Genomic DNA, 57,671 nt, shown 5'->3' on the forward strand with positions numbered 1-57,671 from the left:
CAATTACATTGAGATGTTTTATAACCCAAGGCGCCGGCACGGCACGAGTGGTGACCTGTCACCGGTCGAGTACGAAAAGCGTCATTACCAGAGTCTGGCGAGTGTCTAGGATACTGGGGGCGATTCAGACCCAGAAAGTGCTGCCATATGGAGAAAGGAAGTAGAACAAACCAGAGAAAAAATTTCTCTTGCCCTCCCAACAGTCCACGATCTCGGCATCCCCGACGCCTATTTTGTCGGATCTGCTTCAGCTCCGGGCGAAGCCTACATTTACCGTAATAATCGCGTTTACGCTTTTTTCATGCGCAAGGCCTACGCACAGGGAAAAGGCAAGGAAGCCATGCTCGATATGATGTCGCGCTTCAGGCCTCGTGAGCTCTACGAAGTACCTGATGAAAGCGGTGTCTGCATTCCTTACGGCTTTATTGCCGATGATGGCGATGCCCACTATTCCGTCAAAAACAGCCTGCGCTTTACCGCGACCCCCAACGTGGTTTTTAGCCTAGTCACCGCCTCTGCCCACGACCCATGGGATACACACCCGAAAACAGGCACCTACGATACCGATTACCGCCCTGGGTTTGACGCCCAAAAATGGACGTTCAGGCGCTTTGTGGAGCCAACCTATATTGGCCCTCATCTGGCAGGCATGGACGGCTGGCGGTTAGACCCTATTCCCGGCTCAGGCGAGCAGGAGCGAGGTTGGTTTGGCCTGGCCAAAACCGGCGGCTTGCTGAGCCCGTTGGTGGCGGTGCAGGTATTTACCTTCCCCAAAGGTACCGATGACCTGACCGAATTCACACCGCCACCAGAAAACGTACTGCCGCGCTGGAAAGCCCTTAGCGAAACCATTGAGATCAGGGAGAATTAGGCCATTACGCTATCGGCTGGCTCAAACGGATAAGGTCAGTCCTCAAGGATGAATCATGCCCTACTCTCAGAGCTCACTCGCAACCCGACTCATAGCCGCCACCTTCATCACCATCGCCCTGCTAATGCTCAACGGCTGCGCCGAGCTGCAGCGTTCATCCGGCGTTGAGCGCTTGGGCGCCCCCATTGAGGGCTATAACCACCTGAGCTCGTCAGCGATAAACTGGTTTCGCATCAACGGCAGTGGAGGCTCAAATGTCAACGTCTCCACCGGCGGCGGTCAAACCTGCTGCGTCGTTCTACCCGTCACCTGGCAACCTGGCTTAACAGTAGTAGTTGAGTGGGAAGAAGATCCGGATCCCTTTGCTTACGGAGATTGGCCAGAGAGACGCTTTTCAGATGCATGGTATGCCCGTTTGGCTGAACACGAAACCCACTACACCCGTCACCGCGTCGAGGTGGAGGTCGCGCTTTATGAAGCTCTCGGGGTAGTCAACGTGCATTTTTTGCCTTGCAATGAAATCAGGGTCTCGGCAGGTACTACAAGATTCGGTTTAGCCAGCCACCCCTATAACTACTCGCTCAACATGGAAGAGCCCGCCCAATGCCCCACAAGGCCTTAGCCTTGTGATGGCTATGGCGTTGTATCCCTGATCGCAGAGGTTTTCACCGCACTAAACGCCCGAAGGCGAATAATGCCATCTTGCCATACCAGGCTTGTATGAAATGGCCGTGACAGACTGATGAAAGGCCTGCGAGGACACTAACCAGATCATTTCAGGCGAACGCTGCTGATGGTGACTGCTTCACAAAAGCGATAAACAAACGCTGGTAAACTCGCCTCCGCCACGATCACCACGCGGCTCAATTTTCATGCATTGCTATCGGACAGTTCTGCAGGCGGAGGTTATCTGGCTATACCCGCTAAGGGGGCGTGCGCAAGCCCTCTGAACGTGGTGACAACGTGCTCGAATGAAAGGCGCTGTTAGCGCGCACTTTTTTGATATTGGCTCAATGATTAAACAACCGCTTGTGCTTCATTGCTGCTCTGTTCTGTCGGCGCTTGCCTCGTCAATACGCGGGGTTCGCAAAGGTTTGGCCGCCACTAAAAAAGAACAGCCCCCCCTGCGGTCGTACGCAGAAAAGGGGCCATCGCGCTGATCAGCAAGCAGCTCCGGCGATCGTTCTGAGCCGTCACCGCCTAGATTGCAGCACTGCACACAACAGGATACAGGCCAGTCAAAAAGGGATTTTTCAAAACCATAAGGCCGCGCCTTCAGGACGAGGACGCCAGTAGCGCTGAGCAGATCGCGAACCTGGCCTTCCCCCTGTTTATCTCTGAATCAACCGGTCAACACCTAAGGAATATGGATATGACGGTAACCACCATTCGCTGCCTGCTGGCCCTGGCACTCACCGCGCTGCTGGCCGGCTGTGCTGGCAACCACAAGTTTGACGATGATGAATATCGCCCGTTGGGCGACCCCAAGACAGCAACCAGCGACGCCTAGTCGCAAGGAGCATCAACGCAATGGAACTGGTCTTCGATGTGGTCAGTGCGCAGCAATTTGAACCGGGATTACCCAACAGCAAAACCTTTAGACAGGCTGGTGGCGTTATCGGTCGCGGTGAAGATTGTGACTGGGTGATACCCGACCGAAAACGCATTGTGTCAGGACGTCATGCCGAGGTGAGTTTCCATAACGGCGTGTTCTATCTCACTGATACCAGCAGCAACGGCATCCTGTTCAAGGACACCGAAATGCCAATGCCTAAAGCCAAGCCGCAGGCCATTGAGCATGGGCAAGTCTACTGTATTGGCGAGTTTGAAATTCGCGCGCGTATAACGCGTGACCCGAGTGTGTTTGCTGAGCCGACCGATCCACTTGAGCAGCCGGAAAGCCTGATACCCGATGATGCTTTTTTGGACCTCGACCCGCTGAATGCAATGGATCAGCCCGAGCAGACTTACCGTGGCAACGATGACTTTGCGCTGCTGAATGAGCCTCAGCAAGGTTATGCCGATCAGCGCGCAGACTACGCACGCGTTGACATGGAAAGCCTGACCATTCCGGAGCTGCGCCAGCCAGAACAACCGGCGCCGGCACCCGCTCCCGCGCCGCAAGCAGCACCCGCACCCATCGCCGCTGGATTTTGGGAAGACTTCGCCAGGGCTCTAGGGGTCAACATCGATGACCTCAATGAGACCGAGCGTGAAGAGCTTGCACTCAAGAGCGCAACCTTACTGAAACAGAGCATGGGCCTGGTGCGCCAGAGCCTGCACACCCAAACGCAACTCAAAGGCGATCTGCAGCTCAATGATGGTTCGCAAGTCGGCCATCCGTTGCTGCTGGCACAAGATAGCCCGGCGGCACTGCACCAGTTGCTGCGTGAAACCAGCAGTGAGGAGTCCGCTCACCAGCTGCTGTCCTCTGCGTTTAGTGAGCTGCAATCGCATCAGGTCGCACTGATGGCTGCCAGCCGTAACGCCAGCAAGAGCCTGTTTGACCAGTTGGCACCCGAGCAACTGACCCTGCGCTTTGACCAGGACGGCGGCAGCTCGCTACTGAATACCTCGGGAGGCCGCTGGCGCGCTTATACGCGACTGCATCGTGAGCTGCAGCTCGACGACAGGTGGCACAAAGAGCTCTACACGCCCGAGTTTACCCATGCCTATCAGGAGCAACTGCGCCTGATCAACTCCCTCAATAGTTCATATCAAGGATGATCGCTATGTTTTCATCATTCGTTAATCGCTGCCTGCTTGGCTTACTTTGCGCGCTCATGCTGAGTGGCTGCTCCATGCTGTCGCCCTACTCGGATATGACCAAAGTTGACCTGACACTGCAGGGTAGCGAGCGTCTGAACCCCGATATCAATGATCGCCCCTCTCCTATCGTGCTGCAGCTGATTGAGTTGAAAAACCCGGTCGCATTCGAGCACGCGGATTTCTTCTCGCTGTATCAGCGCCCACGTGAAGTGCTGGCACCTGATCTGGTGGCCATGGAAGAGCTGGAGCTGCGTCCCGGTGAAGAACGCACCTACAAACTGTCGGCGCAACCAGAGAGCCGCTACCTGGCCGTATTGGCCGCCTACCGCGATTTACCACAGGCCCAATGGCGTATTGTGCTCCCGCTGGATAGTAAGGAGCGCAATGAAGTGGAGTTGTTGCTGGATGAACAGGGTATTCGCAAGCTTGATTCCAACAAGGATGAGGATTGAAGCATGAGCATGCAAAAAGTGGTCTGGCAGGAAGGTATGCTGCTAAGACCCCAGCACTTTCAGCAGAATGACAGGTACTACGAGCAGCAGCTCAAAAGCCGCACACAGAAGCTGATCAGCCACGCCTGGGGCTTTTTTAACCTGGAGATCGACGCCCAGTTTCTGAACATGGGCAAACTGGTTATCAGCCATGCCAGTGGTGTATTGCCGGACGGCAGCCTGTTCGAGATTGGCAATGAGAAAGAGCCACTGGCCGTCGACGTGCCGCCTAATACCAACAGCACGCCGGTCTATCTGGCGCTGCCTCTGGTGACCAGCAATCACGTTGAGACTCGCCGACCTAACCAGAAGGATGTGCTGGCGCGCTTTACCGCGCACGAGACCGAAGTTGCCGATTCCAACGCTGGCGATAGCAGCGCCAGTCAGGTCAGTTGCGCCCAGCCCGATTTCCGACTGTTGCTCGGCCAGCACCCGAACGAGCAAGCCTTTGTGCGCCTGCAAATCTGCGAGATACAGGACAGTACCCCCGATGCGGTTATCAGCCTGAACCCGGAATACGTGCCGACCTACCTGCACAGCCACGCCAGTAGCTACCTGCTGTCGTGCATGAAAGAGGTCGTCAGCATGCTCGCGCACCGTGGCGATATGCTTGCTGAGCGCATTCGTGCGACTGGCAAGATGGGCAGCGCCGAGGTAGGTGATTTCATGATGCTGCAGCTGATCAACCGCTGCGAACCCGTGTTGCGTCACCTGCTGAATATGGAGCAGGTGCATCCTGAACAGATCTACCGCGAGCTGCTAGCCATGCTTGGCGAGCTATCTACCTACGCCAGCGATAGCAAAAGACCCAAGCACGACAGCCGTTACCAGCACAGCGATCAAGGTCAGAGCTTTCGCAAGTTGATGGATGCGATTCGCCAAGTGCTGTCGATGGTGCTCGAACAGCACGCCGTCGAGCTGCCGCTGCAACAGCGTCAGTACGGTATCAAGGTCTCGCCGATCAACGACCCCAAGCTGCTTGGCAGCGCGTCTTTCGTCCTGGCGGCCAGCGCCCAATGCGACTCCGAAGAGCTGCGCAAACGCCTGCCTGCGCACCTCAAGGTCGGCGCGGTCGAGCGTATTCGTCAACTGGTCAACCTGCATCTGCCGGGCATCAAGGTCAAGCCGTTGCCGGTTGCGCCACGGCAGATCCCGTTCCATTCCAGCAAGACCTACTTTGCTCTCGAGTTCACCTCGGAAGAGCTCGCCCAGCTCGAACGCTCGGGCGGCTTTGCCTTCCATGTGTCAGGTGAGATCAGCGGGCTTGAGCTTGCGTTCTGGGCTATCAGGAGCTAAGCGAGATGATCAGGGAAATGGATTACAGTCAGGACGATAAAACCGTCATCCTCAGCCGCGACGGCCAAAAGCCAGCCGACAGCACCTTGACCGACTTTGCTGCGCCACCGCGTTACGAGAAGCTTGAAGAGCGCATGGTGTACGCAGCAAGGGTCAAGCCGGCGGAACAGTCCCACCAGGGGCTCAACCCGCTAGTCGGCATGGCCACCAACCTGCTGTCTGAAATCGTCAGACTGAAGCACAGCCTTCAATCCGAAGATCTCTACCTGCTTAAAGAGCGTCTGGCCAGCGAGATCAAGCTGTTCGAGCACCGCGCTCTGCAAGAGAGCGCCGACAGTGGCCAGGTGATGGGCGCGCGCTATGTATTGTGCACCGCGCTCGACGAAGCCGTGGTCACTACCCCCTGGGGTAATGAAAGCGAATGGTCACAGATGAGCCTGCTGAGCAGCTTTCATAACGAGACCTTTGGCGGCGAAAAGTTCTTCATTTTGCTTGACCGTCTGGCCCGTAACCCGGTCAAACACCTGGACATGCTGGAGTTGATGTATGTCTGTTTGTCGCTCGGGTTTGAGGGCAAATACCGGGTCATGCCGCGCGGTCTGCTGGAGCTGGAGAACATCCGCGACAGCTTGTTTCGTCAGATCCGTCAGATCCGTGGCGACGTGCCGCGCGAAATATCCCCACACTGGCAAGGCCTCAAGGGCGAAGGTCGCAGGCTGGTGCGCTATGCGCCCTGGTGGCTGGTCACCGCACTCACCCTCACCTGCCTGGCCGTGCTCTACGGTGGCTTTGCCTGGGTGCTCGATGAACAGCGCGACAGCGTCATGCCACCCTATGTCAGTGCTAGCGTAGAACCTCCAGCAGCGCCATCGGTCGCAGGGAAGAACTCACAATGAAGGGATTTGCACGTAAAGCCGCAGCCGTGCTGCGCAAGACCTGGGTTTGGACGCTGCTGTGCGTCCTGCTGCTCGCCCTCTTTATCTGGTTTGCCGGGCCGCTGCTGGCAGTAAATGACTACCGCTTCTGGGAATCGGCTGGCAGTCGTTTGCTCAGTATCAGTCTGCTGTTCCTGGCCTGGGGCCTGAGCATGGTGTTCTTCAACTGGCGCAATGATAAGCGCAAGAAAGAAGAAGAAAACGATGAGCAGGCGCAAGAACGCATTCGCCGCGAAGAACAGATTATTGAGCAGCAACTGACGCTGCAAGAACGTTTTCGCGACGCGATGCGCACGCTGCGTACCTCCAGTTTGTACCGTAGCCGCAGTGATCGCTGGAAGCGTGACTTGCCCTGGTATCTATTGCTGGGGCCTGAGGCCAGCGGTAAAACCAGCCTGCTGGAGCATTCCGGGCTGGAGTTCCCGCTTAACAAAGGCAACGAAGAGCGCATCACTCGCAGCCTGACCGGCACCGATCATGCCGATTGGTACTTTGCCGAGCACGCGGTCATTATCGATACCGCCGGACGCTACCAGACCCAACCCGACGGCGATCTGGATGCGCACGGCTGGCGCACCCTGCTGAAGTTGCTGCGTAAGCGACGTGGCCGTCACCTCAACGGGGTTCTGGTCACCCTACCCGCAGATCTTCTGCTGACCGGCAATGAAATGGAGCTCGAAGCGCTCGCCCGGCAGACCCGCCAGCGGTTGCTGGAGGTGAATCAGGACCTGGGCGTTGATGTGCCAGTTTATCTGGTTATCAGCAAAGGCGACCGGATACTTGGCTTTGAAGAATTCTTTGACCACTTGAGCCAGGAAGAACGGCACCAGGTGATGGGTGTCAGCTTTACCAAGGAACAGGACGGCACCGAAAGCGGCGTGGTCCGTACCGAGCTCAACAGCTTGCTCCAGCGTCTCAATAGCCAGGTTATTCCGCGTTTGCACCTGGAGCGCGACAGCCAGCGCCGCGGGCGCATACTCGACTTTCCGCACCAGCTCGGCGGCCTGGGTGAACATCTGAGTCTGTTTATCGAGCTGGCATTTGCCGGCAATCGGTATCAGCGTGCGACGCAGCTGCGCGGCTTCTACCTCACCAGTGCGCCGCAACTGCATGGCGCGCAAGACCCCATGCAGAGTGAGTTCAGCCGCAACCTGGGTATGCCTGCCCCGCCGCTGCCAGCCTATAACCGGCAACAGGGCTACTTTATTGAGCGCCTACTCAGCGACGTGATTTTCCCTGAGTCAGCCCTGGCCGGGCTGGACGATCGTGAAATCAAACGTCTGCACCGCCGTCAGCGGGTTCTCTACGCGGGTGCCTTTGCCGGCTTGGCTGTGCTCGGCATCAGCTGGGCCATGAGCTTCTCGGCCAACCACGACCGCTATGAGCAACTGCGTCAGCTGAGCGAATACTTTGATGATGAACCCGCCAATATCACGGCCCTTAGTAACGCGCCCAATCTGCTCAAGCAGCTGGATACGCATTACGCCGCCACCCTGGTATTTCCGCCCAGCGATGACGTGCGCTGGCACGAGCGGGCCGGACTCTACCCCGGCGAAGAGGTTAATCCTGAGCTGACCAACGCTTACCAGGACACGCTGCGTGAATACCTGCTGCCACTCGTAGCGAAACAGCTGGAAGAGCAGATTCGCAGCGAGATGCATGACCGCGAGCGCCTGCTGGGCAGTCTGCGTGCCTACCTGATGCTGAATATCAAGGAACGCCGCGAGTCCGACTTCCTCAAGGACTGGATGGCGGATGAGTGGTCCACCCGTTATACCAACAATAACGCCGTACAAAGCAGCCTGAGCAGTCACTTTGCCCGCCTGCTGGATACCTCTTTTACGAGCTACAAGCTGGACGACCGTCTGGTTGCCGACGCGCGTCAACAATTGCGTGGCGAGTCACTGGCCAGCGTGATTTACCGCATGTTGCGCGAGCAGGCACGCCGCCTACCCGAGTACCGCATGGATCAGCAGTTGGGACCGCAGGCGCTGCTGTTGACCGCACGCACCAACCGCATTCCAGGCTTCTATACCAAGAAAGGCTATGAGCAGATGTTTCTCGCTCAAGGGCCGGACCTGGTGCGCAACATGCTCAAGGACAACTGGGTACTGGGTAACAGCGAAGAGCTGAGCCCACGCGACCTGGCGCGTCTGAGCGATGAAATCGAGGCGCTGTATTTCCAGGACTATTCAGACCAGTGGATCAACGCCGTTGCGCGCCTGCAACTGGAACCACTTGGCACTACCGGTGCCGGGGCAGAGAGGCTATCCGGCCTGGCTGCGGCCAACTCACCGATTACCCGCTTGTTGCAGGAAGTGCGCGAAAACACCCTGTTTACGCCGCCGGAAATTCCGGAGATTCCTGATGAAGTAGGCAACATGGGTAATTCACGCCGCGCACGCCAACTACAAAAGGTTGCTGAGCTGGGTGCCGACGTCGCAGCGGATCAGTTGACCCAGACCGCCGGTCAAAAAGCCCTGCAGCAGCGCTTTAGCAATCTGCACGAGCTGCTCAACAGCGACGGCAATCCTGGTCCGCAACTGGCTACTGCGTTGCAATCTCTGGGCGCCTTGCAACTGCAATTGGCGCAACTGGCCAATTCCGGCACACCGCAGCAGGATGCCTTCGAGATGGCCAAGGCGCGTATGCAAGGCCAGCGCGATGCTATCAACCAGGTACGCAGCAGTGCTGGCAGCTTGCCGAGCCCGGTCAGCAACTGGATCTCGCTGATCGCCGAAGACGGCTGGATGCTGGTGCTCTCGGATGCTCATCAGTATCTGAACCAGCGTTATCGCAGCGAGCTGTACAGCGCGTATCGCACGTCATTGAGGCAGCGCTACCCGTTCGCCACCGGCACCGACAGCGATGTGGATCTGGCTGACTTCCGCGCCTTCTTCAAGGAACAAGGGACTGCCGACGCCTTCTTTGATCGCTATCTGTCAGCCTTTATCAGTGGCTCCTCCGGACAGTACCGGCTGCGCCGGGTAGATGGCCGTGCGATGCCGATTTCAAGAGCTTTCCTTGCTCAGATGAATCGCGTGCAGACCATCCGCCGAAGCTTCTTTGCCGAAGATCCGAACGATCCAAGCATCCTGTTCAAACTGGAGCCCTACTCCCTGGACTCAAGTCTGGGACGCGCCAGCTTTCGCTACGGTGGCCAGAATATGGAGTACCGCCACGGTCCTATCGTGCAAAGCTCGTTCCGTTGGCCGTCACGCGCTGGCGATGAGCGCGCCAGTCTGATGGTAGAAGACCTGGGCGGTCGCCGCATGGGCATGGAGCAAAGCTCTGGGACCTGGTCGTTATTCCGCCTGCTGGATCAGATGGAAGTTGATCATCACAGCGAACGCGACGTGCTGCTGCTCAAGGCGAGCCTGAGTGGGCTGCGGGCTAACTACCTGCTCCACAGCCAGCGTTCCCCCAACCCGTTTGACGTATCGGTGCTGCGCAGCTTTGAATTGCCGGCGCGACTCTAATGCAGGTGCTGCAAAGCTGCTGGAAGAGCGCAGCGCGCACCGACCGGGGCAAGGTACGCAAGCGTAACGAAGACTCCGTGCTCGACCAGCCAGAGCGCGGCGTCTGGCTGGTCGCAGACGGTATGGGCGGTCACCAGAACGGTGCGCTGGCCAGTCGTCTGATCGTTGAGGAAGTTGCTGAGCTAGTGCCCCACGACGACCTAGATCAGCAAGTTAAACAGGTGCGCCAGGCGCTGCATGTGGTGAATCGTCGGCTCGGCTACGAGGTGACGGTGACCGCGGATCAACCAGATGCCGTCATGGGCAGTACCGTGGTCGCGCTGATTGGCGACCAGGAGCGAGCGGTCTGCTTGTGGGCCGGGGACAGTCGCTGTTACCTGTGGCGCAATCAGCGCTTGTATCAGCTATCGCGTGATCACTCGTTATTGCAGCAGCTGATTCATGAGGATCAGATGGACCCGCAGGAAGCGGCGCGCCACCCTTCCGCCAACGCCCTCACTCGCGCAGTAGGCGCGCATGAGCAACTGGTACTGGAGATTCTGGAGTTCAGTGTGCAGCCTGGCGACACCCTGCTGCTGTGCAGCGACGGCCTGTATCAAGCCGTCTCGGCAGGCAGTATCAGCCACGCACTGGGTCTGATCTCACCCGCGGCGGCGGTTGAGTATCTGTTCTCACATGCGCTTTCCGGACCCGCGCGCGACAACATCAGCGCGGTGGTTATGCGCAGATGAGGCACAAGGAGCAGTCAATGGATTCTGCACTGGAAACACCAGACAGCCCGGCAGGCACACAACTGGCTGGCAAGTCTGCTAAAACGATCAGTACCACTGCGCCGCAAAGCAGTGAGCTGCCCGAGGTACTCAACAACCGTTACCGTATCGAGCGGCTGCTGGGTGTAGGCGGCATGGGGGCGGTATATCGTGCGCGTGATTTACTGCGCGAACAGTACGGTGACCCCGATCCCTACGTTGCGCTCAAAACGCTGAACGAAGAGTTTGCCGAATATCCCGACGCCAATGCCCTGCTCTACAGCGAGTTTGCCCTGACCAGCCGTTTGCGCCATAGCAACGTGATCCGCTTCTATGCATTCAACGTTGATCGCACCAGCCAGCGCGCCTTCATGACCATGGAATTGCTCAAGGGGCCAACGCTGGATCACTTGATCAGCGAGCGGCAAGAGGGTTTACCCTGGCTTGAGTTTCGACAGATTGCCATTCCGCTGCTGGAAGCGCTGCACGCCTCGCATAGCCTGGGCGTGCTGCACGGCGACATCAAGCCCAGCAACGTCATGTTGACGGCCGACGGACTGCGCCTGTTTGATTATGGTTTAGGCGAGCCGCTACAGGGCCTGCTGCCCGGCCTACCCCGCCTTAGCCGTAAAAGGATTGCCGCCTGGACGCCGCGTTATGCTGCACTGGAATTACTCGACGGCGGCGAGTTGACCGAAGCGGCTGACCTGTATGCCGTTGCCGTGATCCTGTACGAGCTGATCAGCGGCCATCATCCATACAGCCGACTAACCGCCAAGCAGGCAAAATGCATGGAACAGGGTGAGACACTGGATAAACCGGAGAACCTGCCAAAGCACTGCTGGCCAACGCTGAAAGCGGCGCTGGCCTTCGACGAACAGGATCGTCAGACCACAGTTGCAGAGCTACTGGCCAGCTTCAACCACCAGCCAATCAGCCTGCTGCAGCGTTTATTGGGTCGCACGGCCTGAAAGCCTAAGCCTGAGGCAAAAAAAAGCCCCGCAAACCTGGTTTGCGGGGCTTCTTATTTACCGGCTACAACCGATCAGAGCGACAGCTCGCGGTTGGATGCCTTGATGAATTCCTGCTTCAGATCATCGAAGGTCTGCACTGCCGGGAACTGCGGAAATTCGTCGATCACGTTCTGCGGCGCGTGAAACAGAATACCAGCATGGGCTTCAGACAACATGGTGGTGTCGTTGTATGAATCACCAGCGGCAATAATGCGGTAGTAGATGCTCTTCAAGGCAACGACCGACTGACGCTTGGGGTCTTTCTGGCGCAGTTGATAATCCACTACGCGGTCGTTTTCATCGGTAATCAAACGATGGCAAAGCAGGGTCGGAAAGCCCAACTGGCGCATCAGTGGCTGCGAAAACTCGTAGAAGGTATCGGACAGAATGACAACTTGAAAGCGCTCACGCAGCCAGCTAACAAACTCGACGGCACCGTCCAATGGCTTTAGCGTAGCGATGACTTCCTGAATGTCTGACAGCTTGAGGCCGTGCTTGTCGAGAATCGACAGGCGCTGCTTCATCAACACATCGTAATCAGGAATATCCCGGGTTGTCGCCTTGAGTTCTTCAATGCCGGTTTTCTCGGCAAAGGCAATCCAGATTTCGGGGACCAATACGCCCTCAAGGTCAAGGCAGGCAATTTCCACGTAACTCTCCTGATAAGGGTAAATTCAATGCCGCACAATCTACCGCCAAGCGCTTCGAGGCGCAACGAGAAAGCCCTGAAAATCACCATTGAAATAACATAAGTGCATAAAAATATAACTAAATAAAAGAGGATGGACTAAAGCCCCTTTGTTAGACTTTCCGCCCATAGAACGGTGAACAATACAGACACCGCGGGATAAAGAGCCTGATGCCCATGACTACCTTTGATACTGCAAAACTCGCCGGCGACTACGCCAATGAGTCGCCACAAAAGATCCTCGAACTGGCCTTGAACCACTTTGACAACCTCTGGCTGTCCTTCAGTGGTGCCGATGACATCGTCGTGCTCGACATGGCCTGGAAAATCAATCCCAACATCAAGGTATTCACCTTGGATACCGGCCGCCTGCACCCGGAAACCTACCGGTTTCTCGAACAGGTACGCAAACACTACGGCATCAAGATTGAGGCGCTGTCACCAGACCATCAGCAACTCGAAGCCTACGTGCACGAAAAAGGCCTGTTCGACTTCTATGAAAGCGGTCATGGCGAATGTTGCGGCATCCGCAAGATCGCCCCACTACGCCGCAAACTGGCCAGCGTCGATGCCTGGATTACTGGCCAGCGCAAAGACCAGAGCCCCACCCGCGCAGACGTACCCGTCATTGAGCAGGACGCGGCGTTTTCTACACCAGAACATACCGTGATCAAGTTCAACCCACTGGCAAGCTACAGTAGCGAAGACGTTTGGAATTACATCCGCATGCTGGAGATTCCCTACAATCCGTTGCACGAACGCGGCTTCGTCAGCATCGGCTGTGAGCCCTGCACTCGGCCGGTACTGCCTAATCAGCATGAGCGCGAAGGTCGCTGGTGGTGGGAAGAAGCCACCCAGAAAGAATGCGGTTTGCACGCCGGCAACCTGATCGCCAAGTCCTGATAGTACTGTCTGACGCTTTACGCAGCAGCTACAAAAAACCGGAGCAATGCTCCGGTTTTTTGTGCTCACTGTGACGCTTAATGCACAGGCAGCTCGACCCCGGCAAACAACTCATCCAGCTCGAGCTTGTTACTGCACTGCAATGCATTATCGATCATCTCGCGGGTGAGGTGCGGCGCGAAGGTTTCGATAAAGTCGTACATGTAACCACGCAGGAAGGTGCCACGGCGGAAGCCAATCTTGGTCACGCTGGCTTCAAACAACTTGCTGGCGTCGATCACCACCAGATCAGGATCAGCCACGGCATCCACTGCCATATGCGCGACGATACCCACACCCAGGCCCAAACGAACGTAAGTCTTGATCACATCCGCATCGGCAGCCGTGAACACCACCTTGGGCGACAAGCCACGATTGCTAAAGGCCTCATCCAGTTTGGAGCGCCCCGTAAAGCCAAAGACATAGGTGACCAGCGGATGCTCGGCCAGCGCCTCCAGCGTCAATTCACCAATGTCCGCCAGAGGATGCCCCTTGGGCACGATCACACAGCGATTCCACTTGTAACAGGGCATCATCACCAGATCGGAAAACAGCTCAAGCGCCTCAGTCGCGATGGCAAAATCGGCGGTACCATCGACGGCCATTTCGCAGATCTGCATCGGCGTGCCTTGGTGCATATGCAAAGAGACGTCGGGGTAGCTGCTGATGAATCTTTTGATAATCGGCGGCAACGCGTAGCGTGCCTGGGTATGGGTGGTCGATAGCGTTAGCGTGCCCTTGCGCTCATTGCTGAACTCCTGGGCGATCTGCTTGATGCTGTCGACCTTGCGCAGTATCTCACCCGCAGTCTCGATAATCCGCTCTCCCGCCGGGGTAATGCGCGTCAAGTGTTTGCCGCTACGCGAAAAAACCTCTACGCCGAGTTCATCCTCCAGCAGGCGAATCTGCTTGCTGATGCCGGGCTGCGAGGTGTACAGGCTCTGCGCCGTGGCGGATACGTTGAGATCGTGGTGGGCCACTTCCCAGATATAGCGCAGTTGCTGCAACTTCATAGGTATTCCTCTGCTTGATCCAGCGGCCTTGATGCAAACCGCTTTTGGCCTCTTGGGCGTTACACCTTTGAGTCTTTTTTGGGCTGTAGTTTGGTTACGGCAAAGGTGTCTGTCAGGGATAGACCGCTTATAACCAGATTAGTTGTTAATCGTCTTAGGTTAGACGATAAAATCAGGTTTAGACAGGAAAGTTTAATAATGCCGACCAACAGCAGAGTAAAAATTAAGCAGACGATAAAATCTATTAACAATCAATTAGTTGCGCAGCGTTCATTAACGCGGCTCGGGGATCTTGAGATTACTGATACCATGGGGCACGTGACCGGTCGGCACCACGCCCATCGCACGCTGGCAGTGGCCTTCCTGATCATCAAAAAACAGATCAGCGCCAAACGCCTGTAAAAATTCGGATTTATCCAACCCACCCAGAAACAGCGACTCGTCGAGACGAATATCCCATTCACGCAAGGTGCGTATCACGCGCTCATGGGCTGGCGCGCTGCGGGCCGTGAACAAGGCGGTGCGAATAGGGCATTGCTCCTGCCCAAACTCGGTCTGGATTCGGTTAAGTGCGGCGAGAAAGGCCTTGAACGGGCCACCACCGAGCGGCTGCCTGGCGGCAGCCTGTTCGCTGGCCTGAAAGGCGGCCAAACCGTCGCGCTGAAATACCTGCTCTGACTCATCGGAAAACAGCACCGCATCGCCATCAAAGGCAATACGCAGTTCGTCGCGGGTTTCCCGACGCAGCCGTGAAGGCAGAATAGTCGCGGCGGCAAAGCCGGCATCCAGCGTCGCACGCACATCTTCTGCGTGAGTAGATAGAAACAGATGACAGCCAAAGGCAGGAATATAGGTAAAGGGACTGCGGCCGCCAGCGAAGGCGGCGCGCGTTATACCCAGCTGATAGTGCTGAATCGAGTTGAATACCCGCAGGCCGGTATCCGCGCTGTTACGCGACAGCAGCACCACCTCTACCCTGCTGTCGCCTGCAAGCAAACTGTTGATGTGCAAAAGCTTTTGCACCAGCGCGAAGGCCTCACCCGGCTCTAGGGGCGAGTCCTCGCGGGCTATCTGATACTGACGGTAGGCTTCCAGCCCCTCACGCTCATAGACCTGATGACTTTCATCCAGATCAAACAATGCCCTCGATGAGATGGCGATGACCAGTTTGTCACCGAGTAGCGCGGGCATAGTCGTCCTTTTAAGCGGTTTAGGCGTTGAGATAGCCGTTCTGAATGAACGTCAGCATGTCCAACAATGCCTCGGTTTTGGGCATGCTGCAACCGGCACGCTTGGCCTGACTCAGCATTTCACCGTACAGGCTATCCAACTCCATCGGGCGCTTGTGTAACCAGTCGTGATACATGCTGGGATGGTAGTCCGGCATAACAGCTGTCCCGGCCAATAGTTTTTGCCCGATGCCATCGGGCATATCTACGCCACAGGCTTTGGCCGCCGCGACCACTTCTTCCATCATGTCGCCGATCAACTTGCGGCTGGCCTCATTGCCCAGAATCTGGGTGGTACCTGCGTTCAGTACCACAGAGGTGCCATTAAAGGGCGCATTCCACACCAGCTTCTGCCAGCGGGCGGCATCGACGCCAGGCAGGATACGAGTAGGAATACCGCCTGACTTGAGCAGCGCGGCGCCCTCTTCGAGCAAAGCTTTGGCATCATTGGCAGCCGGCCCTGAGTGGTAACCCAGGTCGATCATGCCGTTGAACTGATGTTTGATCAGGCCCGGCCCCTCGCGGAACAGGCAGACGTAGCACAGACCACCAATCAGGTGCATGCTATCGGGCAGAAAGGGACGCAGCTTGTCTTCGTTATTCAACCCGTTTTGCAGCAGCACGACCTTGGCATCCGCTTTACCTGCCTTGGCAATCAGGTCACCCAGGTCATCGCTGGTCGCCTTGGCGCCCACCAGTATCCAGTCACAGACAGGCATGTCAGCGGCGTTCTTATAGGCTTGTACCGGATGCAGATGCAGCGGCTCATTAACCAGGCTGTTAACCGTAATGCCTTTCTCAACCACCGCGTCATACTCACTGCGCAACAAGAAGTGAACATCATGCCCAGCCTTCGCCAGCATGGCGCCATAAAAGCCGCCAATGGCACCGGTGCCGATAATGCCGATGCGTGGTTTCTTATTATCCATACAAGCCTCATTTGAACGATGTGGGTTTATGCCGCTAATGGTAATGGTCACAGCCAAGGCAAGACAGTCAACAACACGACAAAGCACGCCATGAATCCGCAACTATTGCGTCGGCGCCGTTAATAATTTTGTTTTTCAAGGTAATAGAAGGCGTGGGGTAGCCTAAGCGGTCAAGCTTGATTAAGCTGTGGAACACTTTTGAAACGGTCGCACCCCATTGCGGCCGGCACGACACCCAGGATAAATGATGGCCGATTTACCAATTGATGATTTAAATGTCACCTCCAACGAAATTCTTATCAGCCCTGAACAGCTGAAAGCGAAGATTCCGCTGAGCGAAGCCGCGCAGAAAACCGTGATTGAAAGCCGTCAGGTGATCCGCGATATTCTCGATGGCAAGGACCACCGCCTGTTCATCGTGATCGGCCCCTGCTCTATTCATGACATCGAAGCTGCCAAGGATTACGCCGCTCGCCTCAAGGTGCTGGCAGACGAAGTCAAGGATACGATCTACCTGGTCATGCGCGTTTATTTTGAAAAGCCGCGCACCACCGTCGGCTGGAAGGGCCTGATCAACGACCCTTACCTGGACGACTCGTTCAAGATTGAAGATGGCCTGCACATCGGCCGGCAGTTACTGCGCGACCTGGCCGAGATGGGCCTGCCCACTGCGACTGAAGCGCTGGATCCGATTTCGCCGCAGTATCTGCAGGATCTGATTTCCTGGTCTGCCATCGGCGCCCGTACTACCGAATCGCAGACTCACCGCGAAATGTCTTCCGGTCTGTCCTCTGCGGTTGGCTTCAAGAACGGTACTGACGGTAGCCTGTCGGTTGCGATCAACGCGCTGCAATCGGTTTCCAGCCCGCACCGCTTCCTGGGCATCAACCAGCAAGGCCAGGTCTCTATCGTGACCACCAAGGGCAACCCCTACGGTCACGTGGTACTGCGCGGTGGCAATGGCAAGCCGAACTACGACTCGGTCAGCGTTGCACTATGCGAAAAAGACCTGGAGAAAGCCTCAATCGCGCCCAACATCATGGTCGATTGCAGCCACGCCAACTCCAACAAAGATCCAGGCCTGCAGCCACTGGTGATGGAAAACGTTGCCAATCAGATTCTGGAAGGCAACAACTCCATTGTCGGCCTGATGGTTGAAAGCCATATCGGTTGGGGCAGTCAGTCCATTCCAAAGGATCTGTCGCAGCTGCAATACGGCGTGTCCGTCACTGATGCCTGTATCGACTGGGACACCACCGTCAACAGTGTGCGCAGCATGAGTGAGAAACTGAAAGCAGTTCTGCCCGAGCGTAGCCGCGTTATCGCTGGCTGAGCACCGCTGGCATTAGCCATAAAAAAACCGCCGAAAGGCGGTTTTTTTATGCACGTTTGTTACTGACGCAAGCGTTAATCAGCATTGGCTGATTGACGATCCATGTACCACTCCACATAGGAGCACGATGGCAGCACTGTATAGCCCTCGTCTTCAGCATAACGTAGCGCATGCTCAGTCAGCTTGGCCGCCAGACCTTTGCCACGCAGCGCATTGGGTACAAAGGTACGGTAGATATCGAGGGTTTTCTTGCCTAGGTCCATATAGGCCAGATAAGCCCGAGCACCATCAACAATAACGTAGAACTGCTTGCCTTCCGGATCATGCTGGACGGTGGCGTTCGTATTCATTGTCAGTCTCCCAGGCTGCTGTATGTGCACTACTCAAGTTATCCACTATAGACGTTGCTCGGGCGGAATGATTCCGCCGCGAGCAAAAAATAATCAAGTATCACGCCGGTGGGTTAACCCCAATACCCAAGGCCATCAGCAAACCGATGGACAGCAGGCAGGCAATAACCGGGACCAGTACGGTTACCACAAACAGATCTTTATAGGCCTGTTTGTGGGTCAGCCCCATGATCATCAGGGTTGCAATGACCGCACCGCAATGTGGCAATGAATCCAGACCACCGGCGGCAATAGCCGAAATACGGTGCAGTATCTCTGGCTCAACGCCCATTTCCAGATACTTTGGCGCCAGAGTCTGCATGAAAATCTGCAGGCCACCAGAGGATGAACCGACAATAGCCGACACCACGCTGACAGAGGCAAATACCGACAGCAACGGTGGCATATCGACATTCAGAATCCACTGCGCAAAGTGTGCAAAACCGGGGGTCTGGGTTACCACGCCGCCAAAACCGATCACCGCTGCGGTGTTAAGCAAAGGCATGATTGAGTCATCAGCACCCTGGCCGAAAACTTGCGCGGCGTTACGACGCAGACGCGGAAACAGCACAACGCAGGTCAACGAGCCCAAAATCAGCGCCATGCTCGGCCACACGATCGGCTGCGAGGCACTGAACAGCAACACCTTGCCAACCACACTGTCGCCAGCAGACCAGTCCGCCAGACTCAGCAGCAGACGCGGCAGCATGATCACGCCCAAGACGACCACCATCGGCACCATCGCCATCATCCAGGGCGGAGCTTCAGTGGTATTGTCAGCCAACTGCTCCATGCGCAAATCCTGAGCATTCTCGACAAAGCCTTCACCGGTCAGTCGGGCTTTTTTCCACTGATGCTCGACATACCACATGCCCAAACCGGCCATAACCAGCGCCGCAAAGATGCCGATCCAACCGCCCGCAAAGAGATCGGTCCCCAGTGAACTGGCGGCAATAACGTTATGAATGGAGGGTGTGCCCGGCAACGCAGTCATAGTGAAGGTACCAGCACCGATGGAGGTCGCCGCCACCCACAAGCGCTTGGGCAGGTTGGCTTCACGCATCAGGGTGATACCCAGCGGGTACATGGTGAATACCACGACAAAGACCACTACCCCACCATAGGTCAGCAACGCACAGACGATCATGCCCACCAGCAGCGTATGTTTCACGCCCAGACTGCGGGTAATCGCCATGGCGATACTTTTGGCGGCCTGACTGGTCGCCATGACCTTGCCGAAGATGGCACCACAGAGGAACAGCAGGAAAAATTTACCTGCAAAGGTGAAAGCACCCAAGGCACCAAAGGGATAAAACTCCAGCAGTGTTTGCGAGACCAGAAGCCCATTGGTCAATGCTACTACCAGCGCACAAATCAGAGACGCGATGAAAATATTGATGCCGCGCAACGCCATGTATATCAACAGCGCGAGGCCAACGAGCAAGCCGAGGTTTCCGAGCATGGTCAATCCTTATAGTTATTTGCCTGCGACACATTACCTCACCAGCGTGTCAAAACAAGCAAATACCCCCCGGATTACACAGGTTGATTGGCACTTATAAGGAGGGATTTACGACCTACTGGCTTTCATCCCTGATGTCAGCTGCTACTATTAACAGCGCTAGCCAAGAACGCACTGCAAAGGCCCTGAGGAACTCATAATTTAAAGTCGGGTCTTTAGCAGTGCGTTCTTATTAGCAAGGACTTTTATATCAAGGGGAAGTATATGAAAACTGCATTGAAAGTATCTGCTGTAGCTCTCGCTGCCTTACTGGCTGCGGGTTGTAGCAACAACATGGAAAAGGAAATGAGCGCGCGGGTAGCCGCAAATGAAAACGCAACTGCAAGCGCTCAAGCTCGTGCTGATGAAGCCTATCGCAAAGCGACCGAAGCTCTGACTGCCGCTCAACGCGCCCAGCAGACTGCAGACGAAGCAAACGAGCGCGCTATGCGTATGCTCGATCGCGCCAGCCGCAAGTAACACGCTGGACTGCTGCCTGTTCGGCCTTATATCGGCCGAGCAGGTTGTCCAATCACCCCGGGTATACCACTTTCCGCGTAGACCAGATCACGAATAGCCTCCCAGTCCAGCTTGAACCCTCTTACCTTGTCGCTTTGCTCTGCCAATAACGCCTGAATAGCGCCCTGCTTATCCAGCGTCGACGGCATACCATGTTCATCAAGCGGCGTGTGTACTTCAAGATAGAGCTGACCATCCACTACGCCCAACTTGTAAGGCTGGTTCACGATGGTGACAGTCGCACCTACCGGCACCTGCGGAAACAGCTCAGTGATGTCCTGATTACGCATACGGAAGCAACCGTGACTTACCCGTGTCCCTATGCCGAAGGTTTTATTGGTGCCATGGATAACGTAGCCACTCATCGCCAGGTTCATTTTGAATGGCCCCATGGGGTTGTCAGGCCCTGGCGGCACCACCGAAGGTAAGGGGTCGCCGTTGGCTGCGTGCTCTTCAAGAATCGACTTGGGGGGATACCAGGATGGATTCTCCTGCTTGCGTAATATGCGCGTCTGCCCCAAGGGCGAAGACCAGCCTTCCCGCCCAATGCCTACTGGATAGCTGGATACCCGCTCGCCACCCTTGTGGAAATAATACATGCGAAACTCAGGCAGATTGATTACCACGCCATCGTGTTCCGCCACGGGCAGAACGTGCTCACCTGGCAGAATTATCTCAGTGCCCTCGCCCGGCAACCAGGGATCGATACCGGGATTGGCGGCAATCATTTCCAGGTAACCGTAACCCAAATTGCTACCCAGGTCGGCAAAGGTATCTTCATAGCTTGCCCGGTGTATTTCCATCTGCCCAATCACATCCTGCTCAGGACTTTCCAACACATAATCATTGGCCTGAACCATCGTCACCTGAGACACCAGGGTGGCAGCTACAGCCAGTACTGTCAGTGCGGGACGAAAGACACTCATGCATTCACTCCTGGTAGACACATAGTCATGACAATCTGCGGATGCTCATCCTGACCCGGGGCAGCCGCGCGCGGGCGAACAGGCTGGCGCCCCTTGCGCAACTCACCTGCCAGGCTCAGGCAGGCAGGGCAAACCGCCGCCATCACCTGCCGACTCACTTCACGATAAATAGGACGGGACGGTAACAGGTCGCCACACAGGGTACGTTCACGGGGCACATCAAGACGCAAATTGATGTCCACCAGGTGAAGGTGCCAAGGGTCCTTAACAAACAGGTCCTGTTGCTCATCTTGCTCAACAATACACCAGCGCCTGGCAATCCAGGACACACTTACAGCCACACAGACTCTCCTACCAATATGGACAGCTCAGGGCTGCTTAACAAGCCAGTCGCTGATCGGCGGCCAGGCGTTTTTCAAAATTCCGGGTTGCCCCTGGGCGTTGGGGTGAACCCCATCCCCCTGCATCAGTTCGGGTATACCTGCCACGCCCTCCAGCACAAAAGGCACCAGGGCAACCTGCGGTTCTGCGCCAAGAGTGCGATACACCTGTTCAAAGGCCTCGGTGTAGCGCACACCGTAATTAGGCGGAATACGCATACCCAGCAAGATGACATCAGCACCGGTCTGTGCTGAGGCCTCGATCATCGCGGAAAGATTCTGTTGCATTTTATCTGGAGCAAGACCGCGCAAGCCATCATTACCGCCCAATTCGATGATCACCAGCTCAGGCTCGTGCTGCTGTAAAAGCCGCGGCAGGCGGGCCAGCCCGCCCGCAGTGGTATCCCCACTTACCGACGCATTGACCACCGGCACATCGACTGATTCCTCGCGTAAACGCGCCTCCAACAGACTCACCCAGCCACGCTCAAGTTCCAGACCGAAAGCCGCACTGATACTATCACCCACTATCAGAATGCCCTGCGCAGAGGCAGGCAGCGTCACCAGCGACAACAGGATTGCCGCCAGGCAGTTTTTCCAGGGTTTCATCAGGTCAGATACCATGTCAGACAATGTGATTATCGCTCGCCACCTTAGCAAAGTCGTCAACAGCTCGGAAGCAGAGCTGACTATTCTAGACAACGTCAGCCTCAGCATAGAACGCGGCAGCAGCGTTGCCATTCTTGGCGCGTCCGGCTCCGGCAAGTCTACCCTGCTCAGCCTGCTGGCGGGACTGGATTTACCCAGTAGTGGCGAAGTCGAGCTGGCTGGCAAAGCACTCAATCAGCTGGATGAGGATGAGCGCGCCGCCCTGCGTGGTGAGCAAGTGGGCTTTGTCTTTCAATCATTCCAGTTGCTGGATAGCCTCACTGCCTTGGAAAACGTCATGCTGCCGCTCGAACTGGCCGGCCGACGAGATGCGCGCAAGCGCGCCAGCGACCTGCTTGAGCGAGTAGGACTAGCGGCGCGTACCAGCCACTACCCGCAGCAGCTATCCGGCGGCGAGCAACAACGCGTCGCCATCGCCCGCGCCTTCGCCAGCGAGCCCGTCATCCTGTTTGCCGACGAGCCCACAGGCAACCTGGATGCCGCCACCGGCGAGCGTATTACTGATCTCTTGTTTGATCTTAACCTTCAGCAGCAAACCACCCTAGTACTGGTGACACATGATGCGCGTCTGGCCGCACGCTGCAGCAATACGCTGCAGATGCAGGCCGGAAAACTCATGGAGTCCGGCACGTGAGCAGCTTTAACAGCCCCGCGCTGGCAATGCGCCTGCTGGGCCGCGAGTGGCGCTCGGGTGAGCTCAGGGTGTTAGTGCTGGCATTGCTCATTGCGGTCACCATCAGCACCGCTATCAGCTTTTTTACCAATCGCCTTGAACGCAGCATGACCAGCCGTGCGGCAGAGTTTCTTGGCGCCGACATGGTCATCTCCTCGCGCAGCCCGTTACCTGACCTGTACGCCCAGCAGGCCAGCGAACAGGGATTACAGACCAGCGCGCAAGTTGGCTTCTCCAGCGTCATGGCGACCGATGCGCAAATGCAGCTGAGCAGCGTCAAGGCAGTTGAAGCAGGCTACCCGCAACGCGGCGAGTTACGGATAACCGACCAGCCGTTCGGCGACGAGCGCAGCACCCAAACCATCCCCGCCCCTGGCGAAATCTGGATTGAACCGAGACTGTTAAACCAGCTCGAGCTGAACGTTGGCGACAGTCTGGACGTAGGCTACGCCACACTGCGTATCAGCGCACTGGTTACCCATGAGCCGGATCGAGCTGGCGATTTTTACAGCCTGTCGCCTAGCGTACTGATGAATCTCGCGGACTTGCCCGCCACCCGCATCGTGCAACCCGGCAGCCGGGTCACCTATCGACTGCTGCTCAGCGGCGGCGAACAAACGCTGAATAACTACCGCGACTGGCTAGAACCGCGTCTTGAAGTAAATCAGAAGCTAACGACGGTTACCGATGACAACCGCCAGATTGGCAGCGCGCTTGATCGTGCCAACCAGTTCCTGGGGCTCTCCAGTATTGCCGCCGTGGTATTGGCGGGCGTAGCAGTCGCCCTTTCGGCCGGGCGCTTTGCCGTGCGCCACTTTGACGCCAGCGCCCTGCTGCGGTGTATGGGGTTATCGCGGCACCAGGTACTTAAGCTGTTTCTCTACCAATTATTGCTGCTCGGTACATTGGCTACAGCCGCTGGGCTGCTGACGGGCTGGCTGGTGCAGTGGGGCCTGATTGCGTTGCTACGGGATCTGTTGCCGCCAGATCTTCCCGCTCCAGGCCTCAAGCCATTATGGATAGGCGCAGCGACCGGCTTTACTGCACTCATCGGTTTTGCCCTGCCGCCATTACTGCGTCTGGGCCGCGTAGCCCCCTTGCGCGTCTTGCGCCGCGACCTGGCGCCGATGCCCAGCAGCAGCTGGCTGATCTACGGTCTTGCGCTGTTCGCGCTCTGCCTGCTGATGTGGCAGTTCACCGGTAACCTCTCGCTAACGCTCTCCATGGTATTTGGCGGCGCGGCTGCAGCGGTTGTGCTAGGAGTGCTGGCCTGGTTGTTACTGCGCAGCTTTGCCGGTCCGCTGGGCCGCGCTGGCCTGGCCTGGCGTTTGGGCAGTGGCGAACTGCTCAAGCAACCCAGCGCTGCAGCCACCCAGATTCTCGCTTTTGGCCTGATCTTCATGAGCATGCTGGTGGTCGTAATTCTGCGCACGGAATTACTCACCACTTGGCAGGATCAACTGCCGCCAGACTCTCCCAACCACTTCGCGCTCAACATACTGCCAGACGAAGCGGAGGCCTTTGCCGCGCAGCTGGAATCCATAGGCGCCTCCAGCGCACCGCTCTATCCGGTCACACCCGGACGCCTGGTCAGCATCAACGAGCAGCCGGTCCGTGAGCAAGTCACCAAAGAGAGTCAGGGGGAACGTGCGATTAACCGCGATCTCAGCCTGACCTGGTCAGCCGATCTGGCGGCGGATAACACGCTGCGTGAAGGTCAATGGTGGGGCGAACAGACCGCTGAAGGCCCACTAGTATCGGTCGAAGCGGATCTCGCTGATAGCCTGGGCATCAAGCTGGGCGATGCGCTTGGCTTTGTCATTGCCGGTCAAACACTGGAAGCCCGCGTCAGCAGCATTCGCAAGGTGGAATGGGATAACTTCACCCCCAACTTCTACATGGTGTTTTCACCCGGCAGCCTGGACAACCTGCCCGCATCGCTACTGACCAGTTTCTATTTGCCAACCAGTGAACGCGACTCTCTGCGGCAATTGACGCGCGCCTTCCCGGCCATGACCTTACTCGAAGTAGAGCCCATCCTTGAGCAGATCCGCAGCATTCTGGCTCAAGTCACCCTGGCGGTAGAGTACGTTCTGGTGTTTGTCCTATTGGCGGGCCTCACGGTGTTGTTTGCTGCCTTGCAAGCAACCCTCGACCAGCGCCTCTACCAGGGCGCCCTGCTGCGCACTCTGGGCGCCAAGAAAGCACTGCTGCGCCGTGCCAACTGGCTGGAGTTCAGCCTGCTGGGCTTACTGTCCGGCCTGATGGCCGTGGTTGCCAGTGAGTTGGCCACCTGGGCCTTGTATCGCTTTGCGCTGGACCTGCAATGGCAGCCGCACCTCTTGTTCTGGCTGCTAACGCCGCTTTGCGCGGCACTACTCATTGGATTTGCCGGTGCCCTCGGCACGCGTGCCGTGGTGAACCAAAGCCCGATGCGGCTGATCAACCGGAGTCACTAAAATGAGTCGCTATCGCCCACCGCGCAGTGCGGGCACGCCACTGATAACCGCGACCGGCGCGCAACGCTTGCGTGACGAGTTGGACGAACTCTGGCGGGTCAAGCGCCCAGCGGTTACTCAAGCAGTCAGCGAAGCGGCTGCCCTGGGTGATCGGTCGGAGAATGCCGAGTACATCTACGGCAAGAAGATGCTGCGAGAAATCGACAGCCGCGTACGTTTTTTACGCAAGCGACTGGAAGCACTGAAAGTAGTAGACCAACCACCCAGCGATCCAACAAAGATCTATTTCAGCGCCTATGTTGAGCTGGAGGACGAAGATGGCAAAGCACTGTGCGTGCGCATTGTTGGCCCCGACGAAATAGACCCCAAACAGCAACACATCAGTATCGATAGTCCCATGGCCCGGGCACTACTGGGCAAAACACTGGACGATGAAATCTGCGTACAGGCACCCGGTGGTGAGCGCCTGTACTGGGTAACAGCCATTCGCTATTGAGCGTCGGGCAGCTGAGGCTTAACCTCCTGCTCGCTACGCTCCTGTTCGCGCTTGGCAACCGCGACCACATCAGCTGCCTTTTCATCCTGCGCTGTCGCCAGATAGATCAGTGTCCAGCCCGCTTCCGGCACCAACTCCAAGCCAGGACTGAGCACCCGCAAGCGGCGCTCCGGCGTAAGCGCCAACAGCGCGATACGATTTTTGCCCGCGTCTTCCTGCCACTTTTCATAGCTGAAACCTTCACTCAGCGTGGTCGCTTTGAAGCGTGCGCCCTGACTGATGAGGCTCGACAGCTTACCGAACGTTAAGCCTTCCTCGCCAAAGGGAAGCCCTTCGTGCTTGGACGAAATCTGCATGCGTTCGTTGGTGCCGGCCCGCTCGTTGCGCACCGTGAAAATACGGTGGGCCGGGAAGTCACGACGAAAATGCTGGTTGAGCAAGGCGTTCCATTCGCGTTCAGGCGTTAGCGTCAAGAGCGTACCCAGCCCGGCCAGATCCAGATTGCTATCGACTGTCGCAGACAGCGGATTACCACGCAAAGTGCGCAGCCCCTTCATGCGCGCCTGGCGAACCGAATCCCAATGCGTATCGACTACCAACAGGGGCACCTCAAGACGCTGCAGTACCTCACCCAGTGCCCTGGACACCTGGTTAGCGCCAATTAGTAGAATGCCGCGGCGCTCTGGCTCGGTTACTTTCAGCAAGCCAGCGATCGAGCGCGCCGTGGCACTCTGGAATACCACGGTGCCGATAATGACAGCAAAGGTTAGCGCGCTGACCAGCGCAGCATCTTCGTAGCCAGACTGCTCCAGCCGTAACGCAAACAATGCGGACACCGCTGCCGCCACAATGCCGCGCGGTCCGACCCAGGCGACCATAGCGCGCTCCTGCCAACTCAGCTCGCTACCGATACTGCTGATCCATACCGCCAACGGGCGCGCTACAAACTGAATCACGGCCAGCAACGCCAACGCAGGCAAACCCAACGCCAACAAGGCATCCAGATCAAGCCGTGCAGCCAGCAGGATAAATAATCCCGAGATGAGCAGTACTGACAGGTGCTCCTTGAACACCAGAATTTCTTCGATATCGATACCCTTGGCGTTCGCCAGCCAGATACCCATGATAGTCACGGTCAACAAACCTGATTCATGGGCGATCTCGTTGGATACCGAGAACATCACCAACACCAACGCCAGTGATGCCAGCACTTCGAGGTACTCGGGCACCCAACGCCTGCGCATCGCCGTTGCCATCAGGAAGCCACCCAGAATACCGGCGATTGCGCCAACACCGATGACCTCAACGAAGATCAACAAACTGGCCATAAAACCGTTGTGTCCGGCCGCCTGCGAAACAATCCATTCGTACACCAACACCGCCAGCAGCGCGCCGATCGGATCGATCAGAATACCTTCCCAGCGCAAGACTTTAGATATCCGCGGCGTAGCGCGCAGCGTGCGCAACATAGGCACGACAACGGTCGGCCCGGTAACCACCACCAAGGCGCCAAACAAGGCAGACAATGCCACATCAAGACCGATCAACCAGTAGCAGGCCAGACTGATGACGCCCCAGGTCACCAGTGCCCCTACTGTCACCAACTTGCGCACGACCGGGCCGGTTTCTTTCAACTGCTCGAATTTGAGCGTCAGGCTGCCTTCAAACAGGATCAATGCAACACAGAGGGAAACAATGGGGAACAGCAGGTCGCCCAGAAACTCATCCGGCTTGATCACCCCGAGCACGGGGCCAACGACAATACCGATGAGCAACAGGAAAAGAATTGCCGGCAAGCGCAAGCGCCAGGCCATCAGTTGACAGATTAAGCTGACCAGGGCGATACCCGCCAACGTCAGGGCTGGCGGGATCTGGCTTGCTAGGTCACTCACGGCACCTCCAGTTTACAATTATAGGACACGGGCATATCGATTTTTGTATTCAGCGCAAATCGCACATCACCCCGCCAATACGGCGCGCGGCGCGACATCTTAGCAGCCCGCGCGGCGCATGCCAGCGCTAGTTTTTGGCTGGCAGGTGTTCTCTACCGTGCGGCTGACGCAGGTCCTGCCCTTCTCCCAACGGGACGATACGCGTCGGGTTAATAGTGTCGTGACTGTAATAATAGTGCTGTTTGATGTGCTCGAAACTGACCGTTTCGGCAATACCAGACCACTGATAAAGCTCGCGCAGGTAACCTGACAGATTGGGATAATCCTGAATGCGACGGATGTTGCACTTGAAGTGTCCGTGATAAACCGGATCAAAGCGCACCAGCGTGGTGAAGAGGCGCCAGTCGGCTTCGGTAATGCGCTCGCCGGTCAGATAGCGCCGCGTAGCCAGTAGTTCCTCAACCCAGTCCAGCGCAGCAAACAGGGCCAGGCACGCTTTCTCATAGGCCTGCTGCTTGGTGGCGAAGCCAGCCTTGTAAACGCCGTTATTGATGTCGTGATATACCCGCTCGTTGATGCGATCGATCTCTTCGCGGAGCAGCTCTGGGTAATAATCGTCGGTATTGCCCGTCAGGGTATTAAAGGCGCTATTGAATATCCGCAATATTTCCGCCGATTCATTATTAACGATAGTTTCCGTCTGCTTATCCCAGAGTACCGGTACCGTGACGCGGCCAGTATAGTTGGGCTTATCTCGCGTATAGAGCTGATGATGATGCGCAAAACCATACAATGGCTCTGGCGGGTCATAACGCCAGCCACCTTCGAGCATATGTGGATGACTGACCGTCACATCAATGTGTTGCTCAAGTCCCTTGAGCTTGCGCATGATCAGCGTGCGGTGCGCCCAGGGGCAGGCAAGAGATACATAAAGATGATAGCGACCTGACTCGGGTGGGTGACGCATGCCTTCCTCGACCTGTTCACGAAACCCCGCATCCTCGCGCTTGAATGCACCGCCGGTCGACTCTGTGTCATACCACTCATCGTGCCAATGCCCCTCTACCAAGCGCCCCATAAGCCCATCCTCTATACTGAAATCAGCTATTAGCCTGCCACTTCATCAGAACAATGAACAGAGGAACAAAAAAGGCTTCGGCAATTTATCGATAAACCGCGTATACTGGCCTATTACATATCCCCCAAGGTTTACTTCACGTATGTCCGATACCGCTCCGGCGGCCAAGCAGTTTGCCGAACTTGGCTTACCTGCTCCGCTTCTCGAGGCCCTAAACAGCCTCGGATATGAAACACCCTCCCCCATCCAGGCCGAGGCCATCCCCACACTTCTAAGCGGCGATGACCTGCTAGGTCTGGCGCAAACCGGCACAGGCAAGACTGCCGCCTTTGCCTTGCCTGTACTGGCTGGAATTGATGTCAGCCTGCGTGCAACCCAAGCGCTGATCCTGACACCAACGCGCGAACTGGCGTTGCAAGTTGCAGAAGCGTTCCAGCGCTACGCGCAGAACATGCGCGGCTTTTCCGTTCTAGCTCTTTACGGCGGATCACCTTTTGCCCCGCAGTTCAAGGCACTGGAGCGCGGCGCGCATGTTGTCGTTGCCACCCCAGGACGCCTGACTGACCACCTGCGTCGTCGCAGCCTGAAATTGCAGGACCTGCGCTTTTTGGTTCTCGATGAAGCCGACGAAATGCTCAAGATGGGCTTTGCCGACGATCTGGAAGCCGTGTTTGAAGAGGTTCCTGAGAAGACGCAGAAGGCGCTGTTCTCAGCCACGATGCCACCAGCCGTGCGCACCGTTGCCCGCAAGCACATGAAAGATCCCAAGGAAATCCGCCTGCACAGCGGTTCCAGCAGCAGCCTGGACACCATTACCCAGAAAGTATGGGAAGTGTCCAATCATCACAAGCTCGACGCCATGACGCGCCTGCTCGAAGTTGAGCCGGTCGAAGCCATGATCGTTTTCGTGCGCACCAAGACCGCCAGCCTTGAGCTTGCCGAGCGCTTGGAAGCACGAGGCTTTGCTGCCGCCGCGTTGAATGGTGATCTTAGCCAGCAGCTGCGTGAGCAAGTGGTTGACCGCATCAAGCGTGGCTTGATCGACATCATTGTCGCCACTGACGTAGCGGCACGCGGCCTGGACGTAGAGCGCATCACTCACGTGCTCAATTACGACCTGCCGCACGACAGCGAAAGCTACGTGCACCGTATTGGTCGTACCGGCCGTGCTGGCCGTCAGGGTACTGCCATTCTATTTGCTACGCCGCGCGAGCGTCGTCTGCTGCATGTTCTGGAAAAAGCGACCGGTCAGAAGATTGAGCCACAAGCACTGCCAACGGCTGACGCAGTGCGCAGCGGTCGCTTGAGCAAGCTGGCCACACGTCTGAACACGGCTCGTGAAAACGCCAACGTGTTGCATCAGCAACTGGTTACTGACCTGCAGGAACTGACTAGCCTTGACTCGACCGAACTGGCAGCTGCCTTGCTGTCAATTCTGCCAAGCGCCAAGGCCCTGCTCGAGCCTGTTTCCGAGCTGCCGAGCGCACCTGCACGCCAAGAGAACCAGTTTGACCGCGACAGCGGCCTGACTCGTTACAAGGTTCAGGGTGGCCGCAAGAGCGGGCTGATGCCCAAGCCTCTGGTTGATGTGCTGGTCAAGGTTGGCAAAATGCAGCGTCAGCAAATTGGTCATATCAAGATGTTCCCCGAGCATACCGGCGTATACCTGCCCCAGCTCGATCAGGACATCCTGAACCGATTGGCTAGCGCCGAGATCAATGGCGTGCCGCTGCAAATTCGTGCCTGGCCACTGCCGCCCGGCGAGGTTGAATCTCGTCCGGCGCGCAAGCCCAAGCGTGACTTTCCCAGCAAGCCTCGTGCGGCCAAGCCACGCAAGGACTAAGCCGTAGCGCCATGGATTGGATTGATATTGGCGTCAACCTGACTGACAAGGCCTTCATCAAGGACCGCTCTGCTGTATTGGAGCGGGCCTGGAAGGCTGGCATCAGCCAGATGCTGCTGACCACTACCTCGCTCGATCATGCCGACCAGGTCATCGAGTACTGCTCTGAATTTCCCCAACGCCTGTTTGCTACTGCTGGCGTGCATCCGCATGGGGCAAAACAATGGCAGGCTGATAGCAATCAACAGTTGAAACGTCTCAGCGCCGACCCTGCGGTCAAAGCGATCGGTGAATGCGGATTGGATTTCAACCGCGACTTCTCTCCCCGTAATGCACAAATCAAAGCCCTGGAAGACCAACTGAGTATCGCCGCCGAAAGCCGCTTGCCGGTTTTTTTGCACGAGCGCGACGCCAGTGAGACCTTTGTTGCCGTGCTGCGCGACTTTCGTGACCAGCTCAGTGGCGCCGTGGTGCACTGCTTTACGGCTGACCAGAAAGCGCTCTACGCCTATCTCGACCTTGATTTGCACATTGGTATAACCGGATGGATTTGCGACGAACGGCGTGGCACTCATTTGCACCCGCTAATGCGTGATATTCCGGCGGGTCGCTTGATGCTTGAAACCGACGCCCCCTGGTTACTGCCGCGTAGTATGGCGGATAAACCCAAGAACCGTCGTAACGAGCCCGCTTTTTTGCTGGAAGTCGCTCAGTGCGTGGCACAATGCCGTGGCGAGTCATTACAGCAACTGGCAAGCCATACCAGCGAAACAGCGCGTACCCTGTTTGACCTGCCAACGCCTGAGTAATGGTCTATATTGGCCTACACGGTCAAGCAGAAACACAGGGCACCGATGCCGCAAAATCCCGCACCCAGATCTGCCAAAAGGCCATTTCGCCTGTCAGCGCTGATCACCCTTACTACGCTCCTCTTGACCGGCACGTTGCTGACGCTATTTCAATACCATCAACTCTCCCGCGTGATGCTATCGACCAGCGCTGAGCTGTTCGAGCGACTGAATGTTCAAGTAGAAACCCAGCTCAAGATTCTCTACCAACCGCCTAGCCAGAGCCTTAATCTCCTCAGCCTGGGCGACCTGGCGAAAACCCGGGAGCTGTCAGAGCGCCTTCCTCATTTGCCATCTTTTGCTCAGGTGCTGCAGGACAACCCCCAACTAAACTCGGTATACGTTGGCTGGCCTGACGGCGACTATCTGATGCTGCGTCCACTGCTGGCGGCGGATAATCAAAACCGCTTCGATGCGCCCGAGCAAGCGAGCTTGATGGCTTGGCATGTGCAGAACGAGAACGGAGAGCGCAGCGTCACCTTTCTGTTTATGAGTCAGCAACTCTCTATCATTGAAGCGCGCCTAATGGCAGATGACGGCTTCGACCCACGCAAACGCCCCTGGTACATTCAGGCGCAAAAAGCTGACGAACAGATAGCAACGCTGCCCTATAGCTTCTTCTCAACCCGCCAGTTTGGCACTACCTTGGCCAAACGCGCGCCCAACGGAGCGGTTTTTGGGGCTGACCTCACCCTGGGCATGCTATCAAAAACACTGCATGAACAGAGAATCACCCCTTCATCAAAACTGCTGATTTATAGCGGCGATGGCACCGTCATTGCGTATCAGGATATACAGCGGCTGCAACATACCGCGCAGGCAAATGATCTAAGCCTGAAACGCTTCAATCAACTGGGTAGCACGCTATTAGCTGCCCTGGCGATGGATGGCTACCGACAGGAACGGCGGATTACCCGTGAGCTCGAGGGGCGGAACTGGATCATTCAGCAACAGCGCATTGGCCTGCGCGGCATACAAGATACTTACCTGGCTGTCCTGGTGCCGGAAGATGAGCTACTTGCCGACGCCTATCGAATCCGCAGCCAAAGTATCTGGCTCTCAGTAGCGATCTTTCTGGTTTTGCTGCCCATTTTATGGTTCGCTGGACGCCTGCGTCGCCAACCAGACTTTAAATAGAGTCAACATAACAATTTACTTTAAGTACTTGGCGTAAGCGGCTATTTGAGTAATTATGTTTCCATAATGGAATGAAAGGGAACATAACCGCTTTCAGCCACCTCGATCCTCACGGAGCTGGTATTCATGCCTACCCGACTTAAACGCGCCTTGCTCTGCCTTCCCTTGCTTGGCCTGCTTGCCCATACTATCGCCTACGCGGAAGACAGCGGCACATTACCTGCCAAGGTCAGCACGGCGCTGACCGACGCACAAATCCCGGATGACGCGCTATCGCTCGCGGTCATTCCGCTGGAAGGACAAGGCATGGCGCAGTTCGTCAATGCTGACATACCGGTAAACCCAGCCTCTACCATGAAGCTGATCACCACCTTCGCAGCGCTTGAAATCCTGGGGCCCAACTACCAATGGCGTAGCGATCTTTTTGCCGACGGACCGGTCGTCAACGGCACCTTGCAGGGTGATCTGATCTTTCGTAGCGGCGGCGATCCCAAGCTGACCATCGAGCGCATGTGGTTGATGCTGCGTGATCTCAAGGCAGCAGGTATCCGCGACATTACCGGCGAGCTGGTTCTGCAACCGGCGGATATGCGTTTCCCCAGCGACATCCCCCCCTTCATCGACGACAGCGGCAATCAAAACAGGCCTTTTCTGGTTGAACCAGATCCCCTACTCAGCAATCTGAAGCTTTTTGTGCTCAGCAGTTACGGCGAAGAAAACGGGGTACGAATCAATCTGGAGCCCAACCTGCCAGAGGTCGCAGTAGACAACCAATTATTGCTACTCCCCGAGACGACATCCTGCCCCAAACCTGACGTCGAATACGCTATTGTCGACCGCGGACACCAAGCCACTATAACGCTGACCGGCAGCGTACATGAGGGCTGTATTGCTCAACGTTATTTGTCTGCACTGACCGCCACAACCTATACCGGCAGCCTGCTGCGCACCCTGTGGCAAGACATGGGCGGGAGTATCCGTGGCGGCACTCGAATTGGTCGCGCGCCGTCCAGCTCACGCCTGGTATCAAGAAGCGTCTCGCCGGATCTGGTATCGGTAGTACGTGATATCAACAAGTACAGCAACAACACCATGGCACGTCAGCTATTTCTGACCATTGGCCGTGATCAGCGTACACCCGCCGATCGTGACGATCACAAGGCAGCCGTGCGCGTGATCAACCGCTGGCTGACAGAGAAAGGCATCTATCCGAATGGCCTGGTAATGGAGAATGGCGCTGGCCTATCTCGCATGGAGCGACTCACTGCCCGCGACATGGCCACGCTGTTGCAGGCGGCCTGGCAGAGCCCCTACCGCGCCGAATTCGTCGCCTCAATGCCACTGGCCGCGATGGATGGCACTATGCGACGGCGCTTGCGCAATACGCCGCTCGCTGGCGAAGCACACGTAAAAACCGGCTCGTTGCGCAACGTTAAGGCGATAGCAGGTATTACCCGGGATAATAACGGCCAGAGTTGGGCGGTCAGTGCGATCGTCAATCATAGCTCCGCTGGCATTAGTGGCAAGGCGCTCGATCTGGTACTGCAGGACGTCTATCGCCGTGGCCCAACCGATATCGCCAGCCACGCTCCTTGAGCGTGCGGTGAATACAACAAGGGCGCCTATAGGCGCCCTTTTTTTTACTACCCGATAACCTCACAGCACGGGTCTCATGCTTTGCGGCTGATCCGCCAGGTCTTGTGAATCCGCGTGTTACGCTGAAAATCCTTATCCAGCGTCTGTGCTGAAATATCCTCAACCTGATAAGCCGTCTCAACGCTTTCGGCCATGCGGAAGCGACGGAAATTATTGGAAAAGTAGATCACCCCGCCCGGTGCCAGGCGCGCCATCGCCAACTCGAGCAACCGCGGATGGTCACGCTGCACATCGAATATGTCATCGAGGCGCTTGGAGTTGGAAAAAGTTGGCGGGTCAATAAAGATCAAATCGTAGCTCTGCTGATCCTGTGCAAGCCACTCCATCACATCAGCCCGCTCCAGCTTGTGCAGGTCAGACAGGCCATTCAGGGATAGGTTGCGCCGCGCCCAATCAAGGTAGGTCTTGGACAAGTCAACGCTGGTAGTCGAACGCGCGCCGCCAGCCGCCGCATGCACACTGGCGGTGGCGGTATAACAGAACAGATTCAGAAAGCGCTTGCCGCGCGACTCCTGCGCAATGCGCAGGCGGATGGGGCGGTGATCGAGGAACAGTCCCGTATCGAGATAGTCGGTCAGGTTAACCAGCATACGTACCTGGCCTTCATGCACCGTAAGAAACTCGCCACGCTGAGCCATGCGCTGATACTGCTGCTTGCCGGCCTGGCGCTGACGCTGCTTGAGCACCACCTGACTATCCGGGATGCCCAACACCTGCGGGATGGCAGCCATCACGTCCTGCAGCCGCGCCTGCGCTTTATCCTCACTGATGGTCGCGGGCGCTGCGTATTCCTGCACATGCACCCAGTCGGCGTAGATATCGACCGCTACGGCGAACTCCGGCATATCGGCGTCGTACAGACGATAGCACTCGATATCCTGTTGGCGAGCCCATTTGCCAAGTAGCTTCAGGTTCTTTTTCAGGCGATTGGCAAACATCTGCGCCGATTCACTGAGCCGTGCAGTAGCAACTGGCACGTTTTCACCGCCGGCATGGCCGCTCTTGTCCGCCTGCTGCACCGGTGCCTTGGTGATAAATCGCTCCGGCGCCAGATCCATCAGCAGCAGCTTGCACGGTAGCGCACCGTTAAACAGGTTGTACTGTTTATGGCTGCGAATACCCATACGCTTGCCCAGGTCCTGGTTACCGGTGAAGATCGCCGCCTGCCAGCCAATACACTTTTCACGCAGCACTTCACCCAGCTTCTGATACAGGTAAACCAGACTCGCCGTGTCACCCAGGCGCTCACCATAGGGCGGGTTGCAGACGATAAGACCCAGTTGCCCGCGATCCGGACTGGGGGCAAAGGTGGCCAGCTCCCCTTGGTATACCTTGACCCACTCGGTCACGCCAGCGCGCTGGATGTTATTACGCACCGGCTGCAACAGACGCGGATCAGCCTCATAGCCACGAATCCATACTGGCGGCTTGGCCAGACCCTTTTCAGCGCGATATTTTGCCTCGTTCATCAGCCGCTCCCACATGGCCGGCACGTGCTTCAGCCAGCGACTGAAGCCCCAGCGCTCGCGCTGCAGGTTAGGGGCGACGTCAGCCGCCATTAGCGCGGCCTCAACCAGGAAAGTACCCGAACCACACATAGGATCCGCCAAGGCGGCACCCTCTTCTGCCAGCTTTGGCCAACCGCTACGAATCAGAATAGCTGCCGCGAGGTTCTCTTTGAGTGGTGCAGCGCCTTGCTGCAAGCGATAACCGCGCTGGTGCAGACTGACGCCAGACAAGTCGAGCGCGACCTGCACCTCACTACGGCGGCAGTGCACATTGATACGCAGATCGGGTTGCACCTTCTCGACACTCGGGCGAGTACCGTCAGCCTGACGCAATTGATCAACAATCGCATCCTTGACCTTGAGCGCGCCAAAGTGGGTGTTGTCGATGCCGGGCAGGCTGCCGGTGAAATCGATCGCCAGACTGCCGTCAGCACGCAGATGCTCAGCCCAGTTGATCTTGCTGATGCCGTCATACATATCCTGCGCGCTTTCAGCAGGGAAACGATCCATTACCATGAGCACGCGGTTAGCCAACCGCGACCACAAACAAATGCGGTAGGCCAGTTCCATATCGCCCTGGACCTCGATACCGGTAACGGTTTCACGGGCAGAATCAGCGCCCAAAGCGAGCACTTCGTCACGCAGCAGCCCCTCCACGCCTTTCGGACAGGTAACAAAAAATTCAAGGGTCTCGCGCATGTCTTTGATTTCCGGAAATGGATGACGTTTATATTTCAACGGCAGCTAAATAGCGGCCGTGGTATGCCAATTCGTTCTTTGGAGGAGGCACCTCCATTAGGGTACAACAAGGTATGACTTAATCAGCAGTACGGATTCGGTAGTCAGCCCTTTTCTACATATTAGCTGGCTTCCTTTCGGTGCAACCAGTCACTGGTTCGCACAACTTCCTGAACGGCAATAGCCGTCTGGTATGTCATAACCAACGAGGACTCAAACCTATGAGAAGACTCAAGCGTGATCCGATGGAACGAGCATTTTTGCGCGGTTACCAGAATGGAGTACATGGCAAATCTCAAGACAGTTGCCCTTTCAATAGTGCCAGTGCCAGACAAAATTGGATCAATGGTTGGCGTGAAGGTCGTGCGGACCATTGGGCCGGTTACACCGGCATCTCCGGTGTACACCGATTAAACGAGATGCACGCCGTAGGCTAATCCCTCGGTTATTTCATTTTTCCCCAAGGCGCTCACCCAGAGCGTCGGGCCTCGCGAAGGCCCACCCGGCCCCCGCTTGCGGGGGCCAACTATTCTCCCCCTCTTGCACATACTGAATCAGCCCCTGCCCGGCATTGTGGCTATCGCTTCTGCGCACTCACGCACTAGCACCGGGCCTCGGTAAATGAACCCGCTATACAACTGAACCAGACTAGCGCCAGCAGCCATCTTGTCTGCGGCGTCAGCGCCACTGAAGATGCCACCCACACCGATAATGGGCATACGCCCCTTAAGTTCCCCTGCCAACAGACGCACGACCTCAGTCGATACGTCAGTCAGCGGCGCGCCCGACAAACCACCAGACTCATCAGCGAAAGGCGAGTCGGCTACGGCCGTACGATCCAGCGTGGTATTGGTTGCGATAACCGCATCCATGCCTTGCTCAAGCAAGGTCCCAGCAACCAGCTGGACTTCTTCGGGGGTCATATCCGGTGCAATCTTGATCGCGATGGGCACGTACCGTCCCTGCTGATCACTAAGCTCCAATTGGCAGGTCTTTATCTGCGCCAGCAGCTGCTTCAAGGCGTCGCCGTACTGCAGCGTGCGCAAGCCAGGGGTATTAGGAGACGACAGGTTAACCGTGATGTAACTGGCGCAGCTGTATACCTTGCGCATGCAGTAGAGATAATCGTCCACCGCATTCTCAACCGGCGTTACTGCGTTCTTGCCAATATTCACACCCAACACACCTCGGTACCTGGTCGCCGCCAAGCGATCCAACATGGCATCCACACCGAGATTATTAAAACCAAAGCGATTGATGATGGCCTCGTGCTCGGCGAGACGGAACAGGCGCGGCTTTGGGTTACCCGGCTGGGGCCTTGGCGTCACGGTACCCACCTCGACAAAACCAAACCCCATAGCCGCCAGACCATCGACAGCTATCGCGTTTTTATCCAGCCCGGCCGCCAGGCCGACCGGATTATCAAACGTCAGCCCCATCACCTCGACCGGCTGGGCCGGTACCGGACGTACCAGCTTGTCAGCCAGACGCAGGCGACCGGCAGCACCAATCATGTCGAGAGCAAGATCGTGCGAGGTCTCGGCGGGCAGTTTGAACATCAACGAACGGAGCAGGTCGTACATAAGCGGCGGGCCTGGGCTGTGAAATCAGGCTGCAGAGTATAAAGGGTTATGCCTGGGGATTCAGCAGCCACAGGCAGCTATCTGGCTGTCAGACAGACAAGCGCTCCAGATTGAGTAGTTTCCCTTCATCAGTGAAGCTCAGCAAAAAACTGCCATGCACGCCACCATGGGTCAGAAAGGGGCGCAGGTGGTGCGCCGGGAGACTAACCCGGCGCCCATCTCTGCTGTACATAACAACCCGCTCGGCGCGCCCCTGATACCAGGCCAGATAGCGCTCCGCGGGTAACGCCAGATCGATAATCAGCTGCTGCATGGCTCTCCCCGCACGTTTAACCGCGCAGCCTGAGCCAAATCGAGCAACTCGCGCATGGCAACGGCAACCATCGGATAATCACCAGCACCTGCGCTCTTCAACTCGCCCAGCATGACCTGCCAGCGCGAGACCATTTGCTGATTCTGCTCCATCCAGGCGTCGACCAGCTCCTCTACCGGCACCGACTCATCCGCACTTTGCAAGGCCGCGACCGTCATGGTTCTTGCCTGCCAGTCGAGATCATCACGATAGCTCTCGCGTGCCAGCGCCTGCCAGTGGTTATCCACGACCAGATTGGACACCTGTTGATTGAACCAGGGCAACTGCAACTGGCTGCCAATGGCAAAGAACACCTGCGCCACGCGCTCCGGGCTCTGGCCGGTGGTATCAGCCGCTTCTACAATGCCCAGCAGCGTATAGGCGTGGCCGGTGCCAGCCACAACCCGCGCAATACCTTCGGGCACGGCGTTATCAGCATAGTGCTGATATCGCTCGTCCCACAGCCTTCTGATATCCCCCCCCAGCAACTGGTCGAAGCGCTCAGACAGGGCCTGAACGCAAGGAGCGAAATGTGATACTTCACGCTCAGGCAACAGCTCGGTACGACGATTGCGAATAAACCAGCGCGTCGCCCGACGCCCCAAGCGCATCAGCTCGTCCATCAGTTCCAGCTGCACATCGGCCGGAATCTGATAATCCAGCTGTTCTATACCGGCAAAGTGCTCCTGTAGATGAAAAACATCGCGGGCAACGATATAGGCGCGGGCGATATTGCTCGGCGAGGCACCGGTAGACTGCTCCAGACGACGCAGGAAGGTGATCCCCATATGATTGACCAGGTTATTTGCCAGCTGCGTCGAAATAATCTCGCGGCGCAGCCGGTGGCCGAGAAGCGCCTGCTGATACTTCTTCAACAGCACAGTGGGGAATGCCGTCTCCAGCTCAGTCGCCAGATATTCGTCCTCTGGTACGTCGGACGCCACCAGCGCCTCTTTCAAATCAGCTTTCGAGTAGGAAATCAGCACCGATAGCTCGGCACGTGTCAGCCCTTTGCCGCTCGCCTTGCGCTCGGCCATCTGCTCATCATCAGGAATAAACTCCAATGCCCGATTAAGCTTGCCGCTGCTTTCCATTGCGCTAATAAAGCGCTGATATTCACCCATGGTCTGGCTGGCCTGGCGCTGAGCCAGACTGATCGCCTGGGTCTGCTTGTAGTTGTTCCCCAGTACCAACTCGGAAACCGAGTCGGTCATGCTGGCGAGCAACTTGTTGCGTTGCTTGGCCGTCATGTCCTGGCTGGCCACAACCTCGTTAAGCAGAATCTTGATGTTGACTTCATGGTCAGAGCAGTCAACCCCACCCGCATTATCGATAAAGTCGGTATTGACGGCGCCACCATTGAGACAGAATTCGATACGGCCCAGCTGCGTCATACCCAGATTACCGCCCTCACCTACTACGCGGCAGCGCAGATCACGGCCATTAACGCGCAGGGTATCGTTGGCCTTGTCGCCTACATCGGCGTGCGTCTCACTGCTACCTTTGACGTAGGTGCCGATGCCGCCATTCCAGATCAGGTCGACCGGCGCTTTGAGCAACTGATGAATCAGCTCGGTCGGCGTCAGCTTCTCGGCCTTGATGTCGAACAGCTCCCGCATCTGCGGCGTCAGCGTGATCTGCTTGAGACTGCGGGCAAAGAGACCGCCACCCTGAGAAATCAGGCTGGCGTCATAGTCGGCCCAGCTTGAGCGCGGCAGATCAAACAACCGCTGACGTTCCACAAAGCTGCTCTCAGTGTCCGGATTGGGGTCGATAAAAATGTGTTGATGGTTAAAGGCGGCGACCAGCTTCAGCTGACGCGACAACAGCATACCGTTACCGAAGACATCGCCCGCCATATCGCCCACACCGATAACCGTAATCGGATCGGTCTGCACATTGACGCCCAGCTCGCGGAAGTGACGCTGTACCGAGACCCAGGCACCTTTAGCGGTAATGCCCATCTTCTTGTGGTCGTAGCCAGCAGAGCCACCGGAGGCAAAAGCGTCCCCCAGCCAGAAACCGTAGCCCGCAGCAATGCCATTGGCGATATCGGAGAAGGTCGCAGTGCCCTTGTCCGCGGCAACCACCAGGTAGGGGTCGTCTGCGTCATGACGCACCACGTTAACGGGCGGCACGACCTCACCATCGACCAAGTTATCGGTCAGATCGAGCAGGCCCTGGATGAACATCTTGTAACAGGCAATTGCCTCCTGTTGCACTTCATCCCGTGAGCCGCCCACCGGTAGCCGCCGTGGTACGAAACCGCCCTTGGCGCCGACCGGCACAATAACCGCGTTCTTCACTTGCTGCGCTTTGACCAGGCCCAGCACCTCGGTACGATAGTCTTCTTCCCGGTCGGACCAGCGTAGACCACCACGGGCAACTTTACCGCCACGCAGATGCACCCCTTCTACCCTGGGTGAGTACACGAACACCTCAAACATCGGCCGTGGCAATGGCAACTCGGGGATCGCCGAGGGATCAAACTTCAGGCTCAAATAGTCCTTGGTCTCACCCTCCGCATCCGGCTGATAATAGTTGGTGCGCAGCGTTGCCTTGATCAGGTCGAGGTAGCGCCGCAGGATGCGATCTTCATTAAGCACTGCCACGTTGTCCAGGGCATTGAGAATCGCCTGCTCCAATTTATGCTGCATCTCCTCCAGATCGGCAGGAGACAGCTTGCGAGCCAGATAAAAACGGGTGCGGAACAGTCGCACCAGTTCGCGCGAAATATCGGCATGCGCAATCAGAGTGCTGGCAATGTAAGGTAATTCAAAACCCAGACGGATCTGCTTGAGATAGCGCGCATAGGCGCGCAGCAGTGATACATCACGCCAGGGCAGACTCGCCAGCAGGACCAGACGGTTGAATGCATCGTTCTCTGCATGCCCCGCCCAGATTGCCGCAAAGGCTTCACGGAACAAGTCATTGGCTTCGTGGATATCCAGGCTGGCATTGGCCGCAAAGGTAAACTCAAAATCATGGATCCAGAAGCTTGGCCCACTGTCCTGTGCGATATGAAAGGGAAACTCACCCAATACCCGTAACCCCAGATTTTCCAGAATGGGGATTACGTCCGACAAGGGCAGCGGATCGCTTAGGTGATAGAGCTTGCAATGCAATACACCTGGCTTCTGCTCCAGCGGTTGATAAAAACTCATGGCCAGTGGCTGCTCAGCCGTGAGCCCCAACATGGTCTGTAAATCAACCACCCCGGTAGCCGGCGGAAAGCGATCACTGTAGCCAGCCGGGAAGCCCTCACCCAAGTGCGCCAGCACGTCAGTGGCGCGCGCCTCGCCCATGCTTTCCAGCAGACGATCACGGAACTCATCATTCCAGTTGCGGCATGCGCGCACGACTTCCTGTTCTATTTTCACGGGGTCTATGTCCAGCGTCTTGGTGGGGTCAACCCGCATTATGAATTGGGTGCGGGCCAGAATGGACTCGGAGAAATAAGTCCAGAACTCACTCTCGGTCGCTTGCAGGCGCTCCATCAATACCGACTGAATAGTCAACCGAATATCGGTGGAATAGACATCGCGCGGAACGAAAGCCAGGCAGTAATAAAAACGACCATAGTTGCCAGAGCGCAGGAACACGCGGATCTGATTACGCTCCTGCATCTGCACTATGCTGATCGCAGTATCAGCCAGTTGCTCTACTGATGACTGGAACAGGTCATCGCGCGGCAACACCTGCAGCACCTGCTCCAGCTCTTTGGCCAGGTGGCTCTGTGGAATAAAGCCGGAAACTTCGCGCACATGCGCTACTTTACGACGCACATGCGGAATATTATCGACCAGATCAGAATATACTCGCGAGGTATATAACCCCATGAATCGGTGTTCAAGCAGCACCTTGCCGTCGGCATCGACTTCACGCAGGGAGACGTAGTCGGGATAGGCCGGACGGTGTACTCGACTCAATCGCGACGCCTTGGCGAAAGACAGCAATAACGGCGCCTGAAGATATTCAATTACCTCAACGGGCAAACCATCGAGCCCTTCATCACGCGGCTCCATGGCCAGCGCCCCCAGGCTTTTGCCTTCAATCAAGCCGAGGCGTTGCTGCGGCAAACCCTCATTGATCGCAAAGCACTCATAGCCCAGAAAGGTAAAATGGTTTTGTAGCAGCCACTGCAAAAAGGCGATGGTTTCCGTACGCTCTTCGCTGGAGAAATACTGGCCGCTGCGCTTTTTGAGGCCGCCAATAAGCGTTTCAACCTGCTTCTGCATCGCCGGAAAGTCGCGAACCGTCACGCGCACATGACTCAAGGCCTCTTTCAACCCGTTCTGCAGGGCGCGCAAATCTGCCGAGGTAGTGCAGCGATCGATTTCAATGTACATCAATGACTCGGTGCGTACGTCCGCCCCCTGGCTACCCGTTTCCAGCAGCGCCTGCAGATTACCCTGGTCATCGCGCTGCGTCGTCATGATGCTGTTCTGCAGCGTGTGGATGGCATAGCCCTGACGGGTCAATTCCATGCGTACCGAATCAACCAGGAATGGCAGGTCTCGATGCAGCACCTCGACGACCGTATGCGTGCTCTGCCAGCCATCCTGCTGCGTGTCGGGATTGAACACCTTTACTTTCATCTCGCCACCCTCGAAGTGCTGCAGGGCGCGCCAACTGGAGAGGGTGCAACCTAGCAAATCGTTATCCTGGCGCGCGCTGAGCTCTTCCAGCGAGGCGATACCATAAAAGTACCGACAGAATAAGCGAATGGCCTCCCGATCCTTTGTCTGCACAAGGGCTACCAACCGCTCCTGCAGTGTTTCGATAAAGCCCTGCTTGGTGCTGGCCATGATCAATGCCATGCTGCCTACCTCCTGATGTTGCGCCGTGGGTGTGGACTGCGAACCTGCATTCGGTCGCCTCGCTCGCCCTTGTGGGGCTTGAACCGGCGGGCCTGAATTATTCTTGTCTCAGGCATAGTCTAGACCAAATGCATTTCGGTAAAGTGACGTACACTGACGCTGGTCAAGAAGAACAGGACACTAAAAATCCCAATGACTCACCGCGACTCACTGCTGCAGCTAAAAGCCTTTCTTGGGCAACACATCTTCGGACAGGAACATTTGATCGATCGCATGCTGATCAGCCTGCTAGCAGGCGGACATGTGTTAGTCGAGGGCGCGCCCGGTCTGGCCAAGACCAAAGCCATCAAAGCGCTTTCAGAAGGTATAGAAGCGGAGTTTCATCGCATCCAGTTCACCCCTGATCTGTTGCCCGCCGACATTACCGGCACCGAGGTGTACCGCCCCGAGACCGCCACCTTCAGCTTCCAGCAAGGTCCTATCTTCCATCATCTGGTACTGGCAGACGAGATCAACCGCGCACCCGCCAAGGTGCAGTCGGCGCTGCTCGAAGCCATGGCTGAGCGTCAGGTGAGCGTTGGCCGCGAGACCTATCCGCTCCCCGAGCTGTTTATGGTCATGGCCACACAGAATCCCATCGAACAGGAAGGCACCTACCCACTGCCGGAGGCACAGCTGGACCGTTTCCTGATGCATGTGCGCATCGGTTTTCCGGATGCCGCACTGGAACGACAAATCCTCCAGCTGGCGCGGGGCGAAGCGCGGGGTGATGAGCCAGTCATCTCCAGCAAAATCAGCCAGGCAAGCATTCTGGCGGCAAGACAGGAAGTGCTTGATATGTTCATGGCGGACGCCGTGGAGGAATATCTGATCCAGCTGATCATGGCAACTCGCCGGCCCGACCAGTACAACCCGCAACTGGCTGAATGGCTGGCCATGGGCGCCAGTCCGCGCGGAACCATTGCAATGGATCGTTGCGCACGGGCCCATGCCTGGCTAGCGGGGCGCGACTTTGTCAGTCCAGAAGACGTGCAAGCCATAGTGCATGACGTGCTGCGCCACCGCATCATGCTTAGTTTCGAGGCTGAAGCCGCTGGTATCGACACCGACCAAGCCATCAACCTGTTGATCGACTCAGTACCGGTGGTTTGATCCATGCCTGCTAGCCTGGACCCTGCCATCTATACCAGCCTGGAGGCGCTGCTGGCGACTCGTCGGCACTGCAATAAGCTGCCCTTGTTCAACCGTCCGGTGCGCAACGGGCGGCAAAGTGGACAGCAAAGCTCGCGCTTGCGTGGACGTGGTGTCGATTTTGATCAGGTACGTGCCTATCAGCCCGGCGATGACATCCGCAATATCGACTGGCGCGTGACAGCGCGAACGCAAAAGGTCCACACTAAAGTATTCAATGAAGAGCGGGAGCGTCCGGTTTTTGTCATAAGCGAGCAAAGCCCCCGTCTGTTCTTCGGCAGCCAACGCTGCTTCAAGTCAGTGCTGGCTGCCGAAACCAGCGCACTGATTGCGTGGACGGCGCTATCGCACCACGACCGTGTGGGTGGCATGGTCTATAGCCCGGGCTCTTGTCATGAGGTGCGCCCCCGGCGCGACCGCAAGGCACTACTGCAATTACTGCACTTGTTAATCCAAGCCAACCACCAGTTACAACCAGGCCTGCAAGCGGATCCAGACGACGAATCGGAACCGCTGAACCTTGCCCTGCGCCATAGCCGTGAAATTATTCGTCCAGGCAGCATTCTTTATATTATCTGCGATCACAGCGCGATAGATGGTCTGAACCAGAGCCTATTGGTTCCTCTGGCCGGGCACAACGATATGGTCTTGCTGCCGGTTCTCGATCCTCTCGACAGTAGCCTGCCGCTGTTTGGACCTCTCGACTTTGTCCAGGGCGAGGAGCGTATCACCATCAACACCCTCGAACCGGGCGTACGCGAGGCTTACGCTGAGCAATTTCAGCAACAGCAGCAGAGCTGGCTAAGACTGGCCCGCCGCCTTCGCTGCAGCCTGATACCTTTGGATACGCGGTTCGCCGCTCACGAACAGATGCGCGACACGCTCTCCGGACATCCACGCGGGGAAACCAAGTGAGCAGTCCGCTACAGGACGCCTTGATCCAGCCAGCGGCACCGCCTCCCATACCCTGGTGGCCACCGGCACCCGGCTGGATAGCACTCATGGTGCTACTGGTATTACTGCTGATTGCTCTGCCATTGCTCTGGCTTGGCCTGCGACGACGCTACAGGCAACGCATGCGCGCTCAGCGAATCATCTGGGAGGTACCGGATAACCTCTCCGATCAGGCGTGGTTGGCGGCACTCAACACCCAGTTGAAGCGACAGCTTAAAAGTCGTGGCGAGCAGGATGCTACCAGACTGTTTGGCCCTGAGTGGGTGGACTACCTGTGCCAGGGCTACCCAAAACCGCGACCAGACCTGTTGCGTCCACTCGGTACGGGCTTGTATCAGCCCGGCAATGACATGAGTTCCGGCGAGCGCCTGGCGCTGCAGCGTGAGCTATTGCGCTGGGTAAGGCATAACCATGTTTGAACTGTACTGGCCCGCCGCTTTTTTATTGCTGCCGCTGCCCTGGCTGATGCGTTGGTTGTTGCCCGCTAGCAGACGTCCGGCAAGCGCGCTACACGTTAGTTTTCTACGTCGATTGAGCCAACTGCAAAGTACCAATGCGGATCGCAGATCGAACTCTATGCAATGGCCGCTGTTGCTTATATGGGTTTTGATGCTGTGCGCAGCAGCCAGGCCACAGTTGCTTGGAGCTCCTCTGGCACCGAGCATTAGCGGACGTGACATGATGGTTGCGGTTGACCTGTCTGCCAGTATGGAGATACACGACATGCAACTGGATGAGCGCAAGGTCGACCGACTCACACTGGTGAAGCATTGGCTTGGCACCTTTATAGAAGGCCGTCGCGGCGACCGTATTGGATTGATTTTGTTCGGCAGCAACGCCTATGTACAAGCCCCGTTAACCTATGACCTCGACAGTGTCGCGCAGTGGCTGGAGGAGGCCTTTGTTGGCCTCACCGGGCGCGATACAGCCATCGGCGATGCCATTGGCCTGGGCATCAAGCGTCTGATCCAGCAGCCCGCCTCAAGCCGGGTAATGCTGCTGATAACCGATGGTGCGAATACCGCCGGCGAAATAGCGCCAATCCAGGCTGCACGGCTGGCTGCCGAGCAAGGTATCCGTATTTTCACTATCGGCGTAGGCGCTGACAGCATGCAGCAGGATGGTTTGCAAAGCGTCCTCAATGGTGATGTTGACCCCTCTATCGATCTCGATGAAACCACCCTGCGCAAGATAGCCGAGATCACCGGAGGCCTTTATTTCCGTGCCCGTGATAGCGCCAGTCTGGAGTCTATCTACGCACGGCTTGACGAATTGGAGCCCAGTCTCCGCGCCGGTCGGCCTAGCCATGAAAGTATTCCGCTTTACCCCTGGCCACTTGCTGCTGCCTGGTTAATCAGCCTTGTGATGGCTTTGCAACAGGTACGGAGGCAGCGCCGTGTTACTTGATCTGCTGCCCTTCAGCTTTAGCCGCCCCTGGTGGCTACTCGCGCTACTGCCCAACCTGTTCCTGTGCTGGTATCTGTTCCGGCATATGCAGAAACACTCAGGCTGGGAAGCACTGCTGCCAGCCAACTTGCGCAAAGCCTTGCTGCAACAGCAGCAAGGCCGGCGCTACGTAGGACGCTACCTGCTACTGGGCCTGTGCTGGACGCTAGCGCTATTGGCGCTATCCGGTCCGGCATGGGAGTCGGATGACGGCATAGAGCGCAGCGATCAGGGCGCACTGGTGGTCGTACTTCAGGTATCGCGCAGCATGCTTTCAACTGACCTTGCTCCAAACCGGCTTGATCAAGCTCGCCGCAAGGTGCAGGACGTCATGCGCAACTTTCCGGAAAAACGTGTCGCCCTGATCGCTTACGCCGGCAGCGCACATCTGGTCGCCCCGCTCACCCATGATCACAGCACGCTGCTGAACCTCCTGGGCGCTCTGCACCCGGATATCATGCCAGTGCGCGGGCAGCAGGCTGATCAGGCGCTAGCGCTGGCTCAGCAGCTAGTGCGTGACCTCCCCCCCAGCAGCGCACAGGTCCTTCTATTAACCAATGGCCTGAACGACAGCGAACAAAGTCTCGCTGATGTCGTCACCCAGGACTTGGGCCCGCGCCTGCGCGTCCTGGGGATAGGTACAGCCGATGGCGCACCGGTACCAATTGCCGAAGGTGGCTTCATGCGCGACGAGCAGGGTCGCATTCTGTTGCCACAACTCGACGAAAGGGCCCTTAGCCACTTCGCCCATCGCCACGGCGGCGAATACGCCAGCCTCACATGGGATGATCAAGACCTCAACGCTCTGCTGGCAGATACGCCCGCAAGCGATCAGGTAGCAGAGCAGTCACAGCGTCAATGGCTCGATCAAGGCCACTGGCTGCTGTTATTGCTGTTGCCACTGGCCGCCATCGGTGCCAGACGCGGCTGGTTAGCACTCCTGCTGATCGCACTCTGGCTGCCGCCGCCAGCCTCGGCAATGGGCTGGCAAGATCTATGGCAACGCCCTGACCAGCAAGCGGCGAAACTAATGGCCGAAGGTAATCCGGCCGCTGCCGCACAGCGCTTTGAAGATCCGCAGTGGCAAGCCTGGGCACACTTGCAGGCCGGTGATTATGCGGCGGCCAGCAGCGCTTACGGCGCCTTGGCCGCCGCCGAGCCTGACAACCCTGAATATCATTTTGCGCAAGGCACTGCGCTGGCACTAGACGCACAATATCAAGCGGCGTTAAACGCATTCGAGCAAGCCCTGATCAGGGCTCCAGAGCACACTGCCGCGCGACATAACCGCAAACGCGTTGAGGCCTATCTGGCCGAGCTGGAAAAGGCTGAACAGCAAGAGCAAGGAAAGGAGCAAGAACAACCTGGCGCGAGCGACGAGAGCCAGCAGCAATCTGACGACGCGGCCAATACCACCACTTCAGAGCAAGCTGTGACGACTGAAAACGATACGCCAAAAGCCGGCAGCGAACAGTCAGCCAGCGCCGGTAATAGCGCCACAGCAGATCAGAATACGAGCGCCAATGCTGAAACAACACCGGGCACCACGCCAGATGGCCTGATGGCGCAAAATCCGGCAGCTAGCGAAGATGATGAAAGCCAGGATGATGAAAGCCTGCTCGATAGCGCTCCCGCAGAGGGCGGCACTAGCGCATCTTCAATCAGCACAGGCTACAATGCCGAACAGCAGCAAGCGCTGCAGCAATGGCTGCGCGATATACCCGACAACCCATCTGAATTGCTGCGCCGTAAGTTCCTTTATCAACACCTGCAACAACCCGATGGACGTCCTCGATGATGCGACTGCTACTGACACTCTGTCTATTAGCCTTGACCGGCCTGTGCCAGGCGGCAATGCAGGCCAGTGTCGACCGTACCCAACTGGTCGAAAATGAAAGCCTGGAACTGACGCTGGAAAGTAACGCCATCAGTACATCGAGCACACCCGACCTCACGCCACTTTACGAGCACTTCAAGGTGACACAGAGTCACCAATTGAGCTTGATGAGTGAGCTGGAGGGCCGCAAGCAATGGGTCAATCGCTGGGTGATCGGGCTGCAACCCAAGCGTACCGGCTTCGTCGTCATACCGCCGTTGTTTCTAGGCCCGGATAGCAGCGACCCTATCACTTTGCGGGTGCTCACCCAGGCACAGGCTGCCGACGATAACGCAGACAAGCTGGCGCCAGTCTTTATAGACAGCGAGGTAGATACCCAAACGCCCTATGTACAGGCGCAAGTTTTGCTGACCCTGCGCATTTACCACTCTGTCTCCCTGTATGACGATTCCGATCTGAGTGGCCTGGCCGTCGCGAACGCCAAGGTCGAGCGGCTCGGCGCACCACGTAACTACGAGCGCACCATCAATGGCGTATTGCACGGTGTCATTGAAGTGCGTTACGCCCTGTTTCCGCAGCAAAGCGGACCGCTGGAGATACCCTCGCAGCTGTTCAGCGCCACAGTGCAATCGCCGCGCACCCCGTCAGATCCCAATAGCCTGCGCAGTGCCCGTATCGCACAATTACGTTCGCCAAGCCTGCAACTGCAGGTCAAACCCATTCCTGATAACTACCCTTCCGGCGCACTTTGGCTCCCCGCCAAACAAGTGCGACTGAGCCAGAACTGGCAGCCCGATCCGGGCCAGGACCTGCTGCGCGGCGAACCACTGACGCGTACTCTCTCGATTCAAGCCGATGGCCTGACAGCCAGCCAATTACCGGAACTGGGCCGGCTACCCGACGAACAGTCCGAAGAGCTGCGCCAGTACAATGACCAACCCCAGCTGGAGAACCAGCTCTCCGCCAATGGCATTCTTGGCCTGAGGCAGGAAAGTGCCGCCCTGGTTGCGCGCAATACCGGCCAGGTTAGCGTGCCGGAAGTGCGTGTGCCCTGGTGGAATACCAATACCGACAGCCTCGAAGAGGCCAGCCTCTCGGCCGTCAGTCTGAACATAATCAACAATCAGAATATCAGCAGCACCCTAAACGAGCGCAGTGTAAGCGCCCTACCCGCGCCGCTACTGTGGCCGTGGCAGCTTGCCTGTGCCCTGCTGCTCGCCGCACTCGTCGTCTGTATCTACCGTTTACGTCAGTTACATAGTGAACTGAGCAGCTTAGACGAACTACCCGAAGACCCTCATCACCTGGACGCCGACGCTGCCGGCAACCCGCTGGCCGACCTGCAGGTAGCCTGCCGTCAAAACGAGCCTGCAGAAGCACGCAAGGCGCTGGATCACTGGGCCAGACAGCAGAAAAGTGATCTTATTGCCCTCAGTCTCGCGTATCCGGTTCTGGCCGATGCGCTGGATGAGCTGAACACCTGCCTGTTCGGGCAGAGCGATGATGCCTGGCGCGGTAAGCCACTATGGCGCGCCGTACGTAAAGTGACCCAAGCCCGTCAACGCGAGGCCGAAGAGCTCAAAGAAGGCGGTATTGACTCGCTCTACCCCGACGTCTGAGCGCGCTAGCAGCAACCACCTAATGCCTTGTTGATCGCATTTCCGTTTTCGCCTGCTGACCAGTGCTTATCCGCCACCGCTGACAACCACTGCTCGGCCCTGCAGCTTAGCAGCGTCGTTCAACCTGTCGGGGCACTCATACACTCGCTTCGCTCAGGCAGCACAATCGCGCCCCCTTCCGCAAAGCTCTGCGCTACACGCCCGTTCAGACAGGATTCAAGAGTCCGCGTAGCAGGCTAGTGTTCAGTCGAAAACAACACAGCAAAAAGGCGCCCGAAGGCGCCTTTTTGCTGTTCAGTTGCAGTCCTAGTTACGCAACTTATCCGGACGGATAAGGAAGCGTGCCAGTGCTGGCAACAACCAGAGCGCACCAAACATGTTCCAAAGGAACATAAAGGTCAGCAGGATCCCCATGTCGGCCTGGAACTTGATGGCCGAGAAGATCCAGGTGGCGACACCGATCGCCAGGGTGAAGCCGGTAAAGGTAACCGCCTTACCCGTGGTTTTCAGGGTTTCATAATAAGCTTCCTGCAAAGGCAACCCCTGACGCAGGTAGGTTTCCAGGCGACTGTAGATATAAATACCGTAGTCCACCCCAATACCCACACCCAGAGCAATAACCGGCAAGGTGGCCACCTTGACGCCAATACCCAGGAACGCCATCAGCGCATTCGCCAGAACCGAGGTCAGAGCCAGAGGAATAATGATACAGAGCACCGCGCGGATCGAACGGAAGGTCACCAGACACATAAAGATCACCACCGCATAAACGGTGAGCAGCATCTTGGTCTGTGAGGCCTCGATCACAACGTTGGTGGCCGCTTCAATACCAGCATTACCCGCAGCCAGTTTGAATTCCAGGTTGTCGGTGTTGTACTCCTCGGCAAAGGCTTCCACCGCCGCAGTGGCACGACTCAAAGTCTGAGCCTTGTGATCATCCAAAAAGATCATGACCGGAGCCAGCGAGCATTCAGCGTTGAACATGCCCGAAGGTGCACGGCTGATAGCGTTATTCAGGTTGTCCTGGTTACGCGACAGCCCCTGCCATTTCAGGTTGCCCTCGTTGTTACCCATGATCACCTGCTTGGCTACCGTTACCAGCGACACCGCCGATTGCACGCCATCCAGGTTATTCATCTTCCATTCAAGCTGATCAATGGCTTCCATCGTGGTATGCGCCGAGCACATCTCAGGTGGCGTTTTAACCATGACAACCAGAATGTCCGAGCTGGTCGAGTAGTTGTCGATGATGAACTTGTTGTCGAGGTTATAGCGCGAATCTGCACGCAGCTCAGGCGCACCCGGATCAAGATCACCGATGGCGACGTTCTTGCCGTGATAAATACCAAAGGCAAAGGCCGCAATCGCCAGCAGGATGGAAATCGGTGCCACCGTCGGATGAGCAAATCGCGCTACTGCCAGCCAGAGCTTCTGCGGCTGTGACGCACGAACACGATTACGCTCGACTGCGCCTTTGCTGATACCGATGTAAGACATCAGAATCGGCAGCAGCATCAGGTTGGTCAGGATGATCACACCCACACCAATAGACGCGGCAATCCCCAGCTCACGAATCACTTCGATTTCGATCAGCAGCAGGGTTACAAAACCCACCGCATCCGATATCAGTGCCACGATGCCCGGAATATACAAAGAACGGAACGCGCGGCGCGCAGCATCGTAACTGCCCTGCGAGGTCGGGTACTCAATAGCCATGCCATTGATGATCTGTACCCCGTGGGAAATACCGATGGCAAACACCAAAAATGGCACCAGGATCGAGTACGGATCAAGGCCAAAACCCAGGGTGCGCAGCAAACCAAGCTGCCAGACAACCGCGATGACGGAGCACACCAGAGTGGTCAGCGAGCTCTTGATGCAGCGAGTGAACATCAGCAGTAATACAAAGGTGATCAGCAGCGCCGCGCCAAAGAACATGACGACCTTGAGAATACCTTCAATCAGATCACCCACTTTCTTGGCGAAACCGACGATATGCACCTTGATATTGGGATTCTCAGCCTCGAAGTGCTGACGGATTTTATCCTCCAGCTGACGCGAAAAATCACCGTAATCGAGCTGAATCAGTTCACTCTGATTATCAGGATTGGGATAGGCCTCCTGCAGCGGCACATCGATGATGGTCGACTTGAAGTTATTGGCGACCAGTCGGCCAATCTCACCCGACTTGAGCACGTTAGCCCGAAGCTCATCGAGATCGGCTTCACTGGTGTACGACGGCCGATTGGCCACCGGACCGCCATCAAAGCCGTACTCGGTCACCTCGGTCCAGCGTACGTTTGGCGTCCATAGCGAGCGCAGATTGGAACGATCTACCCCGGGTAGAAAGAACACCTCATCGTTAATACGCTTGAGTGCTTCCATATACTCGGTGGAAAAAATGTCGCCATCCTCGATCTCCACCGCAATACGGATGGAGTTACCCAGGTTTGGCAGATCATTTTCATGCTCGATCATATTGACGATGTAGGGGTGCTTGAGCGGAATCATCTTCTCGAAGCTGGTATCGGGCTTGACCTGGGCCGCCTGATAGCCAAAAAACACCGTAAGCAGTGCAAAGATCAGCAGTACTGCAATCCGATTATTGAAAATCAGCCGCTCCACAAAAGGGGCGGTCTCCTGATGGTGCTTAGACATCCATATTCTCCAGGCAGAACTTATTGTTGTGCGTCTTTAAGACCGTTGGCTGATGCTCTGACTACGCCGTGCTGCCCAACCAGGAGCAGATGACCGTCGGCCAGCCGCTTGGCGGTTGCCAGCGCGACCCGATCAGCACGCGTATTGGCAGCAAAGGTGTGGCCATGATCATCACTGGTAAGCACTACCCCGCCGGCACCGACGATCGCCAGACGACCATCAGCCGACAGATTGCCGCCCAGCAAGGTAGCCTGAGGTGCACGACCGTCAAACTTCACTGGCTCCCAGGTATAACCAAAGTTCGCGGAGCGATAGAGGTTACCGCGTAAGCCCCAGACCAGGAGTTGACCGGTCTGACCGGTGCCGGAAACACCAAACCAGGTGCCATCGTAGGGCGAACTATCCAGGGTTTCCCAGGTATCGCCGTAATCGGATGAGCGATACATGCTGCCCATCTCGCCAACCATAAACAGGCCAGCGTTATGTACCGGCGCAATGGCGTTGTAATGCATGCCATATTCGTTGTCTACGTTATCGCTGCGGTCCACCCAGGTAGCTCCGCCGTCATCGGTACGCAGGAAGATGCCATAGGCACCAACAGCAAAACCGGTCTGGGTATCACGGAACCAGACGTCCATCAAAGGTCGTTCAAGCAGGCCAGGGCCCTCAGGGTCTCTAGGCTTATCCAATGCAGGGTCACGATATTGCAGCGCCCAGGTTTGGCCAGCGTCTGTGCTGTGCAATACGAGCGAGTCATGCCCTACGGCCCAGCCGTTCTGCTCATCGACAAAGTAGACAGACGTCAGCACCTGGCGCACTGGCACCTCAGCCTGTGTCCAGCTTTCACCTTGATCATCGGAATAGACAATATGTCCACGGCTGCCCACAGCCACCAAACGGTCGCCAGCAGTGACCACATCCAGCAACAGCGTCTTGCTGGCCAGATCAGACATGATGGCGGCTTGTGGCGCCTCGGCAATCGGCTGCGGGTCCTGGGCCAGTACCGCGCCTGTCGGGAGCAAGAGCGCGGCTGTAAAGCCCAACGCTCGCAGCGCCCGCTGGCCGATAAGGTGTTTGCGGAGTGTCATACCTGAATTCGGGCAAACTGCCTGGACTGTAGATTGAGTGCGCCCTTCGATGCGCTCACGCATACGCCATTCCCCTTTATTGTTGTCAGAAGCCGCCAACTAGACGGAATCAACAATACTAACGAGGACAGGGCCACCTCGCCAACGGGTCGTGGTTATCTTTTGTTAATCAGCATATTGATAACAGTTCGGCGACTTTAACCGCAATATCAAGTAACAATTCCTATAACAAGCTAAAATTCCACCCATAAAAAAACCCGCCTGTCAGGGCGGGTTTTTTCTACAACAAGCAGACTATCAGTGACTCATCTTGCTGCCCTTGGAGTTGCGAACCTTCTCGGGATTGATCAGGAAGCGCGCCAGAGCAGGCAACAACAGCATGGCTCCAATCATGTTAACCAGGAACATGAAGGTCAGCATCAGACCCATATCCGCCTGGAACTTGATGGCAGAGAAGATCCAGGTTGCTACCCCGATGGCCAGGCACAGACCGGTAAAGAGAACCGCCTTACCAGTAGAGCGCAGCGTCTCATAGTAGGCTTCCTGCAGTGGCATGCCAGCGCGCAGGAAACTCTCCAGGCGGCTGTAGATGTAGATACCGTAGTCAACACCGACACCCACACCCAGAGCAATCACCGGCAGCGTTGCCACCTTCATACCAATGCCCAGGAAGGCCATCAACGCGTTACCCATTACCGAGGTCAGTACCAGCGGCAATACGATACAGATGGTCGCCGGGAAAGAACGGAAGGTGATCATGCACATAACGCCTACCCAGATATACACCAGCACCAGGATCAGCAGCTCGGAGCTGGAAATGATCTCGTTGGTAGCGGCTTCAATACCAGCGTTACCTGCAGCCAGTTTGAAGACCATGTCATCGGTGTTGTACTCGGCAGCAAAGGCTTTGATCTCATCCGTAGCGCGGGTCAGCGTATCGGCCTTATGATCATCCAGGAAGACCATGACCGGCGCCAACGAACAGCTCGCGTTGAACATACCTGTTGGCGCGCGGCTGATCGCGTTATTCAGGATATCCTGGTTACGCGACAGGCCCTGCCACTTCAGGTTGCCCTCGTTGGACCCCATGATTACCTGCTTGGCAACAGTCACCAGCGATACCGCTGACTGCACACCTTCCAGGTTAGCCATGCGCCATTGCAACTGGTCGATCGCCTCCAGAGTCTCATAGGCAGAGCACTGCTCAGGCGGCGTACTGACCATGACTACAAGAATGTCAGAGCTGGTGGTGTAGTTCTGGATGATGAAATCATTATCCAGGTTGTAGCGTGAATCAGGCCGCAACTCAGGCGCACCGGCATCCAGGTCGCCGACCTTGATGTTGTGCTCCTGATAGATGAAGCAGGATACGCCGCCCACCAGAGCAACAATCACAATCCAGGGCGCAAAGCTTGGGTGCGCCACATAAGAGATCGCGCGCCAGAACGGATGTTCACGTACCGCATCACGCTTACTGCGCTCAACCGCTTTCTTACTGATACCCAGATAAGAAATGGTCACTGGCAACATGATCAGGTTAGTAAACACAATTACTGCCACACCGATAGACGCACCGATAGCCAGCTCGTGGATCACACCGATATCAATAACCAGCAGCGTGATAAAGCCTACCGCGTCGGCCAGAATCGCAATCATGCCTGGCAGGAACAACTGGCGGAACGTACGCCGCGCGGCTGTTAGCGCGTTATCGGCCTCACCCGATTGCAAGGCGATACCGTTGATCTTCTGCACCCCGTGGGAAATACCGATGGCAAAGATCAGGAAAGGTACCAGCATCGAGTAGGGGTCAAGACCGAAGCCGACCAGATTGATCAGGCCTAGCTGCCAGATCACCGCGATAACGGTGGTCATCAATACCGATACGGTACTGCGGATACACCAGGTAAACATGTACAGCAGAACAAAGGTAATGATGAAAGCGATACCGAAGAAGGCTACCACGCCCATCAAACCATCGATCAAATCACCGACCTTCTTGGCGAAGCCGACGATATGGATCTTGATGTTGGGGTTCTCTGACTGGAAGCGATCGCGAATCTTCTCTTCCAGCTGATGGGAGAACTCCTTGTAGTCCAAACGCAGCAGCTCGCTCTGGTTCTCCGGATTCGGGTAGAACTCCTGCAGCGGCACCTCAATGATGCTGGACTTGAAGTTGTTCGCTACCAGGCGCCCAATTTCACCGGACTTGAGCACGTTACCGCGCAGCTCGTCCAGATCCTCTTCATTGGTGTAGGACGGATGGTTGGTTACCGGGCCACCATCAAAACCGTACTCGGTGACCTCCGTCCAGCGCACGTTGGGCGTCCACAGAGAGCGCAGGTTGGAGCGATCAACACCCGGCAGGAAGAACACCTCATCGTTGATCTGCTTGAGAGTTTCCATGTATTCGGTGCTGAAGATGTCGCCATCCTCAATCGCCACCGCGATACGAATCGAGTTGCCGAGGTTGGCCAGATCGTTCTGGTGCTCGAGCATGTTGACGATATAGGGGTGTTCCAGCGGAATCATCTTGCCGAAACTAGTATCAGGGCGAACCTGCAGCGCCTGATAGCCAAGAAACACGGTAATAATAGAGAACAGCGCTACAACCATCAGGCGGTTATTAAAGACCAACCGTTCCATGAAAGTTGCGTTTTCCTCGTCGCGGGACATCCAGATTCTCCTGGCTTGTAGTTATTATTAGTTGACTTTGAGACCGTTAGCCGCGGCAGTAGAAACGCCGTGCTGGCCTACAAGCAAGATCTGACCGTTTTCCAGCACCTTGGCAGACGCCAGGGCGATTCGATCAGGACGGGTGGAGACACTGAAGGTTTTACCGTCATCATGGCTGATAACCACCACACCACCAGCCCCTACCACGGCCAACTCACCGCTCTCGGAAACACTCCCACCCAGCAGAGTTGCGCCCAGCGTATTGTTGTTTTGAGTCTTGAGTACCACTTGATCCCAGCTGTCACCAAAGTCGGCTGAGCGGAACATGTTGCCACGCAGACCCCATACCAAAACGACATTGTTCTGATTGGTACCGGAAACACCAAACCATGAGCCGTCATAGGGGCTATCGGTCAAGGTTTCCCAGGTATCACCATAATCGGCAGAGCGGTACATGGTGCCCATCTCGCCAGCGAGAAACAGGCCGGCACCTTTAACTTCAGCGATCGAGTTGTAATGGAAGCCATCGGGGTTATCCACCACATCGCTTACGTCTTCCCAGTTCTCGCCACCGTCATCGGTGCGCAGGAAGATGCCATAGGCACCCACGGCGAAACCGGTTTGGGCATCACGAAACCAGACGTCCATCAGCGGCCGCTCAAGCAGACTGGGGCCGTCAGGATCAACTGGCACGTCCAGCTCGGGATCACGATACTGCATTGCCCAAGTCGCACCACCATCAGCGGTATGCAGGATCAACGAGTCATGTCCTACTGCCCAGCCGCTCTTGTCGTCGACAAAGAAGACCGCAGTCAACAGCTGACGCACCGGCACAGCGGCCTGTTTCCAGCTGCCACCCTGATCATCGGAATAAACGATGTGTCCACGGCTACCCACCGCTACCAGACGCTCACCGGCCTTGGCCGCATCGAGCAGCAGGTCGGAAGCAGACAGTTCAGACTCAACCGCGGGCTTAATATCTTCAGCAGCTTCGGCCAGGC

The 57,671-nt window shown here is 56.8% G+C and carries 47 protein-coding genes (1 of these 47 running past the window's edge); 28 read left to right on the forward strand and 19 right to left on the reverse strand.

What is annotated here, in order from left to right; all coding sequences use genetic code 11:
• The 11 genes from EF096_RS06970 to EF096_RS07020 form a co-directional block, all read left to right on the forward strand.
• On the forward strand, positions 1-109 hold a 109-nt coding region (locus EF096_RS06970; protein WP_148079639.1), incomplete at its 5' end, for an IS3 family transposase.
• A gap of 192 nt (positions 110-301) precedes the next feature.
• Entirely contained in the window at positions 302-871 is a 570-nt protein-coding gene (locus EF096_RS06975) for a T6SS immunity protein Tli4 family protein (RefSeq protein ID WP_235869653.1), read from the forward strand.
• 55 nt (positions 872-926) lie between these two features.
• A complete protein-coding gene (locus tag EF096_RS06980; protein WP_220469426.1) occupies positions 927-1,493 on the forward strand; it encodes a DUF3304 domain-containing protein in 567 nt (188 codons plus the stop codon).
• Positions 1,494-2,243: 750 nt separating this feature from the next.
• The gene (locus EF096_RS06985; protein ID WP_123888916.1) at positions 2,244-2,381 is read left to right on the forward strand and encodes a type VI secretion protein; all 138 of its coding nucleotides are present in this window, start codon (positions 2,244-2,246) and stop codon (positions 2,379-2,381) included.
• 20 nt (positions 2,382-2,401) lie between these two features.
• The gene (gene tagH, locus EF096_RS06990) at positions 2,402-3,598 is read left to right on the forward strand and encodes a type VI secretion system-associated FHA domain protein TagH (protein WP_123888917.1); all 1,197 of its coding nucleotides are present in this window, start codon (positions 2,402-2,404) and stop codon (positions 3,596-3,598) included.
• Between the two features lie 5 nt (positions 3,599-3,603).
• Positions 3,604-4,092 (forward strand): type VI secretion system lipoprotein TssJ, encoded by a 489-nt coding sequence (tssJ, locus tag EF096_RS06995; RefSeq protein ID WP_123888918.1) that lies wholly within the window; start codon positions 3,604-3,606, stop codon positions 4,090-4,092.
• Between the two features lie 3 nt (positions 4,093-4,095).
• Positions 4,096-5,427, forward strand: coding sequence for a type VI secretion system baseplate subunit TssK (tssK, locus tag EF096_RS07000; RefSeq protein ID WP_123888919.1), 1,332 nt, complete (start codon positions 4,096-4,098; stop codon positions 5,425-5,427).
• A gap of 5 nt (positions 5,428-5,432) precedes the next feature.
• On the forward strand, positions 5,433-6,323 hold the full coding sequence (gene icmH / locus EF096_RS07005) for a type IVB secretion system protein IcmH/DotU (protein WP_123888920.1): 891 nt from the start codon (positions 5,433-5,435) through the stop codon (positions 6,321-6,323).
• A complete protein-coding gene (gene tssM, locus EF096_RS07010; protein ID WP_123888921.1) occupies positions 6,320-9,841 on the forward strand; it encodes a type VI secretion system membrane subunit TssM in 3,522 nt (1,173 codons plus the stop codon). Before icmH ends, tssM begins: the two co-directional genes overlap by 4 nt.
• Complete coding sequence (locus tag EF096_RS07015) at positions 9,841-10,572, forward strand: PP2C family protein-serine/threonine phosphatase (RefSeq protein WP_123888922.1); 732 nt, start codon at positions 9,841-9,843, stop codon at positions 10,570-10,572. The genes tssM and EF096_RS07015 overlap by 1 nt, the downstream gene beginning before the upstream one ends.
• Before the next feature lie 17 nt (positions 10,573-10,589).
• Positions 10,590-11,561 carry a serine/threonine-protein kinase gene (locus EF096_RS07020; protein WP_123888923.1) on the forward strand — a complete coding sequence of 324 codons (972 nt, stop codon included), beginning with the start codon at positions 10,590-10,592 and terminating at the stop codon, positions 11,559-11,561.
• A 74-nt stretch (positions 11,562-11,635) separates the two neighbouring features.
• Here the strand turns inward: EF096_RS07020 and thrH are convergent, their stop codons facing one another.
• Positions 11,636-12,253, reverse strand: coding sequence for a bifunctional phosphoserine phosphatase/homoserine phosphotransferase ThrH (gene thrH / locus EF096_RS07025; protein ID WP_123888924.1), 618 nt, complete (start codon positions 12,251-12,253; stop codon positions 11,636-11,638).
• 215 nt (positions 12,254-12,468) lie between these two features.
• On the opposite strand from thrH, the gene EF096_RS07030 reads away from it, so the two are divergent.
• Positions 12,469-13,194, forward strand: coding sequence for a phosphoadenylyl-sulfate reductase (locus EF096_RS07030; protein ID WP_123888925.1), 726 nt, complete (start codon positions 12,469-12,471; stop codon positions 13,192-13,194).
• Between the two features lie 77 nt (positions 13,195-13,271).
• Here the strand turns inward: EF096_RS07030 and cysB are convergent, their stop codons facing one another.
• The 3 genes from cysB to EF096_RS07045 form a co-directional block, all read right to left on the reverse strand.
• Positions 13,272-14,246, reverse strand: a complete 975-nt coding sequence (gene cysB / locus EF096_RS07035; protein ID WP_123888926.1) for an HTH-type transcriptional regulator CysB — start codon at positions 14,244-14,246, stop codon at positions 13,272-13,274.
• A 273-nt stretch (positions 14,247-14,519) separates the two neighbouring features.
• The gene (locus EF096_RS07040; RefSeq protein ID WP_123888927.1) at positions 14,520-15,437 is read right to left on the reverse strand and encodes a 5'-nucleotidase; all 918 of its coding nucleotides are present in this window, start codon (positions 15,435-15,437) and stop codon (positions 14,520-14,522) included.
• A gap of 19 nt (positions 15,438-15,456) precedes the next feature.
• Complete coding sequence (locus EF096_RS07045) at positions 15,457-16,404, reverse strand: putative 2-dehydropantoate 2-reductase (RefSeq protein WP_123888928.1); 948 nt, start codon at positions 16,402-16,404, stop codon at positions 15,457-15,459.
• A gap of 247 nt (positions 16,405-16,651) precedes the next feature.
• Here EF096_RS07045 and EF096_RS07050 point away from each other — a divergent pair, with 247 nt between their 5' ends.
• Positions 16,652-17,737 carry a 3-deoxy-7-phosphoheptulonate synthase gene (locus EF096_RS07050; protein ID WP_123888929.1) on the forward strand — a complete coding sequence of 362 codons (1,086 nt, stop codon included), beginning with the start codon at positions 16,652-16,654 and terminating at the stop codon, positions 17,735-17,737.
• Between the two features lie 74 nt (positions 17,738-17,811).
• Here the strand turns inward: EF096_RS07050 and EF096_RS07055 are convergent, their stop codons facing one another.
• Both EF096_RS07055 and EF096_RS07060 read right to left on the reverse strand, forming a co-directional pair.
• Positions 17,812-18,087, reverse strand: coding sequence for a GNAT family N-acetyltransferase (locus tag EF096_RS07055; protein ID WP_123888930.1), 276 nt, complete (start codon positions 18,085-18,087; stop codon positions 17,812-17,814).
• 100 nt (positions 18,088-18,187) lie between these two features.
• Positions 18,188-19,588 carry a GntP family permease gene (locus EF096_RS07060; RefSeq protein WP_123888931.1) on the reverse strand — a complete coding sequence of 467 codons (1,401 nt, stop codon included), beginning with the start codon at positions 19,586-19,588 and terminating at the stop codon, positions 18,188-18,190.
• Positions 19,589-19,852: 264 nt separating this feature from the next.
• Here EF096_RS07060 and EF096_RS07065 point away from each other — a divergent pair, with 264 nt between their 5' ends.
• On the forward strand, positions 19,853-20,107 hold the full coding sequence (locus EF096_RS07065; protein WP_123888932.1) for an Lpp/OprI family alanine-zipper lipoprotein: 255 nt from the start codon (positions 19,853-19,855) through the stop codon (positions 20,105-20,107).
• Between the two features lie 26 nt (positions 20,108-20,133).
• Here EF096_RS07065 and EF096_RS07070 read toward each other — a convergent pair whose 3' ends face one another.
• From EF096_RS07070 to EF096_RS07080, 3 genes are read right to left on the reverse strand one after another with little or no spacing between them, the layout of a single operon-like run.
• Positions 20,134-21,072 (reverse strand): L,D-transpeptidase family protein, encoded by a 939-nt coding sequence (locus EF096_RS07070; RefSeq protein WP_123888933.1) that lies wholly within the window; start codon positions 21,070-21,072, stop codon positions 20,134-20,136.
• Complete coding sequence (locus EF096_RS07075; RefSeq protein WP_123888934.1) at positions 21,069-21,413, reverse strand: hypothetical protein; 345 nt, start codon at positions 21,411-21,413, stop codon at positions 21,069-21,071. The genes EF096_RS07070 and EF096_RS07075 overlap by 4 nt, the downstream gene beginning before the upstream one ends.
• A 27-nt stretch (positions 21,414-21,440) precedes the next feature.
• The gene (locus tag EF096_RS07080; protein ID WP_123888935.1) at positions 21,441-22,061 is read right to left on the reverse strand and encodes an arylesterase; all 621 of its coding nucleotides are present in this window, start codon (positions 22,059-22,061) and stop codon (positions 21,441-21,443) included.
• Positions 22,062-22,074: 13 nt separating this feature from the next.
• Here EF096_RS07080 and EF096_RS07085 point away from each other — a divergent pair, with 13 nt between their 5' ends.
• The 3 genes from EF096_RS07085 to greB are packed head-to-tail and all read left to right on the forward strand — an operon-like array spanning position 22,075 to position 25,749.
• Entirely contained in the window at positions 22,075-22,755 is a 681-nt protein-coding gene (locus EF096_RS07085; RefSeq protein ID WP_123888936.1) for an ABC transporter ATP-binding protein, read from the forward strand.
• A gap of 26 nt (positions 22,756-22,781) precedes the next feature.
• Entirely contained in the window at positions 22,782-25,253 is a 2,472-nt protein-coding gene (locus tag EF096_RS07090) for an ABC transporter permease (protein WP_123889042.1), read from the forward strand.
• Between the two features lies 1 nt (position 25,254).
• Positions 25,255-25,749, forward strand: coding sequence for a transcription elongation factor GreB (greB, locus tag EF096_RS07095; protein ID WP_123888937.1), 495 nt, complete (start codon positions 25,255-25,257; stop codon positions 25,747-25,749).
• On the opposite strand, the gene EF096_RS07100 is transcribed toward greB, so the two are convergent.
• Both EF096_RS07100 and EF096_RS07105 read right to left on the reverse strand, forming a co-directional pair.
• The gene (locus tag EF096_RS07100; protein ID WP_235869654.1) at positions 25,743-27,641 is read right to left on the reverse strand and encodes a cation:proton antiporter; all 1,899 of its coding nucleotides are present in this window, start codon (positions 27,639-27,641) and stop codon (positions 25,743-25,745) included. The genes greB and EF096_RS07100 overlap by 7 nt on opposite strands.
• A 127-nt stretch (positions 27,642-27,768) precedes the next feature.
• Complete coding sequence (locus tag EF096_RS07105) at positions 27,769-28,719, reverse strand: glutathione S-transferase family protein (protein ID WP_123888938.1); 951 nt, start codon at positions 28,717-28,719, stop codon at positions 27,769-27,771.
• 142 nt (positions 28,720-28,861) lie between these two features.
• Here EF096_RS07105 and EF096_RS07110 point away from each other — a divergent pair, with 142 nt between their 5' ends.
• The 4 genes from EF096_RS07110 (at position 28,862) to dacB (ending at position 34,143) form a co-directional block, all read left to right on the forward strand.
• Positions 28,862-30,562 carry a DEAD/DEAH box helicase gene (locus EF096_RS07110; RefSeq protein ID WP_123888939.1) on the forward strand — a complete coding sequence of 567 codons (1,701 nt, stop codon included), beginning with the start codon at positions 28,862-28,864 and terminating at the stop codon, positions 30,560-30,562.
• Between the two features lie 11 nt (positions 30,563-30,573).
• Positions 30,574-31,371: a TatD family hydrolase gene (locus tag EF096_RS07115; protein WP_123888940.1), complete on the forward strand. Its 798-nt coding sequence runs from the start codon at positions 30,574-30,576 to the stop codon at positions 31,369-31,371.
• Positions 31,372-31,416: 45 nt separating this feature from the next.
• Positions 31,417-32,547, forward strand: a complete 1,131-nt coding sequence (locus EF096_RS07120) for a PDC sensor domain-containing protein (RefSeq protein ID WP_123888941.1) — start codon at positions 31,417-31,419, stop codon at positions 32,545-32,547.
• Between the two features lie 126 nt (positions 32,548-32,673).
• Positions 32,674-34,143 (forward strand): D-alanyl-D-alanine carboxypeptidase/D-alanyl-D-alanine endopeptidase, encoded by a 1,470-nt coding sequence (gene dacB / locus EF096_RS07125; RefSeq protein WP_123888942.1) that lies wholly within the window; start codon positions 32,674-32,676, stop codon positions 34,141-34,143.
• Between the two features lie 74 nt (positions 34,144-34,217).
• Here the strand turns inward: dacB and rlmKL are convergent, their stop codons facing one another.
• Complete coding sequence (gene rlmKL / locus EF096_RS07130) at positions 34,218-36,410, reverse strand: bifunctional 23S rRNA (guanine(2069)-N(7))-methyltransferase RlmK/23S rRNA (guanine(2445)-N(2))-methyltransferase RlmL (RefSeq protein ID WP_123888943.1); 2,193 nt, start codon at positions 36,408-36,410, stop codon at positions 34,218-34,220.
• 260 nt (positions 36,411-36,670) lie between these two features.
• Here rlmKL and rmf point away from each other — a divergent pair, with 260 nt between their 5' ends.
• Positions 36,671-36,886: a ribosome modulation factor gene (gene rmf / locus EF096_RS07135; RefSeq protein WP_092284106.1), complete on the forward strand. Its 216-nt coding sequence runs from the start codon at positions 36,671-36,673 to the stop codon at positions 36,884-36,886.
• A gap of 117 nt (positions 36,887-37,003) precedes the next feature.
• Here rmf and EF096_RS07140 read toward each other — a convergent pair whose 3' ends face one another.
• The 3 genes from EF096_RS07140 to EF096_RS07150 all read right to left on the reverse strand — a co-directional run bounded on the left by EF096_RS07140 (position 37,004) and on the right by EF096_RS07150 (position 43,204).
• Positions 37,004-38,032, reverse strand: coding sequence for a quinone-dependent dihydroorotate dehydrogenase (locus EF096_RS07140; protein WP_123888944.1), 1,029 nt, complete (start codon positions 38,030-38,032; stop codon positions 37,004-37,006).
• 88 nt (positions 38,033-38,120) lie between these two features.
• On the reverse strand, positions 38,121-38,345 hold the full coding sequence (locus EF096_RS07145; protein WP_123888945.1) for a DUF2835 domain-containing protein: 225 nt from the start codon (positions 38,343-38,345) through the stop codon (positions 38,121-38,123).
• The gene (locus EF096_RS07150; RefSeq protein ID WP_123888946.1) at positions 38,333-43,204 is read right to left on the reverse strand and encodes an NAD-glutamate dehydrogenase; all 4,872 of its coding nucleotides are present in this window, start codon (positions 43,202-43,204) and stop codon (positions 38,333-38,335) included. The genes EF096_RS07145 and EF096_RS07150 overlap by 13 nt, the downstream gene beginning before the upstream one ends.
• Before the next feature lie 192 nt (positions 43,205-43,396).
• Between EF096_RS07150 and EF096_RS07155 the strand changes: the two genes are divergently transcribed.
• The 6 genes from EF096_RS07155 to EF096_RS07180 all read left to right on the forward strand — a co-directional run bounded on the left by EF096_RS07155 (position 43,397) and on the right by EF096_RS07180 (position 50,251).
• Complete coding sequence (locus EF096_RS07155; protein ID WP_123888947.1) at positions 43,397-44,356, forward strand: AAA family ATPase; 960 nt, start codon at positions 43,397-43,399, stop codon at positions 44,354-44,356.
• A gap of 3 nt (positions 44,357-44,359) precedes the next feature.
• Positions 44,360-45,310 carry a DUF58 domain-containing protein gene (locus EF096_RS07160; protein ID WP_123888948.1) on the forward strand — a complete coding sequence of 317 codons (951 nt, stop codon included), beginning with the start codon at positions 44,360-44,362 and terminating at the stop codon, positions 45,308-45,310.
• On the forward strand, positions 45,307-45,768 hold the full coding sequence (locus EF096_RS07165) for a DUF4381 family protein (protein ID WP_158611244.1): 462 nt from the start codon (positions 45,307-45,309) through the stop codon (positions 45,766-45,768). Before EF096_RS07160 ends, EF096_RS07165 begins: the two co-directional genes overlap by 4 nt.
• Before the next feature lie 259 nt (positions 45,769-46,027).
• On the forward strand, positions 46,028-46,756 hold the full coding sequence (locus EF096_RS07170) for a VWA domain-containing protein (protein ID WP_235869655.1): 729 nt from the start codon (positions 46,028-46,030) through the stop codon (positions 46,754-46,756).
• Positions 46,746-48,593, forward strand: coding sequence for a vWA domain-containing protein (locus EF096_RS07175; protein ID WP_123888951.1), 1,848 nt, complete (start codon positions 46,746-46,748; stop codon positions 48,591-48,593). The genes EF096_RS07170 and EF096_RS07175 overlap by 11 nt, the downstream gene beginning before the upstream one ends.
• Complete coding sequence (locus EF096_RS07180; RefSeq protein WP_123888952.1) at positions 48,590-50,251, forward strand: BatD family protein; 1,662 nt, start codon at positions 48,590-48,592, stop codon at positions 50,249-50,251. The genes EF096_RS07175 and EF096_RS07180 overlap by 4 nt, the downstream gene beginning before the upstream one ends.
• Positions 50,252-50,557: 306 nt before the next feature.
• Here EF096_RS07180 and EF096_RS07185 read toward each other — a convergent pair whose 3' ends face one another.
• From EF096_RS07185 to EF096_RS07200, 4 genes are all read right to left on the reverse strand, one after another.
• The gene (locus EF096_RS07185) at positions 50,558-52,909 is read right to left on the reverse strand and encodes an efflux RND transporter permease subunit (protein WP_123888953.1); all 2,352 of its coding nucleotides are present in this window, start codon (positions 52,907-52,909) and stop codon (positions 50,558-50,560) included.
• A gap of 20 nt (positions 52,910-52,929) precedes the next feature.
• The gene (locus tag EF096_RS07190) at positions 52,930-53,997 is read right to left on the reverse strand and encodes a WD40/YVTN/BNR-like repeat-containing protein (protein ID WP_235869656.1); all 1,068 of its coding nucleotides are present in this window, start codon (positions 53,995-53,997) and stop codon (positions 52,930-52,932) included.
• 297 nt (positions 53,998-54,294) lie between these two features.
• Positions 54,295-56,670 (reverse strand): efflux RND transporter permease subunit, encoded by a 2,376-nt coding sequence (locus EF096_RS07195; protein WP_123888955.1) that lies wholly within the window; start codon positions 56,668-56,670, stop codon positions 54,295-54,297.
• Between the two features lie 27 nt (positions 56,671-56,697).
• Positions 56,698-57,671: the 3' portion of a WD40/YVTN/BNR-like repeat-containing protein gene (locus EF096_RS07200; protein WP_123888956.1), read on the reverse strand. 148 nt of this gene lie beyond the right edge of the window; 974 of the gene's 1,122 nt are visible here — the last part of the coding sequence; the start codon falls outside the window, past its right edge; its stop codon occupies positions 56,698-56,700.

This window comes from Pseudomonas neustonica (assembly GCF_003797945.1).
Lineage (GTDB): Bacteria > Pseudomonadota > Gammaproteobacteria > Pseudomonadales > Pseudomonadaceae > Halopseudomonas > Halopseudomonas neustonica.

Excerpts from the sequence above, each read along its gene's own strand:
- EF096_RS07020 (WP_123888923.1), top strand. The coding sequence starts at position 10,590 with ATGGATTCTGCACTGGAAACACCAGACAGCCCGGCAGGCACACAACTG.
- icmH (WP_123888920.1), top strand. The coding sequence starts at position 5,433 with ATGATCAGGGAAATGGATTACAGTCAGGACGATAAAACCGTCATCCTC.
- tssK (WP_123888919.1), top strand. The coding sequence starts at position 4,096 with ATGAGCATGCAAAAAGTGGTCTGGCAGGAAGGTATGCTGCTAAGACCC.
- EF096_RS07170 (WP_235869655.1), top strand. The coding sequence starts at position 46,028 with ATGATGGTTGCGGTTGACCTGTCTGCCAGTATGGAGATACACGACATG.
- dacB (WP_123888942.1), top strand. The coding sequence starts at position 32,674 with ATGCCTACCCGACTTAAACGCGCCTTGCTCTGCCTTCCCTTGCTTGGC.
- EF096_RS07140 (WP_123888944.1), bottom strand. The coding sequence starts at position 38,032 with ATGTACGACCTGCTCCGTTCGTTGATGTTCAAACTGCCCGCCGAGACC.
- EF096_RS06980 (WP_220469426.1), top strand. The coding sequence starts at position 927 with ATGCCCTACTCTCAGAGCTCACTCGCAACCCGACTCATAGCCGCCACC.
- EF096_RS07110 (WP_123888939.1), top strand. The coding sequence starts at position 28,862 with ATGTCCGATACCGCTCCGGCGGCCAAGCAGTTTGCCGAACTTGGCTTA.
- EF096_RS06975 (WP_235869653.1), top strand. The coding sequence starts at position 302 with ATGCGCAAGGCCTACGCACAGGGAAAAGGCAAGGAAGCCATGCTCGAT.
- EF096_RS07050 (WP_123888929.1), top strand. The coding sequence starts at position 16,652 with ATGGCCGATTTACCAATTGATGATTTAAATGTCACCTCCAACGAAATT.
- EF096_RS07180 (WP_123888952.1), top strand. The coding sequence starts at position 48,590 with ATGATGCGACTGCTACTGACACTCTGTCTATTAGCCTTGACCGGCCTG.
- EF096_RS07060 (WP_123888931.1), bottom strand. The coding sequence starts at position 19,588 with ATGCTCGGAAACCTCGGCTTGCTCGTTGGCCTCGCGCTGTTGATATAC.
- EF096_RS07145 (WP_123888945.1), bottom strand. The coding sequence starts at position 38,345 with ATGCAGCAGCTGATTATCGATCTGGCGTTACCCGCGGAGCGCTATCTG.
- EF096_RS07055 (WP_123888930.1), bottom strand. The coding sequence starts at position 18,087 with ATGAATACGAACGCCACCGTCCAGCATGATCCGGAAGGCAAGCAGTTC.
- EF096_RS07065 (WP_123888932.1), top strand. The coding sequence starts at position 19,853 with ATGAAAACTGCATTGAAAGTATCTGCTGTAGCTCTCGCTGCCTTACTG.
- EF096_RS07090 (WP_123889042.1), top strand. The coding sequence starts at position 22,782 with ATGCGCCTGCTGGGCCGCGAGTGGCGCTCGGGTGAGCTCAGGGTGTTA.
- EF096_RS07080 (WP_123888935.1), bottom strand. The coding sequence starts at position 22,061 with ATGAAACCCTGGAAAAACTGCCTGGCGGCAATCCTGTTGTCGCTGGTG.
- EF096_RS07085 (WP_123888936.1), top strand. The coding sequence starts at position 22,075 with ATGTCAGACAATGTGATTATCGCTCGCCACCTTAGCAAAGTCGTCAAC.
- EF096_RS07115 (WP_123888940.1), top strand. The coding sequence starts at position 30,574 with ATGGATTGGATTGATATTGGCGTCAACCTGACTGACAAGGCCTTCATC.
- EF096_RS07015 (WP_123888922.1), top strand. The coding sequence starts at position 9,841 with ATGCAGGTGCTGCAAAGCTGCTGGAAGAGCGCAGCGCGCACCGACCGG.
- rmf (WP_092284106.1), top strand. The coding sequence starts at position 36,671 with ATGAGAAGACTCAAGCGTGATCCGATGGAACGAGCATTTTTGCGCGGT.
- EF096_RS07160 (WP_123888948.1), top strand. The coding sequence starts at position 44,360 with ATGCCTGCTAGCCTGGACCCTGCCATCTATACCAGCCTGGAGGCGCTG.
- tssJ (WP_123888918.1), top strand. The coding sequence starts at position 3,604 with ATGTTTTCATCATTCGTTAATCGCTGCCTGCTTGGCTTACTTTGCGCG.
- EF096_RS06985 (WP_123888916.1), top strand. The coding sequence starts at position 2,244 with ATGACGGTAACCACCATTCGCTGCCTGCTGGCCCTGGCACTCACCGCG.
- greB (WP_123888937.1), top strand. The coding sequence starts at position 25,255 with ATGAGTCGCTATCGCCCACCGCGCAGTGCGGGCACGCCACTGATAACC.
- EF096_RS07040 (WP_123888927.1), bottom strand. The coding sequence starts at position 15,437 with ATGCCCGCGCTACTCGGTGACAAACTGGTCATCGCCATCTCATCGAGG.
- EF096_RS07120 (WP_123888941.1), top strand. The coding sequence starts at position 31,417 with ATGCCGCAAAATCCCGCACCCAGATCTGCCAAAAGGCCATTTCGCCTG.
- tagH (WP_123888917.1), top strand. The coding sequence starts at position 2,402 with ATGGAACTGGTCTTCGATGTGGTCAGTGCGCAGCAATTTGAACCGGGA.
- EF096_RS07190 (WP_235869656.1), bottom strand. The coding sequence starts at position 53,997 with ATGACACTCCGCAAACACCTTATCGGCCAGCGGGCGCTGCGAGCGTTG.
- EF096_RS07045 (WP_123888928.1), bottom strand. The coding sequence starts at position 16,404 with ATGGATAATAAGAAACCACGCATCGGCATTATCGGCACCGGTGCCATT.
- EF096_RS07150 (WP_123888946.1), bottom strand. The coding sequence starts at position 43,204 with ATGGCATTGATCATGGCCAGCACCAAGCAGGGCTTTATCGAAACACTG.
- EF096_RS07030 (WP_123888925.1), top strand. The coding sequence starts at position 12,469 with ATGACTACCTTTGATACTGCAAAACTCGCCGGCGACTACGCCAATGAG.
- EF096_RS07105 (WP_123888938.1), bottom strand. The coding sequence starts at position 28,719 with ATGGGGCGCTTGGTAGAGGGGCATTGGCACGATGAGTGGTATGACACA.
- rlmKL (WP_123888943.1), bottom strand. The coding sequence starts at position 36,410 with ATGCGCGAGACCCTTGAATTTTTTGTTACCTGTCCGAAAGGCGTGGAG.
- EF096_RS07155 (WP_123888947.1), top strand. The coding sequence starts at position 43,397 with ATGACTCACCGCGACTCACTGCTGCAGCTAAAAGCCTTTCTTGGGCAA.
- EF096_RS07185 (WP_123888953.1), bottom strand. The coding sequence starts at position 52,909 with ATGTCTAAGCACCATCAGGAGACCGCCCCTTTTGTGGAGCGGCTGATT.
- EF096_RS07070 (WP_123888933.1), bottom strand. The coding sequence starts at position 21,072 with ATGAGTGTCTTTCGTCCCGCACTGACAGTACTGGCTGTAGCTGCCACC.
- cysB (WP_123888926.1), bottom strand. The coding sequence starts at position 14,246 with ATGAAGTTGCAGCAACTGCGCTATATCTGGGAAGTGGCCCACCACGAT.
- tssM (WP_123888921.1), top strand. The coding sequence starts at position 6,320 with ATGAAGGGATTTGCACGTAAAGCCGCAGCCGTGCTGCGCAAGACCTGG.
- EF096_RS07195 (WP_123888955.1), bottom strand. The coding sequence starts at position 56,670 with ATGTCCCGCGACGAGGAAAACGCAACTTTCATGGAACGGTTGGTCTTT.